This is a genomic window from Marinoscillum luteum (genome assembly GCF_044005705.1).
GTDB lineage: Bacteria > Bacteroidota > Bacteroidia > Cytophagales > Cyclobacteriaceae > Marinoscillum > Marinoscillum luteum.
The window spans coordinates 519,043-576,713 of the sequence record NZ_JBIPKE010000019.1; the positions used below are offsets into that span (position 1 = coordinate 519,043).

The window sequence follows — 57,671 nt, forward strand, 5'->3', positions numbered from 1 at the left end:
CCTGAGTATTTTGGAGTGGTGATAGACGGTATGGAAAAAGTGATAGAGGAAGGTTCTGGCAGACGCGCGTACATCCCTGATTTGCCCATATGTGGCAAAACCAGTACGGTAGAAAACCCCCATGGAATGGACCACTCCGGCTTTATGGGATTTGCTCCAAAGGACAATCCGCAGATCGCCATAGCAGTCTATGTGGAAAATGCCGGCTGGGGTGGACGTGCCGCAGGTAGCACAGCCAGTCTGGTGATAGAAAAATACATCAAAGGAGAAATCTCCAGACCGTGGGTAGAGGAGTTTGTTCTGAAGGGAGACTTCCTGGATGAAAAGCAGAAAAAGACATTGAAAGAAATGAACATGGCCAAGCTTAACCAATGAGAAACGATCAACTCATCAATAAGCTCGATTGGCAGGTAATACTGATTTACCTGATCCTGGTATTCGGCGGGTGGCTCAACATCTATGCGGCGGACTACGACCCGGACGTGAACAATGGCATACTCAACTTCAGCATGAGTTCGGGAAAGCAGCTGATCTGGATAGGCTCCTCTTTTCTGCTCATCGCATTGATCATGCTGCTGGATTTTCGCTTTTATGACTCCTTCGCTTACATTATTTATGGAATTCTGATCTTCCTGCTGATCGTCGTCCTGATCTTTGGTAAGGAAGTGGCCGGGTCCAAATCCTGGTTTGAGCTAGGCGCGTTCAAATTCCAGCCGGCTGAATTCACCAAGTTTGCTGCGGCGCTTGGTCTGGCCAAGTACCTGAGCAAGTCCACACGTAAATCTTCAGACCTGAAGGTCCAAAGTATTGGATTTCTTTTCATTGGGTTACCCATGATCCTCATCATATTACAAGGTGACCTGGGAAGTGCCATGGTGTTCGGAAGTCTCATTTTGGTCATGTTCAGAGAAGGAATGCACCCGCTCATACTTATCCTCGGATTGGGTGTTATCATTCTTTTTCTTCTCACCCTGCTGGTCAGTCAAACGGTATTGCTCATCGGGATAGTGGTGGTCACATTGCTGGCGCTGGGTCTGGTGGCCAAGTCTCCGCCTAAAATTGCCATTGTGCTTATTGCAGGACTTCTCACAGCGGGATTTATCCGAAGTGTGGACTTCATACTGACTGATGTACTCAAACCACATCAGCAAAAGCGTGTGATGTCTCTGATCAATCCCAATGCTGATCCCCTGGGAGTAGGTTGGAATGTGACCCAATCTAAAATTGCCATCGGATCTGGAGGCCTCACCGGAAAAGGTTATTTGGAGGGTACACAGACAAAGTTTGACTTTGTGCCAGAGCAAACCACAGATTTCATTTTCTGCACCATCGGTGAAGAGCAGGGCTGGATCGGTAGTTTTTTGTTGGTGGCATTGTTCAGCACACTGTTCGTACGCCTCATCTATCTGGCCGAACGACAAAAATCCTCCTTTGCTCGTATCTATGGTTACGGCGTGGCCTCTATCCTTTTCTTCCACTTTGCAGTGAATATAGCCATGACGATTGGGCTGTTTCCGGTCATCGGTATTCCGCTACCCTTTTTCAGCTATGGCGGTTCATCCCTTTGGGGATTTTCAATCCTGCTCTTTTCTTTTCTGAAATTGGACGCCCACAGGATGCAGGTACTTCAGCGGTGGTGATAAATCTTATCTGAATTTTCTAAAGACTACTTTCAGGAGTTCCTTGACCTCTTCACTGTTCATGTCCCAGGCACGCTCCTTGGCATAAGTTTGCACCAGCAATTCCACGGCATCATCAAAAGATTCACAGGCCTCAATGGCGGCAATGGCCTCCGTGAAAGCCTCGCGGCTCCCATCAAACAGCTCCTTGGTAAACATGTATCGATGATTCACGGAGATCGCTTCCATGATCGTTTGTACCTTCTTTTGCTCCAGCTGATCAGCAAGGGTATTACTTTTCTTGCTAAAGGTGTCATTGATCGTTTCTCCGGCCTCTGAAAATTGTTCGTTTACAGATTCTTCAGGGGCAATTTCCTCATCGGGAGTTTCTTCCGGCCAATCCTCCGCAGCAGATGCACGCTCGGCCTCTTCTTTGGTATCTTCTTCAGGTACCTCTTCATCAGATTCTACCTCCTCTTCGTGTAATGGCTCTTCCTCTACCTCCGTGGTTGCTTCCACTTCATCAGATGATGCCTCCTCTTCCTCCTCAGCCGCTTCAAAACTCAGCTCCTCATCTTCCTCTTCGTTCGCTTCCGGCTCTTCAATGACTTCACGCTCCAATTCTTCATCTTCATATGCCTCTTCGTCTGAGTAAAACTCCACATCCTCCTCTTCATCAGGCTCCTCTTCCATCAAATCATCCTCCATTTCGGGAATCTCCTCCTCGCTTTCCTCATGGCTCTCGAAAGAGTCTTCATCCATGAAGAGCTCCTCTTCTGACAATAGCACTACCCTTGACAGGAGTTCCAACTCATGAGCTACTACCTCCGCAGTATCCAGTTCGTCAAAGTGGGCCTCGGCATTGTCCAGAAACTCATCCAGAGACACCTCGTTATTTTCTTCGAAGAAAGATTGAACCTCCTCTTTATGTAGCCTAAGGTATTTGAGGATAGGTTTGGTGAGTTTCTCATTCACCTGAGGCACATCCAGGGCGTCAAACTCCATGATGAGGTAGCTCCCCGGGTCTGCTGCAATCAGCAGCGTATCAGCCACAGCTTCCTCCAACATGCCCACCAGGTGCTCCTTACCCATCTCTATGTGCTGAGACAGGGTGTTCATAAACTGAACCATGGCTTTTCTTACTTCCGTATTCTTATAATTAAAAAACGGGCTCTCAAGCCGCTTCATCTCCTCTTGCCACTTGCGAAAGAGGATTTTTAATACAAAAAAATTAACCTGCTTGGAAGGAGTCAGGCTGAGTATTTGCTTACCAGAAATTTTCTCTTTTTGCTGAAAAAAATCAGAGGCGATTTTTTCGGAAAACTCTTCACTATATTCCTTTATAAACTCATCGTTTAGTTTCCTTTGCATAAGAATGGAAGATTGAAATGCCTGAAGTCACAATAAAAAACCTCAATAGTAAAACTATTCATTGCAACTCTAAAACGGAAAAACTTCTGGATATTTTACTGACGGAAACAGACTGGATGCATGCCTGTGGCAAAAAAGGGAAGTGCACCACCTGCACCACGGAGATTCTGGCGGGACAAGATGCCCTGAGTGGGTATACGGAGGCTGAAAGGAGATTTATTAACTTAGGGAGATTAAAAGAAGGTGACCGTCTGGCATGTCAGGCAGAGGTGCATGGAAATGTGACCGTAAAGGCACCTGGTACATATAAACTTCCACACATTGATTATTCTGAATAGATGTTTGTAGAACCCAATATTGGCGGCAGGTCCATCAGCAAGGCTGGCTGGGTAGAAGTGATTTGCGGATCCATGTTTTCAGGAAAAACCGAAGAACTCATCCGTAGGCTCAACCGGGTACTGATCGCCCAGCAAAATGTAGAGATTTTCAAGCCTACCATCGACAAGCGGTACTCCAAAAAAAAGGTGGTGTCTCATAATGAAAACGCCATTCACTCCACACCAGTCAATTTCGCTCATGACATCCTCCTGCGTGCAGGACACTGTGATGTAGTAGGTATTGATGAAGCACAGTTCTTCGACGATGAAATTATTTCGGTTTCCAATGAACTGGCCAATCAGGGAAAAAGAGTGATCATAGCCGGACTCGACATGGATTTTATGGGGAAGCCATTTTCCCCCATGGACCAACTGATGGCCACCGCAGAATACATCACCAAAGTACACGCCATCTGTATGGAATGCGGAAATATCGCTTCTTACTCCTACCGACGGACTAAATCCAAGCAAACCGTCGTTCTAGGTGAAAAAGATGTTTATGAGGCCTTATGCAGAAAGTGTTTTTATGAAAAAATGGATCACAAGCCTCGTTAGTTTCTGGTCAGTCGCACTGACCTTTTGTTTTGCTCAGAACATCCCCATCGATACGTGGAGAACTCACTTCAGCTACAACAATGCACGGATACTGGAGGAGGGCAATGGAAAAATCTTTTGTGCAGTAGAGAACGGGCTTTTTTATATAGACCTGGCAACAGGGGCCATCAATACCCTTTCAAAAACCGATGGGCTCTCAGATGCAGGGATCACTTCTCTCAGCTATAGCGAAGACTTCAAGACACTGGTGATCGGCTATGAGTCGGGGTTGGTGGATCTGCATCACGATGGGAAGGTGACAACCATTCGGGACATAAAGAACGCCACCCTGGTGGGGAGCAAAAAAATCCACCAGATTATCACGCATGGGAAACTGGCTTATGTGGGTACCAGCTTCGGGATTATTGTCGTTTCTCTGGAAAGACGCGAAATAGTAGACAATCATCGCTCCTTTGGCCCCAATGCGACGGATGTCACAGTCACCGAAATGTTGGTATTTGGGGAACGACTATTCGCCCTTACCAATGCAGGGCTTTTGAGTGCCTCCCTTCAGAGTAATCTTTCTACTTACACCAGCTGGATACTGGAAGCAGATAGTGCCAGCTTCAGCCACCTGGCGGCCACCAGTGAAAACGTGTTTGTCATCAAAAACGACACGCTCATTGCTCAACGAGTGGGCAATCAATGGATAGATGCCAGCTGGGCGAGCGATGAATCGATAATAGACATAAAAGCTAATCATGAATTTCTCTATCTGTTGACTTCCTCCAATATTCATCAATATCACAGCGCTGGCCCTGCTGCGCTAAAGTCTATTGCTCCCCTTCAGGCCAATACATTCCTGCCATCTGATGGCTTTTGGATTGGTGATCTCCGCTCTGGGCTTATTGATCCTGCCGGGCAGTCCATTATCCCCAATGGCCCTTTGAGTGATCATATCACCCAAATCAGGTACACAGATCAGCATTGCTATGCCTTTTATGGTCCTCATCCTGAAGACTATTATGGGCAAACCGACTCACTGGGCTATAGCCTTTTTGATAATACCTCCTGGGGCACTGAGACAATTGATGGATTTTATAACATCACAGACGTGGCTTTCTTTGAAAATAACCACTACTTCTCCTCAACCGGATATGGTCTTTATAATCAAACCGAAGGTTCCCTGGTGACTGGCCTCTCCAAAAACCTGGAAGGTTACGACCCACTCATCCCTCAACTCACCACTTCATCAGACCTGCTCTATATCCCCTCCTACGAAAGTGGAGAGCCCCTTTACACCCTGGATGAAGCGGGTCAACTCAACCCATATAGCCTCTCCTTTATAGGCACTTCCTTTCCCCTGGCCGTATCCCTCTCCCAAAGGGGGGTTCTCTGGATCACCAGAGGCATTAACGATGGTGGAGGATTTATTGCTCTAAACCTGAACAATCAGGATTTTAGGGAGCTGACCACTGCTGATAAGATCCCCTCCAATCAGATCAACGGTGTGGCTATTGACCTGAGCGATGAAACCTGGATAGCCACTGTGGGCGGGCCAGCGATTTTCACAGAAGCATCATTCATTTTTGACGACATTAATGCCATTATCCCTATTTATGATAATAAAGAGGTCTTTGAAGATGAAAGCGTGACGGCCGTTGCGGTAGATGGGGGCAATAGAATCTGGATGAGCACCAGAGAAGGTCTTTGGATTTTTGATAACAGTTTGAGTCAACTCGAGGCCCATTTCACCTCGGATAATTCACCCCTTCCTTCCAACATAATATTAAAGATGGCCTACAATTCAAAAAACGGTGAGATGTTCATCCTTACAGAAAAAGGACTCGTTTCCTACAGAAGCGGGTCATCGGCAGGTGGAATCACCAATCGGTCCGTCTCTGTCTTCCCCAACCCGGTACGGCCGGGATATGAAGGAATGGTGGGCATAACCGGACTGGTGCGTGATGCCTCGGTGAAAATCACAGATGTCAACGGTAAGCTTATCCGTGAGGTAGCGGCTAAAGGCGGCACCGCCTCCTGGGATTTGCTGGACTACAATGGTCAAAGAGTAAGGTCCGGGATTTATATCCTTTTCAACGCCTCTCAGGATGGTTCAGAAACACACATTGGCAAAATAGCCGTGATAAACTAATGGTCACAAAAACCAGGGGTATTGTAATCAAATACCTGAAGTATCAGGAGTCCAGCATCATCGTTCAGATTTTTACTGAACAGTACGGACTCATGTCCTTCATGGTCAATGGCATCAGAAGCCCCAGGTCGAAGCGCAGTATCGGCTACTTTCAGGCCTTTTCTCTACTGGAGCTGGTCGCTTACATCAAACCCAACCGATCGATTCAGAGGCTTTCAGAATACAAGTATTACGCCACGGCTCACCATATTCAGCAAGACATTCGCAAGGGAACCATTGTACTTTTCCTATCGGAAATTCTGAGCAAACTACTCACCCATGAGCAGGGCGAATCACACGAAAGACTGTTCGCCTTTCTATCCAATGCCATAATTACATTCGACAGCCTCCAATCAGAAATCGAAAATTTTCACCTTCACTTCTTACTTAAAATGTTGCCATTTGTTGGCCTGGATGTGGAGGATGGCACGGCCCTCATTCATAGTATGGAGCTGGAAATGATCGAGGAAGATCATAATCTTATTACCTTTATATCAAGCATCATTAGTTCGGATTACACTGAGCCTGTGCATGGATCAGGTGCTTTGCGGTTCAAAGCCCTGGAACTTATTTTGAATTATTATGAGCACCATACCACACAGCTTGGTGAGATCAAATCTTTAAAAGTGTTGCACCAAGTGTTCAGATAATTGTACAAATGATTTTATTTTTGAGCTAATCCAATATTTCTATGAACAACACTCTCTACAGTGAAGTCCCCTCACTAGATCTTGCAGATTTCACCTCAGGGGATGCTGCTACCAAAAGTAAGTTTGTTAACGATCTGGGACATGCTTATCAAAACATTGGATTTGTGGCCATCAAGAACCACGGCCTCTCAGATGATCTCACCAAACAACTTTATGACTCTGTACAGAAGTTCTTCATGCTGCCGGATGAAGTGAAGCTGAGGTATGAAAAGAAAGAACTGGCTGGTCAGCGTGGCTATATCAGCAAAGGCAGAGAAAAAGCCAAAGGCAGAAATACCGGTGACCTAAAGGAGTTTTACCATGTGGGGCAGCCCACGGAGAATAAGTTGGATGAATACCCTGAAAATATCTGGCCCGCAGAGGTTCCGGAGTTTGAGGCCCTGACATTGGAAGCTTTCAAGACCCTGCAGGAAGCGGGCATTCAAATGCTCAGAGCCATCGCCCTACACCTGGGATTGGACGAGCTGTATTTTGATGATAAAGTCCGCCAGGGAAACAGTATTCTCAGACAGATTCATTACTTCCCAATAGAAAACCCCGATGAAATACCCGCAGATGCAGTGCGAGCCGCCGAACATGGAGACATCAACCTGATCACGCTGCTCATGGGGGCGAGTGCTGACGGACTCCAGGTACTCAGGAGAGATGGCACATGGATTCCGATTACGGCTCTGCCGGATCAGATCGTGGTGAATGTAGGGGATATGCTGGACAGGCTCACCAACCATAAATTAAAATCAACCATCCACCGAGTGGTGAACCCACCAAGAGAAAAAATGGGAACTTCTCGTTTTTCTATTCCCTTTTTCATGCACCCCATTTCTTCCATGGACCTTACCAGTCTGGACAGCTGCGTGGATGCTGATCACCCCAAGCAATATGAAGATGTTACCGCCGGAGAATTTTTGGATGAAAGATTGAGAGAAATCGGATTGAAATCCTAATGTCGGTCAGAAGGGTCAGATACCTCATATTTCTAAGGGATGTCCTGATCCTTAGTGTTACCTCATTTGGTGGTCCTACAGCGCATCTGGCATTGATTCTGGACATGATGGTAACCAAACGTGGTTACCTGTCGGAGACCGACCTGATGGAGCTTTACGCCCTCTGTCAGATACTGCCCGGCCCGACTTCCACACAAACCATTACCGCCATTGGATTTAAAATCGGTGGACCAAGCCTGGCCTACCTCACGCTGCTCATTTGGGCCCTGCCAGCACTCACCATCATGATTTGTATGGGTATTATGGTGAATGTCTTTCAGGATATGGACATCTCACTGTCATTTCTTAAGTTCATACAGCCTATTGCCGTGGGTATCGTGGCATACTCAGCCTATAGAATCTCCAGTAGCGTGGTGAGTTCGCGTACGGGCTTTTTCCTGATGATTATTTCCACCATGGCTTCCTATATATTCAGAACACCATGGGCCTTTCCTATCATGCTGCTGATAGGTGGATCCATTACAGCCTTCAAATTCAAACAACAGCCACTAGAAGAGAAATCAACCATCAAAATCAATTGGTCCAACTTTATTCTATGGATCTCTGTACTGGTCTTCGCTGCGGTGCTTGGTGGAGTGACGCAGTATCTTCCCATCAGGCTATTTGAAAATTTTTATAGAAATGGAAGCCTGATTTTTGGGGGAGGCCAGGTGCTGGTACCGCTGCTTTACACGGAGTTTGTCGAATTCAAAGGCTGGCTCACCTCAGAGGAGTTTCTTTCTGGTTACGGATTTGTGCAAGCGCTCCCCGGGCCTGTATTTTCATTCAGTGCCTATGTGGGGGCCGTGAGTATGCACAATACGGATATTCCGCAGCAAATAATGGGTGGCGTGATGGCAGCTGCCGGAGTATTCTTGCCCGGCACCTTCTTCATCTTCTTTGTGAGTAGGTTTTGGGAGGATTTGAAAAAATATCGAATGGTCAAAGCCTCGCTCGAGGGCATCAACGCTGTGAGCTCCGGAATGGTGATCGCTGCGGCTTTTTTCCTGTTTGAGCCCATTGCCCCCACCACCCTCAACTACTCCCTAATGCTAGGAACAATGTGCCTGATGTTCTTCACCAAGGTGCCTACCCCTGTGATTATCCTGGTGGGCCTGATTACGGGGATTATTCTGAAATAGGGCTCTGCATTATTGCTCGGTTGCCGGATAGGGAAAAGCGGGGGACATAGTGATCTGGGATAAACCCTTCCCCGTGAAGTCGTAAAACAAAAAAAGCCCGGAAAACCGGGCTTTTTTAATCCATTAATTTCTTAAAAGGAATTACTTTCCTTCCACTGCAGGAGGGGTGATTCCCAATTTCTTCAAAATGATATTCGATACATCATCCTGCTCTCTGGCGTACAACAGCACGTCAAATCCTGGAGCTCCAGCACTAAAAATGTGCGTATAGCCATTCTCGATAGCTATTTGCTCTATGGCATTGCCAATTTTCTCATAAACCGGCTTCAGCAACTGGTTACGTTTGTTGCCCATGGAAGTCTCGGCATCCTGAGAAAACTTCTGAATGCTCTGCTGCAGGCTCTGGATTTCCTCTTCTTTATCCGTGCGGATCAGGTCGTCCCAGGTAGCTGCATTCGCCTGATAATCGCTCATCTTGGTTTGCAGGTTGTTGTATTTGGCTTGTATCTGATTCTGCAATTGCTTCTCATATGCTTTCAGCTCAGCGTCGATTTGCTTAGCCTCAGGCAACAGGCTGAGAACATAGTCTGCATTGGTGTAGCCAATCTTGAGATTTTCCTGCGCCGACACCTGTGCCGCACATGCCATCAACACCACAATTACACTTAAAATTTTTGCTTTCATAATAAAATTGTTATTTCCTAATTACTACTTTCCTGGTTTTCACCCAGACCCAATTCTTCCAATACATAATCAGTATAGTCATGAATTGGGTCAGTATAAATCATGACTAAGTCACCCGACTTGTCAAAAACGATCTGCAATCTATTGTTTTTTGCGACACGTTCCACTGCTTCAAACACCTGATCTTGTACAGGCTTTACTAATTCCTTCTTTTTTAGAAAATAAAGGCCGTCAAATCCAAAAATTTGCTTCTGATATTCCTTTACCTCTTTCCACTCCCGATCTATTTCCTGGCGGCGCTCAGCACTCATCTCAGCCGTCAATAGTACCTCCTCGGCCTGCAATGCAGCCTCCATCTCCTCTACCTTTTTGTACATGCCCTGAATCTCCGTCTCCCATCCCCTGGCCAGCTTTTCGATCTCCGCCTGAGCCTCCTTGTACTCAGGCATTCTGCTCAGCACGTATTCGGTATCCACATACCCAAATTTCTGGGCAAAAGTATTACTTATTGCGAACAAAAACAGGCAGAACACTAACAGGGCGCTTTTCTTCATAGTTTTATCTGATTTGTTGTCCGATAGAGAAGTGGAATTGTGGACCACTCACCTCCAGAGAACCCGGTGCCGGATCCAACCCATATCCCCAATCCAGACCCAGTAACCCAAACGCAGGCATGAAGATTCTTACACCAAGCCCGGCTGATCTGTACAGGTTATAAGGATTGAAATTATCCAAATTATTCCAGTTGTTACCCCCTTCAAAGAACGTAAGCACATAGATGGTAGCCGATGGGTTAAGTGATATCGGATATCGAAGCTCCATGACAAACTTGGTAAACATCGTTCCTCCTTTGGTCCCGTTAGCATCCGTAGGCGTGATTACATTATTCTCATAGCCCCTCAAACCTATCACGTCTGTACCCAAAAGGAAATTCTGACCTGTCAAACCATCTCCACCTAATTGGAACCTTTCAAAAGGTCCCACCCCAACTTTATCCGTATAAGAACCCAGCATACCGAAGTGTGCACGTGGAGCTAGAACCAAATTCCCTGCCAACTTTAAATAATACTTGAAATCGAGGTTCCATTTGTGATACTCCAGAAGGTTATAAAGGTCTTGCGAGGAAGCATTCTCATAGTCCAGCTTGCTCCATAGCGAATAGGGTGGCGTAAAAGAAGCACTGAGCGAAAGCGACGATCCGGTTCTTGGATACATAGGATTGTCGACTGAGTTTCTCGCCAGGGTGTTGTTAAAGGTCAAACTGTGTGAATCTCCGGAAAAGCCGTAAAAAGAAGTCAAAGAACCCTGCAATGTATATTTCTGGTAGGAGAAAGAATTGCTCACAGTGAAGTAATCATCCGGCCAGGTGACCCTTCTACCAAGGGATACTGTAGCACCTGACACCTGGAGTTTTCCAATGGTCTCATTACTCAAATTCAGAGATCGTTGAGCAGAGTGGCTAAAGTTCACCCCAAAGTTGTTGGGCTTGCGCCCGCCAAGCCAAGGCTCATTAAAGCTCATGGAATAACTCTGATATCTTCTTCCATTGGCCTGCATCCTTACCGACAGCTTCTGTCCATCTCCCATAGGGAGTGGACGCCACTTATCCAGGTGCGGGATGTTCTTCACCGAGAAGTTGTTGAAAGATAAACCAAGGGTACCTACAAAACCGAAGGTTCCACCCCATCCTCCAGATAGCTCCACCTGGTCATTGGGTCTCTCCACCAATTGCCATTCGATATCCACGGTTTCATCCGCAGGATTAGGCTTGGGTACAGGATTTACCTGCTCTGGATCGAAATACCCAAGCTGTGACAATTCCCTTTGGGTACGAATGAGTTCAGATCGGCTAAACTTCTCACCAGGCAAAGTCCTGATCTCCCGTAGCACCACATGATCATTGGTTTTATCATTTCCGCTGATGGTGACCTCATTGATGGTGGCCTGCGGTCCTTCATACAGCCTCATTTCCAGATCAATGGAGTCCTGACTCACACTTACTTCTACAGGATTCACTCTGAAAAAGAGATAGCCATCATCCATGTACAGGGAGCTTATGTCAGCGCCGGTAGGATTATAATTCAGTTTTTTATTAACCAACTCCAGGTCATAAACGTCACCTTTTTCGATGCCCAAAACCCTATCAAGGAAAGCGTCATCGTAGATGTAATTGCCAGACCAGATGATATCCCTAAACCGGTACTTGTTTCCCGGGTTGATGTTGATGTCCACATTCAAATACTTTCGGTCTATGCTGTATACCGAATCGGTTACAATTTCTGCATCACGATACCCTTTGGAGTTGTAAAAAGTAATCAGTCCTTTCTTATCCTCCTCAAATTCACTTCGGACAAACTTAGCAGACTTAAACACATTCACATTTACCTGTTCTCCCAAATATTCCTTGAGTTCGCGAGTACTCGTTTCCTTTTTGTGGGTTAGAAAATAGAAGAGATTTTTGGGCTTCAAAACCATCAGGGTCTTTTCAATCAGATCTACTGGAAGTCCAATTCTTGGCTTTTCACCCGTGTTTTTCAGCTTACTTCGGAGCTTCGCCGCGGTGAAATTATCGTCCCCGTAAAAATTTATATTCTTGACCTTGACCTTTTGGTTTTTCTCCACAATGATCACAATATTGACACTGTTAGCCAGTAGCGTATCTTTTTGCTGTTTGATTTTCACCTCTGCATTCAGATACCCCTTACCTTCGAAATACCGCTTTACCGAGAGTTCTGTGTTTTTGATCACCACATCGGTCAGGATCTTTCCCCTTACCAGATCTACCTTATCCTTGAGTTCAGCAATCTGACTTTTGTTTGCTCCCTTAAACTCATATTTGGTGAGCCTGGGTCGTTCACTGAGTGTAATGATCAACCAGATTTTGTCTCCCTCTATCTTTTCTGCTTCAATAGACACATTTCCGATGATCCCTTGCTTCCACAGTTTCTTGATCGCTGCAGATATTTCATCCCCGGGAATCTTGATTTTATCTCCCACGCGAAGACCGGATAGCGAGATTAAGGCGTTGTTATCCAAAAACTGAACACCCTGAACCCGGATATCAGCTATTTCGTATTCCCTCGGACTGGAGTAATTGATGGCCACTCCATCACTCGCAGGGCTACTTTTCTGACCAAAACGAATCTGGCCATCTACACCATACGATATTAAAACTGCTAGTATTAGTAAATATTTTTGCATTATCCGAGGTTGACCTGTTCACTTATCTTTCCAAAACGCCTTTCTCTTTTCTGATAAGACACTATGGCCTCATGAAGGTGTTCTTTTCTGAAATCCGGCCAGAGGACGGGAGTAAAAAATAATTCTGTATAGGCCATTTGCCAAAGTAAGAAATTGCTTATTCTCATTTCACCACTTGTACGTATCAACAATTCCGGATCCGGAAAGCCGTACGTAGAAAGATGTTTTTCTATCTGTTCATGATCCACCGCATCCGCTCTCAACACTCCTTTTTCTACCTCCAAAGCCAATGCTTGCATGGCATGGGTCAGGTCCCACTTCCCACTATAATTAAGTGCCAAAATGAGTTTCAATCCATCATTTTTGGAGGTCTTGTCAATGGCCTCCTGTAGCTTTTTCTGTGCCTTTTCGGGTAATTGAGAAATATCTCCAATCGAATGAAGGCTCACATTATTCTTCATCAATGTTGGAACCTCATCATTGATGGTAGCCACCAGCAAGGTCATAAGTCCTTGCACTTCCTGCTTTGGACGCGACCAATTCTCTGTACTGAAGGCATAAAGTGTGAGGCAACTCACTCCCAGCTCTGCACAACCCTCAGTAGCCTCCCGAACCGCTTTGATGGCATTTTTGTGACCGAAAATTCTGGCCGCACCTTGCTGTTTTGCCCATCGCCCATTTCCATCCATGATAACGGCAATATGCTGAGGTAAATTGCCCTGATTAATTTGCTCCTTCATCCCCTGATTAGGCTAAAATGCGAAAGACCACAAAGTTGTGGTTTTTTTTACTAACGATGAATGATTAAACATTTTTTAACGCTTAATAGGCCCGTATGCGGTTAAGGATAGATTTGTTTGGGATGTAGGGGAAAGGGCAAGGGATTTTGTAAAGCACATAAGTCAGACTGATCCCGGTATAGAAATACCAATCCTTATCATTGGGATTACCATATTGATAGTTTTTGATACTCTGATCCCCATCTGATATTCCATCGAGGTAGTCGAAAAAGGTCTTGCGGGCTCCGAGTTCACCTGCCAGCGTAAATCTCTTACTCAAAAGGAACTTCACTCCTCCACCCATCGGGAGCACGGGTTGGATACGTAGATAGTCCTCATAAGCTGTGGCCGTATTGTTAAGCTTGACAAACCCCAATCCAAAAAAAGCATAAGGAGACCACTTGTTTTTATACTTTTCTGATCGGTAGCTCATGAAATGGTACTCAAACACCCCACTTAACTCCAGAAAATTGTGCTTAAATTGATATTGGCGATTCTCTCCCAGGGCATCAACAGGCTTCCTGTCATCCCCTGAGATACTCCCGGCTGTAAAGGCAAATTTGAAGCTTATTATATCCGAAAAATTGAGGCGATAGATTCCCGATCCAGCCAGATTGGTATGATCCAATCTGGGCACACCATTCAAATCACCTGTATAGTGGCTAACTCCCAAACCTCCTCCAAACTCGACAAACTGAGCTGAAAGCGTGAGAGGTAGTAAAAAAAGAAAAATGAGTTTGTACTTACCCAAGGGCTATCTGAATTTTGCTGATGAGCCAGTCTTACCAACGATCCAGATAAGTTTCAAAGTAGTCATAAACATCATGTCGTTATCTTTGGAGTTACCTCTTATTCCCTCACCTGTATCATCCCTTCCGCCACCTAAGTCAACCGATGAATAGTACTCAACCCCATCAGACATGGTGCTACTAGCAATCTTAACTCCACTCCTATCAATACCGCTCCATGCTGCTACAGGCTCGGCACTTCTATCAGACATGATTCTGGCAAGAGGGTCATCAAATTGATCAAAAGGAACGTAATTCGTACTCACATCATCAACATAATCTGTAAACAAATACCTGTACCCTAACTCTAGTCCCACATCAAATGGGCCAGGCAGCCTGAAAGTGGCTCCTATAGCCAACGGGATTGAAAGCTGGAACGGACTGTATTTCTTAACGTCACTTCCATCCAGGAATTGTCCTTCCGTGCCCAATTTTCTCAATTTCACCCACTCACCTGCACTGGGAGCCACTTCAGTGCCTCCTGTGGTATAATCCATATCAGGAACCAGACCCTTAGGCTCATGATGAAAGACTGCTCCACCTACGAAAAGATATACATTAAAAGGTGGTCTTATATTTGGACCGCCGTAGTTCGGAAGCAGGAAAATCTCGAAGCCCATATGAAACTCCTTAATGTCATTCCGGAAACTCAGGTTTCGCAAATATCTAGGGTAAGCCTGTGTCTCAGCCGGATCCGATGAGATGTCATCTCCCTTGAGTCTTCCATAGTTAAAGCCTGCTCTTACCGAAGCATAAGGTGAAAACTTATACCCTACGTTCACTCCGAAACCAGGCTGAGTAAACGAGATATCAGTGCTGGCTGCCTTATTCACTGGAGCAAGATCTCCGTAATAGTTCAGCGCATTGACATTACCAGAAAGGAAACTGTATGGTCGGAATTTTCCCCCAACTGCTCCACCATGGTATCTGGAGATGGATTTATTCTTGTTTTTCCTCTTGCGGTATTTGTTTCTCCTTTGCGCCTCAGCGTCTATTGTCGAAAACAGAAACAGGAGAACTAAGCCGAGAGATAGTAAAATTTTGCCTTTCATTAGTCTTTTAGTAAGAGAACCCAAATTTAAAGATAATATTCCAAGCGGATTACATCTAGAAATATTAAGTTAATTTCTCTTATCCAAGCCCCAGGTTAACTTATTTCTCAAAGTATCCAGAAAAGAACTCCCCTCAACCTTAATTAACCGGGAGGTAAATGGTGCCTTTTTGATCCTGAATTCTATTTGATCTTCTATGGACTCAGACCGGGAATCGAGCGAAACCTGATAGGACTGGTTGCTGGACTCTACCCGAAAGATCAGCTCACTGTCTTCGGAAATAATCAGAGGTCTCACGTTCAAGTTGTGAGGACTGACGGGTGTAATGATGAAATTGCTGGTGTTGGGCATGATGACCGGACCACCACAGCTGAGAGAATACCCCGTAGAGCCCGTTGGTGTGGCAATCATCAGCCCATCGGCCCAATAGGTATTGAGAAATTCTCCATCCAAATAGCATTTAACCACAATCATGGATGAAGTATCCTTTCTTAAGATCGCAAATTCATTCAGCGCGTAATTCTTTCCGTTGAACAATGGCACGTCGGTTTCCAAAGCCAGAAGGGAGCGATCCTCATAGGTAAACTGACCAGCGAAATAAGCGGTGAGTGCATCCCGAATATTTTCTCGTGAAATAACAGCCAGAAATCCGAGTCTCCCCAGGTTAATACCCAGTATGGGAAGTTGGGAAGACCCTACATGAGTCAGTGTATCAAGCAAAGTTCCGTCACCACCCAAACTGAAAACAGCCTCGAACGTTTCCATATCCTTGCCAGGAACATAATGAGGATAGTTCTTGAAAATTTCCTTAGACTCAGATATAGCAGACATTTCCGGGCTAACGAATATTTTTCGCCCATTTGACTCGATGATCTTTACTATATCGCGAACGTAACTGGCAGAATCCGGGGATATCCTGCGTCCGTGGATGGCAATTTTCCTCATGCCATCTATATTTTTAGGTACTTCATCAAAATATCAATGCGCTCTTTCTCCTCGTAGCTGGAGTCTCGCATATTGTATGAATTTTCCACGAAAAATCCGTGTTGCTCTAATGAAGCCACAATATGGGTAATTTCTTCTTTATTGATTTTGAGGGTGAGGTTGAGCTCTCCTGGTTCTATGGAGTGCGGGCTGAGGTAACTGCTCAGAATCTTCGCTTCGTTAGATTCTATGATTCGGCTAATCTCCGCAAGGGAGTAATCATGCAACTTCAGACGCAAGCCGAGAATGGCACCGGGGGTATTCACTGAGGAGTTTTGAGCGAAGGCCTCCACCACATCTTCTATTGACACCACTCCAAGGTACTGATTGAGCTCATCGATCACCGCCACTATCCTGAAGCCCTCCAACCCTGAAGTTTTGAGTACGTCATAATAGTGATTTCCAGCATGAACCATACACTGCTGGCCTACCAGGGGGTAATCTCCCACTGCCGGATACCTCAATTCATCATTGAGCAGCAGCTCCTCATCAATCAATCCGAGAAAAAGACCACCTTCCACCACTGGCAACTCTGATAAGCGCAACTCATCCATCCACTGCTTGGCCTTGGATATCTCATCCTGAGGCTTCAGTGGTGGAATCATATAGTTTATCAGATCTTTGGCAATCATACGGCCACTTCTTTCATCAAAAATGTTTCTAAAATCTCATTAAACTCCTCCGGACGCTCCATCATCGGTGCGTGACAGCATTTATCTATGAACCTCAAAGTAGTATTCGGAATCAATCGATCAAACTCATGGCCGACATAAGGAGGTGTAATGGTGTCGTTCAGTCCCCATATCAATAAAGTGGGCACTTTTATGTTCGGAATATCATCCGCCATGTTGTGACGCTGTGCTGATTTGGCAATGGCCACAATCCGCAAGGCTTTGGGAATGCTTTTGGTCGTTTCAAACACCTCATCCACCAACTCTTTAGTAGCGGTCTTTGGGTCGTAAAAAGTATACGCCACCCGCTCCTGAATGTATTCGTAAGATCCTCTTTTCGGATAAGATCCTCCCATAGAGTTTTCAAACAAACCCGAACTCCCGGTAAGGATCAGTGAATTGACTTTCTCCTGGTTCTTCAGAGTAAAAATCAAACCAATGTGGCCCCCGAGTGAGTTTCCAATGATATTGAGACCGCTCAAGTTTTGTTTCTCCACGAAATCCTCCACAAACTTATTGAGGGTATCCAGCCCAGCCTCTCTGACTGGCATGGTATATATAGGAAGCAAGGGAATCATCACCCTGTAGTTGGAAGAGAACCGCTGAACCACTCCATCCCAATTGCTCAGAGCCCCGAAAAGCCCATGCAGCAGCAGCAAGACTTCTCCTTCTCCTTCATCTATAAACCTAAAACCGTCTTGTTCTTTAATATGCATCTTGTATAAATAAACAAAAGAATTTACAAAAAGGTATAAACTGCCTTCCCTTTCTCACCAATATTTTTCAATGAATCAATCATGTCCTCCATAAAAGGAAGCACTTTCGAAATCCACTCAAAGGTTTTCGGGCCAATGCTCTCTATATACGGAAAAATAAGCGATCCGTCTGACTGTCCGGATGGGAGGTGCACCCCTATGGAATCAAATACCCAAAAGAAAACACTCACAATAAAAGCCCATTTGAAGATTCCGGCCAGTGCCCCCAATATGTTGTCGAGGAATCCCATAAAAGTAAGATCCACAGCCTTCTTTATGACTTTAGCAGCCAGATTGATCAACAGCACGGCTACCAAAAATAAAGCCACAAAAACGCCCACAGTCAGCAATTGATAATAATCACTGGAATCAAAAAAGCGATTGGCCACAGGTATGGTAAGTTCAATAGCCACAAACAAACCGACAAAAAAGGCAACAAAAGAGAATATCTCAATAATAAAGCCCTTCATGTAGCCTTTAATGCCACCGATAATGAACACCACCAGAAAAAAAATGTCTAGATAATTCACTATTTAACTCAATAACTTCTTTGTCAACATTGACACTGTCTTTCCGTCGGCCACTCCGGCAAACTTTTTAGTAGCCACTCCCATCACCTTGCCCATGTCCTGAGGCCCGGACGCTCCCACCTGGGTGATGATCTCTTTGAGACCCTGCTCCAATTCTTCCTCGGTCATTTGCTTAGGCAAAAACTCTTCTATTACTGCCAGTTCACTCTCTTCTTTAGCCGCAAGGTCCTCCCTGTTTTGCTCACGATAAATGGCCAATGAGTCCTTTCGTTGTTTAGCAGCCTTGGTCAGCAGCTTCAGCTCCACTTCCTCGGACATTTCGTCACCGCCTCCTTTTTCCGATTCAGCCAAAAGAATAAGCGCCTTGATAGCACGGAGAGGGGTTAGTCTTTCCTTGTCCTTATTCAACATGGCCTGCTTTATTTCGGCTTCTATTTTCGTTTTTAAACTCATAATCTATTTTTTATAAACAAATTTGCTACGGATTCAGTGTAACAACTATGACCAAACTTAGCGTAAACATCAACAAAATTGCAACCCTTCGCAACGCTCGGGGGGGTAATAATCCTGACGTAATACGGGTAGCTCTTGACTGTGAGCGCTTTGGCGCTCAGGGCATCACCGTGCACCCGCGACCAGACGAGCGACACATCCGATACAATGACGTCATGCAGCTGGCCAAGGTTGTGAAAACGGAATTTAACATAGAAGGATACCCGGATGCCAGGTATATGGAAATTATCGAAAAAGTGCGCCCGGCTCAGGCCACGCTGGTGCCGGACGGTCCCGATGTGCTTACTTCCAATGCCGGGTGGGATACCATTCAGCACCAAAAGCAACTCACCGATATGATCAGCACCATCAAAGGGTGGGGAGTGCGTACGTCTGTCTTTGTGGATCCGGACATTAAAATGGTGGAAGGTGCCAAGGCAATAGGTGCCGATAGAATAGAACTTTATACCGAACCTTATGCTTCGGGATTTGCCAAAGATAAAGCCGGGGCCATCGCCGATTATGTGATGGCTGCTCAGGCCGCTCAGAAACTTGGCCTGGGTTTGAATGCCGGGCACGATCTGGATTTGAACAATCTCAAATTCTTAAAAACAAACATTCCCTTCCTGGATGAAGTCTCTATTGGACATGCGCTCGTCTGTGATGCTTTATACTATGGATTAGAAAACACTATTCAGATGTATCTCCGACAGATACAATGAGTTAAGAATAGACTATGAAATTAAACTACAGAAAGCTGGGATCCGGATCCCCGCTCTTTATTTTACATGGAGTATTTGGCTCCTCCGACAACTGGCAAACGCTAGGGAAAGAGTTTGCTGAACACTACTCCGTCTACCTGATCGACCAAAGAAACCACGGGAACTCTCCGCACAGCAGCGAGATGAGTTACGAGGCAATGGTATCTGACCTGCGGGAACTCATGGACAACGAAGGGCTCAATACCATCGATATTTTAGGGCATTCCATGGGTGGGAAAACGGCTATGAATTTTGCTGTGACCTTTCCCGAAAGGGTTGAAAAATTGATTGTAGTGGACATTGCACCAATCTATTACCCCCCGCATCACCAGCAAATATTCGAAGGGTTTCATTCTATCGATCTCCAAGGCATTGAAAGTCGCAAGGAAGCCGATCAGCAGATGGCCAAGAAAGTAAAAGAGTTCGGGGTAAGGCAGTTCATCCTGAAAAACCTCACCAGAAACGAGGAGAATCAATTTGCCTGGAAAATTAATCTGGAGGCCATAGAACAAAACATAGAAACGTTAGGCAGCGGCCTTACTGAGGGACAAACCTTCGATAAAAAAACCCTCTTTATTGGAGGATCCAAGAGTGACTACATTCAGCAAAAAGATCATCAGACGATCCAGAATCATTTTCCTCAGGCACGTATACGGATGGTCGAGGGTGCCGGACATTGGGTACACGCCGAAAAGCCAGAGGAACTGAAAACACTGGTATTAGCATTTCTTCAACAATAAAAATATTCATGCAAAAAGGCTCCGTTTTTCTTATCCCCACATACCTCTCAGATCACCATGAGGCTTCATTTTTGGCTCCAATGGTGCTGGACGTGATCAAAAACACCGACTACTTCCTGGTAGAGAATGTGCGGACAGCCCGCAGGTTTATCAGTAGTCTGAAACTTGGTTTGGACATCAGCACTTTAGAATTTGAGGTACTGGATAAGAAATCGACCCCTGCCGAAATCAGCCAATATATGGCTCCTGTCATAGCAGGAAAAGACGTTGGCGTGATCTCTGAAGCTGGTCTTCCCGGGCTGGCCGATCCAGGTCAACTAGCGGTGACTTTCGCTCATCGAAATGGCCTGCGTGTTATTCCTCTTCCGGGCGCCTCATCCATCCAAACAGCGGTGACCAGCTCAGGGTTCAGTGGTCAGCAGTTCACTTTTCATGGCTATTTGCCGATTCAAAAAGCTGAGCGCCTGAAAGCCATTAAAAACCTGGAACAGCAGTTATCCTCCACCGGGTACACACAGGTATTTATGGAGACACCCTTTCGTAACATGAGCCTGATATCCGATCTCGTAGACACCCTTTCTCACCATGTCAATTTGAACATCGCAGCAGATATATTCGGACAGCATGAATTTATCAAAACACAAACCATTGCGGCCTGGAGAAAACAGAAAAAAGATTTGCACAAAATACCGTCTGTGTTCAGCATTGGTCATTTCTCCTAAAACCTTCTGATAATTCGCTGAAAATCCTAAATTTGCTCCCTTTTAAGAAAATAGATTTATGTCATACCTATTTACCTCTGAGTCCGTGTCTGAAGGACACCCGGACAAAATTGCTGATCAAATTTCTGATGCACTAGTCGATCATTTTTTGGCTTTTGACCCGCAATCCAAAGTAGCCTGCGAAACGCTGGTAACTACCGGACAGGTAGTGCTGGCCGGGGAGGTAAAATCCAAAACTTACCTGGATGTGCAGCAGCTTGCGCGGGATGTCATCAGGAAAATAGGCTATACCAAGTCTGAATACATGTTTGAAGCCAACTCATGTGGTATTCTATCTTCCATCCATGAGCAGTCTCCAGACATCAATCAGGGGGTAGACAGACAGGATCCTAAGCTACAAGGTGCAGGCGATCAGGGCATGATGTTTGGCTATGCCACTGATGAGACAGAGAATTATATGCCTTTGGCTTTGGACATCTCTCACCGAATTCTGAGAGAACTTGCCGCACTCCGAAGGGCCAACGACGAAATCACCTACTTGCGTCCGGATGCCAAGTCGCAGGTGACTATCGAATATTCTGACGACAATCAGCCAGTGAAAATAGTGGCTATAGTGGTCTCTACACAGCACGACGATTTTGATGAAGAGTCCAAAATGCTGGAGAAAATCAAAAAAGACATTATCAGCATTCTTATCCCGAGGGTGAAAGCCCAGCTCAGCCCGGAATTGCAGAAACTATTTACGGATAACATCAAATACCACATCAATCCTACCGGGAAATTTGTAATCGGCGGTCCTCACGGTGATGCAGGCCTCACAGGCCGTAAAATCATAGTGGATACTTATGGTGGAAAGGGCGCACATGGAGGGGGAGCCTTCTCTGGTAAAGACCCTTCTAAAGTAGACAGATCTGCTGCCTATGCTACCCGACACATCGCCAAAAACCTGGTAGCGGCGGGAGTATGTAAAGAAGTATTGGTGCAAGTTTCATATGCCATAGGTGTAGTGGAGCCTATGGGTATTTTCATTGATACCTACGGCACCTCCAATGTGAGTCTTACGGACGGAGAGATTGCCAGAAAAGTAGAAGAGATCTTTGATATGACGCCATATGGAATAGAGACCCGACTGAAACTTAGAACCCCCATGTATCTGGATGCTGCGGCATATGGACATATGGGAAGAAAGTCTGAGACGGTGACACGAAGTTTCACCAATGGTGAGGGCGAAACCAAGTCCATGACTTTTGAAACTTTTACCTGGGAAAAACTAGACTATATAGATAAGGTGAAGGCAGCATTTGCTCTATAAAGACTTTACTAAAGCGCTTTAAATAATTCAAAGGTGACCAATGGTCGCCTTTTTTTTGTTTCAGAATGTCCCTTTTCTACAATGGTGGCATTGTAGGGTTAAACAATTCAAAAACCGAACCCTATGAGAACCGTTTTATTGATTGCCTACCTATTTCTGCTTTATGCGTGCACCGAGAGTGACACCCCTGTCCCCAACCAAACACCCGCCGAACAGGAAGTGGATACTACTTCCGAAAATGGCACCGAGGACCCTGAAACTGCCGATTACTCTATTCAGGGTGATTGGACTACCACCTCAGAGCAACACACATTCTGTCAGCTGCCCGAGAATCAATGCAGCGTGGAGAGCTATACCTCCATCAATGCATTTTGGATATCCCGAATGGAGTGTACCTCAGACTCCGTCTTTTTCTACAATGAAAATGCACCAGACAACCTCTATGGTAAGTATTCCTACGAAACGCTGGATTCGGTCACCTTCGCCATCGACTTAGGGCCCAACACTTTGATCTATGGTATTTTTCAAATCAATTGGTCTGATTCTGATCATCTCTCCCTCACCAATGAGTTTTACAACGAGGACTCCAGCTATTTTTTCTCCGATATTTACTTTCTCAACAGGGATCAATAAGCTCCTGACATGACCAGGGAAGAAGAATTAGCGTTGATAGAAGCCAGCAAAAAGGAGCCAGGAGCTTTCCGGCCCCTTTACCAAAAATACTATGGCCAAATCCTTGGGTACGTGGCAAAGAAAATAGGGAATACCACCCTGGCTGAAGAAATCACCTCAGATGTCTTCTTCAAAGCACTGACCAAAATTAACCTTTTCCGGCCCTCAGGGCATTCCATCTCTCCTTGGCTCTATAAAATAGCACTGAACGAAATCAGAATGCATTTTAGGAAAACTCAAAAAGAAAATTACCTATTTGACAGGAAGACCTTAGTAGAACCTCTTCATCTTTTTGAACTGCCTGGAGATCATGAAGTGCTTGAGCGGCTGGAAAAAATACTCCTCCAACAAAAGGAAAAAGACCTCACCCTGCTGGAACTCAGGTTTTATCAGGGTCTGAAATTTGAAGAAGTAGGGCAGGTACTCGGCATGAGCCATGAAAACGCTAAAAAGAGGACGTACAGGCTGCTGGAAAAACTAAGAACAGAACTAATGGAGAAGGCATGAGCAATGACAGGAAAATCATATGGAACCCTGAAGAACCGGTATTTATTTCCGATTCCTCCAAAGATTTCGACCGACTGGTTCGTCGGGCGCAGCAGCGAAAGTTTACTGTGAAGATCTGGCGCCAAGCATCCACCGCATCCATTATGGGAATAGGAGTACTCACCATAATCCTCTTTAATCTGCCTGAAACAGAGTCCCCAACTCCGAACATTCATACAGCACCTCTTTCGTCGGAGATCGGCCCTTTCTTGGCTCCCATAAGCATGGTGGAAATCCCCGCTAATTCCCAACGAATTTCTAAGACCGAGCTGGCGATTCCAGCAGCCAACGAGAAGCCTGAAAATGAGCTGGAAAGGAAGGAAGACAAAGAGACTTTCACACCTACTGAGTACACACGGGCATACCCTGCAGTGGGAATGGACAGTCTATATGCTTACTTCAACACAGGCATTCATGACCTCCTGAAGTCTGGTGAGTATCCCGTGACCAGCACCAAAACAACCGTTAATTTTATGATTGATCAAACTGGCCGGCCTGTTAAAATAAGCGTGAATGCCCTGGAACATACTCTATTGGAAGAAAAAATCATTGGTCTGGTGACTGGAATGCCCGAATGGCATCCTGCCACTGCCGATGGCCAGCCTGTCGCTACCTGGTTTGCCATCCCTCTTGGCCTGGAATATCAGGTGGTATTGGATTCAGGCGAAGTTAAATAACCGGCTGACTGAATTTTTCACAGAATGATCTCTCAGTTTTTCCTGATTCATTAAATTTCCTTCATGGAAATATTTCTTCAGCCAGAAGCATGGATCGCTCTCCTCACCCTTACCTTTTTAGAAGTGGTGCTGGGCATTGACAACATCATTTTCATCTCGATCGTCACCAATAAGCTCCCCAGGGAAAAGCAAGGGAAGGCACGAACACTTGGATTGGCCCTGGCCCTGTTGTTTCGCATCGGGCTGCTTTTGGGAATCACCTGGATCATTACCTTTACAGAGCCCCTATTCTCTGTATTCAATACTGAGATCTCCGGAAGAGACCTCATTTTACTCGTCGGGGGACTCTTTTTACTCTTCAAAAGCACCCTGGAAATCCATCATAAAATGGAAGGCGAAGAAGACCATGAAAACCAACGAGCCGTGCGGTCCTTTCTGGGCACCATCGTTCAAATCATTCTGCTGGACATCATCTTTTCGTTTGACTCCATCCTCACTGCCATTGGGCTCACAGAGGAAATCCTTCTCATGATCATTGCTGTGGTTATCTCCATCGTCATTATGATGATCTTTTCTAAGAAAATCAGTGATTTCATAGGCCAGCATCCCACATTGGAGATATTGGCGTTATCATTTCTCATCCTCATAGGTTTTATGCTGATGATTGAGGCGCTCCATTACCACGTACCCAAAGGCTATATCTACTTTGCAGTATTCTTCTCTCTGGTAGTGGAAATGCTCAACATGAAGATGCGTAAGAAAAGAAACCCTCTAAAACTGAGAAAGCGAATAAGCGCTCCTAAAGAGTAATTTCTTCCATTCGCGCTTTGGCCCAACTGATCAATGCTTCTATTTGAGCATCAGTAAGTCTCCCCTCAGGATGAGTGATGTTATAAACGGCAAGGGGCATTTCGCCCTCTTCCACCATTTCTATCACCTCTTCCAGTTTGTGGTGCTTCCGCTTGGCAGAGTAAGTAGCCCATTCCGAAAAGTTCAGTTCATCTCTGCCCTCGTTAGTGTCGTGAATGACCAGCCAAGATACAGGAGCCACACTGGCGTACCAGGGATAATTGGTTTCGTTGGAGTGGCAATCGTAACATGCAGCTTTCAGGATACCACTTACTTCGGGGTTCACCAACACTTCGTTGTGAATGTCGCCGGGATTATCAGCGCTCACTGCTGGCTTCTCCCCAGGAAAGAACTGAATGATGATTAATCCGAGAAGCAGAAAGTAAGCGATACGTTTGATCCATTTTTTCATGGAATTAAAATTACACCTTACAGTCTATTTTTCATTCAATCTCGTGAAGAAACTCTTCACAGCCCTCAAAATGATTAGATCATTCCATTCATGGCCCGAATACCAGCTGATTATCCTAAAAATGAAATCAGCACACCGGCAGCCACGGCCGAACCAATCACCCCTGAGATGTTGCTAGCCATTGCATATTGCAAAAGATGGTTGTTGGGGTCATGTTTCAGGGCGATTTCGTTGGCCACACGTGAGGCCATGGGCACGGCACTGAGGCCAGTCGCTCCTATCAGCGGATTGATTTTCTTTTTGGCAAAGAGGTTATAGACCTTCACGGCATAAATCCCTCCAGCGATGGAGATGGCAAACGCAATAAAGCCCCCAACGATGATCATGATGGTTTCCATATTCAGAAAAGCCTTAGCTGTCATAGTAGCTCCAACGGCCAGTCCCAAAAAGATGGTTGCAGCGTTCAGAATGGTATCAGAGGCAGCCTTATGTAGCCTACCCGTTGAGACTCCTATTTCCTTCACCAGGTTGCCAAACATCAACAAACCAATCAACGGTACGGATGAGGGTACAAGCAGGGCCACGATGGTGCCTACGCCTATGGGAAAAAGTATTTTCAGGGTCTGAAGGTCCTTGATCGGGCGCCTGGATGGATACAGCTTATCCTGCTGTTTCATGTTGATGAGAAGTTCCTTCTTATTGGTCGTAATCCGAACCACCAATGGAATGATTACCGGCACGAGCGCCATGTAGGAATAAGCGGCGATCGCTATAGGGCCGAGCAAATGTGGAGCCAGTTTGATGGTGGTATAAATCGCTGTGGGGCCATCTGCTCCACCAATGATACCCAGGGCAGCTGCTTCCTTCAGTGTAAAGCCGAATGCTACGGCCGAAATCAAAACAGTGAAAATCCCTATTTGCGCAGCAGCGCCAAAAAAAGCCAATCGCAGATTGCGCAGCATGGGCCCAAAATCCGTGAGTGCTCCCACCCCAAGGAAAATGATCGGAGGCAGAAACCCGGTCTTTATGAGCGAATAATAAACAAAGTTCATTATGCCATGATCCCTCGCGATCTGGTACAGGGTCAGGTTTTCATCAATTTTTTCCACCCCCATCTGACCTCCCGGGAAATTGGCGATCAGCATGCCAAAGGCAATTGGAACCAGTAGCAAAGGCTCGTATTGCTTCTTGATGCCCAGATAAAGCAAAAAGAAGGCGATGAAAATCATGAGTAAAATCTGAGGCTCGTCCACCATATTCTGTATGGCGGTCATCTGGTAAAGTTTCTCTAAAAGTTCCAATCCTAGTTCAGTTTAATCAACACATCATCATCATATACCTCGTCACCTTCATGTACCAGGATTTCCTGTACCACTCCGTCGGTATCTGACTTCACGGCGTTGGTTACCTTCATGGCCTCAATGTAGCAGACTACATCTCCCTTTTTCACCGGGTCCCCCACTTTCAGGGGCTTTTCTCCGGCACTTTTCGTCATGAAGATCTTGCCCTCCAGCGGCGCAATAATTTCATGAGACGCCCCATTAGAAGCAGGCGAACCTGCTGAGGCGGTTGCTTTCTCCGCGGCACCATCCGCTGCACTGTAGCTGATGGACACTCTAAACTTTTGGCCATCCACCTCCACGTCCAGTGCCGTGGGTTTGGCTACCGCTGAAGCTCCTGTGCTGGTCGCGCTATCGGTCTTGCGCTTAGCCAGGTCTGTCTCAAAGTCACTTTTGGCTTTGCCGGACTTGTACGCTTCGTACTGCTGTGGGTGCATGGCATACTCAAACAATTCTTCATCGTCCTGCCCGGTATCCCAGCCTTGTTCCTTCATTTTCTTACGGAAATCCTCCAACGCATCGGGCTGCAGGTCCTGCGGGTCTCCTTCGAAAAAAGACCGCTCCTGGGCCTTGGCCAGCTTCTTCAGCTCGGGCGCCAGCTCTCCGGGTACTCTTCCTGATTTTCCCAGGAGCATATCCCAGGTATTGTCGTCCAGGAGCGACCAGCGGTCCTTTCCTTTCTCCATCTGCATCACATTGACCAGTGCCGCATTTTTCACATATTGGCTATAGGGAGTCACCAGCGGAGGATAACCCATCTTGGGCCAGATTTCCTCCACCTCTTCAAACAGCTTAATGAGCAAATCATCCTGGGAAAGAGGCGCCTGATTGTTTTTCTCTTTCCACTTATTGAGCCCTTTGAGGTTGTTTTCCAGATCTGACATGAGACTACCCATCATTCCTCCGGGCAAGCCCGGGCCGATGAGTAGAGCGTTCATGTGGCGATTTTTAGGGTTGATGTAATACCCCAAAAAATCGTCGATAAACTCCTGAGTAAGTGATCGTGCCTGCATGTAGGCCTTCATGTTGATATCCGGGAGGCTAAAGCCCGCATCTCGAAGCACCTCATGTACTGTGAGCAGATCGGCATGGCCCGTACCAAATGAAAGGGGTTCCATCCCAACGTCTATAAAGTCCGCACCGGCTCTGGCCGCCTCCAGAGAAGACGCCACCGAGAATCCGGGACCGGAGTGCCCGTGATAGGTCACGGGGATGTCCTTATTGAGCGCTTTGATGCCAGCAACCAGCTTACCCATGGAAGCTGGACGGCCTATTCCCGCCATGTCTTTGATACAAATTTCTTCGGCACCCATTTCCATCAGCTCCTCCGCCATTTTGATGTAATAATCGACGGTATGAAGTTTGGAATGGGTGATGCATAGTGCCGTCTGGGCAATCATTCCACCCTCCTTGGCATAGTCGATGGAGAGCTTAAGGTTTCGGGTATCATTGAGCCCATCAAATGACCGGGAGATGTCCGTGCCCTGGAGTTTTTTCAGTTTAAACATTAACCTGCGCACATCTCTGGGGACTGGATACATGCGTAGCCCATTGAGTCCACGCTCAAGCATGTGCGTCTGTATTCCTGCGTCATTGAAAGGTTGCGTCCAATCCCTAACTGACTTGTTCGGGTTTTCGCCATACAGGAGGTTGATCTGCTCAAATCCGCCCCCATTGGTTTCCACCCGACGAAAACAGCCCATCTCCACGATGGGTTCTGCCACCCTGACCAGCTGATCCACTCTGGGAACATACTTACCGGACGATTGCCACATGTCTCTGTAGACAAGACCGAGTCCAATTTCCTTTGCCATGATCTATTAATTTAACTTTTCTATACGGGTCACCTGTCCCTTGCCTTCTGTGAAAATATTAACCGCCGCAGTAATGGCCGCCACCTGAGCTTTTTCCAGCGAGTCATCTGCCGGCGCGGGAGCCAGCCTGTTCACCACCCGAATCAGCAGGTTACCGGTGATGACCACCAGAAGCAAAACCACAAAAACGGTGATCATGCCGATGCCCAGAAGAGAAAATGCTGTAGAGAGATCCGAATTCATCATCAGTCTAAATTGTATCCTAACCAAACTTAGTGAATACTTACTGGACTTACCATGAATCAAAGTTCTATTGCCTGCCCTACTCTTAAAATAACCTGCCTCATAAGGGTAGGTGACATTGATCAGGGGAGCAACACATCCAAGGTAGAAAAGAGCGAAAACGTGCCTACGTTTTTCCCATTTCATGCGCATGAAAAAAAAATTCGTGCCTATGAAATCCATCACTTATGCCTATGAAAGTAATTTTTGTGCACATCGAGTTTGACTTTCCAGCTCATGTTTGGGGAGGCTGAATTTTCTCATATTGCTTGTTGGTCAAAAGACCAACAAAAATGATGAAGTTGCCCTTCGGATTATGAAATTCATACTTCCGACTCATGATGGAAAGATAATCGCTTTAGAGCATAGCACTTAATGGAAGAGCCGACTATAGAAACAATTCTCTGGATGATGTAATGTCTTGCTATTAGCACACGCGACACGCGTGCGCTAGCGGGGGGCATATAGTATGCATAAAAAAATCTAGTGATTGGCCCGGTAGTAATGCACCAAGTCCTTAGGGTAGTATTGCTGATCTCTATAGCTACTATCATCTAGCCCCATGATACACGTCACCGCAGCAGCCTCAAAACACCAATAGCCACTATACGTATCATACCTGCTTTGATGGCTATTATACCAGCCGGCATCTTTATGTCCTTTATACCAGTCTTTGTTTAGAAAACCCTTGATTAGACTTGCAGCCTCCATCTGGTCATGTACTTGGGTTGCATCTCGTAGTTTTGAGAAAATATCCCGAATGTAAAAAACATCACGGTAACTTTCCTCCTCAATAAACTTCCTATCTTCAAGTTTAGCGGAGATGATAAACTCATAAAGTTTATCTTTAACCTTATCTTGGTCTATCACCTCCACAAGCTTCTTAAATTCTTCATTTGACACATCAAGCAAATAACCCAAAGAAAGCATCCAAAGCATTTCGTCATAAGCTGATAAAATGTATTGGTCGTACTCGACTGGCGGATTGCCTTGCTTTAACTTCCAAAACCCGTCCCAACTCTCATGAATCAGTTTAACTCCGTTGTCTTGCTATTAGCACACGCGTGAGCTAGCGGGGGGAGCCCCCGTTGCCCTGATCCTTCCTGCCACACCTTAGCGGCTTGGATCCCGCTACTTATTTAAGACAAGGCTAACAAGAGCAGAGGACTATTTAACTTTCTTTCAAAAAATCATAAGGTATGGGATAATCGTCATTCGCTTTTATTGGCAATAATTCTTTTGGAACTAAAGGACTATCAATGTCAACCTTTATTCCTTGCCTCCAGGCCAGTTTAGCATAACCCAACGCTGGTTGAGATATGTATTGATTCAATATTGGATTGTCATTTCTTTTCTTGTGGATTGTAGGGCTGATCAACTCTGCCAACAACTCTTCGCATTTAGCTCTATCCTTTTCCAGCAATGCCTGATAATAGGCATAATCTATTCTTAAAAGCTCTTCTTTCTTGGACAGTCTTTTCAAGGTGATGGCTTCCAGTATATCCAAATTCCGCTTCACACCTTCTACATTGTCTTCCATAAAAAACTGGATCGTGTTGCACCAGATCGGACTCTCTCCTTTCAATACACGTGTGTCCATATCTGGTATCTGACCATGGGCTTTATAGCGTAACTTAGCATAACGATGGATCAAACCCTCATAATCGCTTAAGAGAACATAGCATACCTGCGGAAGTCCATAATCAAATAAACGACTGTTGAATTGACTTATTCTAAGCTCATCAATAAGGCCACATATAGCAAAGTCAAACTTTGCTTGAAAATAATCGCCTAAGGAAGTTGCTAGTATTCCCTGTCTTAAATGCAAATTTCTAAAGTTATCAGAAAACTTATTCTTGTTCTCTAGCTGACCCACTTTGATCAACCATTTATCTTTTCTTGATATATCGCTATCTAATAAATCCTGTAATGTCAACATGCTAATAGTTCCCAATCTTTAAAAAGTTGATTTCACACATTGCTGCTTTTACTTGCTGCTCTTTCAAACATCCACATCAACCATTGTCTTCGACTTTCCTGAGGGTTTTCTGATATCGCTTTGATGAGTCTTTGCGACAATAGTCCAAACTTTCAATAAGTAACATACTGTATTCATCGCGCACAAAACATCGATCCAGTAAACCACAGCCCAACTGACAAAATACATGCCCTTCGGATTATGAAATTTATACTTCCGACTCATGATGGAAAGATAATCGCTTTAGAGCATAGCACTTAATGGAAGAGCCGACTATAGAAACAATTCTCTGGATGATGTAATGTCTTGCTATTGGCACACGCGTGCGCTAGCGGGGGAGATGGACAAAGACATTCAAAAACGTATCCTTGAAGTCTCTAAATTTGATCAGGAAGATCGCAACAATATCTATTCTGTAATAGATGCCTTTATCGCTAAAAGGAAGATTCAGTCTATTATGTGATAGCTAATACGTTGAATACTTCTCTGGTGGCCTTGTTATGGTTATTAAAGATCTGAGGATACATTTTTTCAGCTTCCTCATACTCGTTGGCAATCTTGTTACAAGTACCCTTTAGATCAGCTACATTTCCTGATAACGTATCGATGACAAGCTTTCTCACCAAGACCGGATTAGTTACCCTTTCGGATAATTGCTCTTCATTCAAAGTACCCAAATATTCACTAACCGCTCCTAAGGAAATGAGTTTGTCGAAAAAATCTCTTTCAATTCCCTTCAATTGTTCTTTGATAGTGCTGAACTGCTCGGTAAGCATTTCAATATTGTTTTTATCAAATTCTGGTAGTTCAACTCTTTCAAAAAGAGTGAGTGTGGAAGTCCATCCGCCAAAATCTGGATAACTTATTTGGAGCTTCTTTAGAATAGGTCTTAAGAGGTTTTCTACTGAGTCGAATCTCAAGAGCCCAATAGCTGCATCAAATTTCATTGATTGAAAGGAGTTAGTCCAGCCAATAAAAACTGCTGATGGGTTTTCGGTTGTTTCGTTGACCAAAACAACCCCATCTTTTTTCAAGTTTTCAATATGGTATGTTCCACTGAATATTTCCTTAATGACTTCTTCCATCGATTAATTGAATGTATCTGTGATATCTACTATCGTTTTACCATCACCTGCGCCATAAGCGCGAACCCACTTTATTGTCTTATCCCTAAAAGTTGCCGCAGAGCCTTGAGGAACACCTAGCTTGACTCCTTTGGTAAAGTAATCACTTATCCCTTTCGCAGCTGACTGATTGGGGGTAAGTCTAGTTGCTGAGGATAACTTATTTTCAACAACAATCAAGTCGTCAATGACTTTTTGTCCAGCGACAGTTTTGTATTTGACAAAAACTTGATCAGCAATAAAATAATCTCCCGTTGATTTTTTATATGTTAGTTGAACCTGCTCAAAAATTTCATAAGAGTCTAAATCATCTACGCCAAATTTATTCCTCAACAAAGTTTTAAGTTTATCCCTCCAAGGCCCTGACTTTAATGCTGGGGTGACCACTCCCTCAAAGTCCTTTCCTAGCTTTGTTATATCATTGAAAAAAGTACTCTTGGCTGTAGTTGTTAAATTCCCGTCACCTGCCTTTTTCGCTATATCCAGAGCATTTTCTGGATCATTAACTATATCGTCATAAAGCTTAAAGAAATCAGGATCAGCCAAATCATCAGCTAGATTTGGATAATTGTCTTTCCCTAACCTTCGGGCTAAATCATCAACTTTACTGGCATCCCATTCATTGATCCTTGAAAGTATCTTAGTCTTATCGGCATCCGAAACCTCATCCAATGTCTTAGCCAAACCATTATCAAAAAGCTTGGCAACATCAAGAGGGTTTCCATCTAAAGTTTTAGTACCGAGTTTAGATACTTCCGATAAAACATCTGTGTTCCTTGCAAGGTCATCAAAGCCAGTATTTTTGACAATAGCCCACGAGTTGACCAACTCTGGATTATTGATAAAGCTAGTCCTCAAAGTAGAATTCGCCAAATCCGAATCGAGAAGCTTTAGTTGATCTTCAGTCCAATTTTCCAGTTTCTGAACGAGTTGCCGATTTTTGAGATCACGAAGATTTTCATGTCCATCCAGCCTGTTCAAATAAATCAGAAAATCGTCACTCCTTCCCAGCAAACTCTTAATCTGATCAAACCCTGATGCACCAATTAGTCCCAATTGAATATAAACTCCCCATTCACGCCATTCTTTGCATAATTCTGAATCCACTTCACTGTTACAGTATATATCGGTGGCTGTTGCAGTGAGGTCAGCTGCACCCAGCAATATTCGAGAAACCTTGGCAACAATTTGAGGGGACTTAATCGCAAGGGAGATCTCGCCAACTCATAACATCATACTAGCAACATCAAGGGTTAACCAAGCTTGATCGATGACTCTATCAGATTCCTGCTGATGAATCATCTTGTAAACCAGAGCTACAGGAATCGTTGGCAATTGGCCTGTTGAAACATTACCTCCCGTGGATAACGTCACAACGTCAAACGGATCCGAAAGAGGCAAAACCTCCTTGATAGATTCATAGGGCGGCTGTAGATAGCCCCCAGGTATGGTGGTTTTTATTGATACTCCTACCTTATCTGACTCTTGGGAGAGCGTATACCTATTTACAAAATCATATGTCTTAAAGGCTTCATAATTAACATGAGCTATCGGATTGACTTCCTTATTCCCATGGTATTGTTTTGCTAGATCTATTAGTAATACAGAGAGGGTTTCGGATTGGTCATCGTCTATAGATGAATAGAAAGAAGACCAATTGATAGACTTCATCTCTTCTGCTAGAGTATTGACTTCTGGTATTTCGTTGATTAGTTTTAGGATAATAACTTCCTCCACACCGTCTGTCCATGTTTCATCAAGGAGTTTCGCTATTAATCGAACTCTCATTTCAGAACTCAATTCCTCAAAACCGCAAGATGGTAGGTTGAGCAGTATAGTTAGGATATCGTCATAGCTACTTCGCTCAATTGCATTACTTAGACTTTCAGACAGCCTTGAGTAGTGAAAATCCCAATCTGAGTTAGGGCTTTCAAGAACCTGATTCTTAAATGAGGTTCTATCTTCCTCACTGTTAAAGCATAATTCTAGGGTTTCATTTGAGTTTAACCTTGAAAAATCGAGAGTGTAATAGGTGTGAGCACTTCTACCATTCCCGCTTTGATATATATCATCTGTATAAGAAGTTGAATAATCATAAACACCAGCACTCCCTGTTGATCTAATTAGCTTGACAAGATCAAGCAAATCACTATCCCACAAAAAGCTTTGATTTTTGACTGCCTTATTAAATTCATAGTAAGTAAAATAATTAGATGAATTTGCTTTCGCACACCAGTAAAGGTTGATGATCTCCGTAAGGTAGTCTTCAAAATCCTTGCTCATCGCCCCCTCCTCATCATCCTGCAGCCAGCTGGCCACACTCTCAGGGTTGTGTACATTGTCCCATTGGTGTTTGTACAGGTGGGTGGCTCCTGATGAATAGTCCATCAGGTTGTTGGTGGAGCCCTGCGTGGCAATGAAGGCCTCGGGGCTGAAGGTGTGCCGCAGCCTGAAGGCTCCGTGAGCCAACTCATGGGCAATCGTGCGGGGCACATCGCTGGTCGCCCCCGTCCAGATGTAGCCATACTGCCGCTTGAAGGGCATGAAGCCTGCCCGGGCACCCGAACCAGGAATCAGGAAGAGGTAATAGGCGTCTTTGTCCAGGTCGCGGCTCTTCTTAAAGTCCTGCTGGAACTGCTTCATGTTCTTCGGAAAACTCGAAAGCAGTCCGCTCTCTCCTTCGTCCAAGGTCTGGAGTACTTCTGGCTCCACGCTGTAGGCATGATCCACCACCACTTCCCAATGAGCCACGGCCTGGGCATAGATCTTGTTCAGGGATTCATACAGGGCACTGGCATCCGGTGTCTGGGCATCGTTCACCGGCACGATCACCACTTTCTGGCGCTCCATGTCGTAGGCTACCACATCCAGCCTACCCAGTGTCACCTCGGTGGCATTGCCTTCTTCATCTTCCTGGGTAGCATAGGCCGTCAGGGTGGTAGGGTTGCCAGCCAGTATACCACTGAGGGTCAGCTCGCGGGTGTTCTTGTCTTTGCCCGGCTGGGAAGGTATCGTGCCGGTGGGGGTCTTGAAGCCAATGTATTCGGGAAATTCGTCCTGGTCTTCGGCTGTTACCTGTACATAGTCGGTGTGGCCACTCTCCACAGACTTCCAGGCAATCCAGTGGTTTTCTCCATTGAGCTGGGTCTGGTTATATCCGCTCAGGGTGGATTGGGTTTTCTCATCAAAACCATAGGTCTGTTTTTCACTGGGTGAAAAGGTGACGATATAATCCAGCTCTACATCGCTGCCCACTGCTCCCGGGGTGTTGGGGTCGGTGCTACCATTTCCTGCTCCTGGCGTCACATTCCCTTCTGAGTCTACCACCCAGGTATCGCCACTGGCATCTTCCAGGGTGAGGGTCTCGCCCTCTGCAGGGAGTTCTACCGTGCCTATGTCCATCGGGTTGCCCTCTGCATCAGTCACCACCAGTTCGCCAGCGATGACTTCCACATGGCCTATCTCGCCTTCTACGGCCAGCAGGTTGTCGTCGGGTGCATCGGTGGTAGTGGTATCTTCAGCTGCGTCTTCTTCGGACAGGTCGCCTTTCAGGTCATCGGTATTGCCCACGATAAACCTCCCTTCGGTATCATAGACGGTCACCACGGAGCCTGCAATGGCATAGTAGTCTTCATTGATAATCACATTGCGGATCTTCACCCGCATGCCTGCTCCATTGAAGATGGGCATGGGGGCATGGCCCATGCCACTGTAGGAGCCATCGGCATTGAGGGTAACAGTGTGTACCACCACATCCAGTCCACCAATGTGAAACAGGTCCAGGGGCAGCAATGGCTTTTGCAAAGGGTTGGGGCTCAACTCGGGCATGATCAGATCGGTGCCACAGGCAAAGTTGGGGTCTTCGGTCTCTTCTGCCTCGGTGCTGATGGTCTGGATGGTACTGGTCTCGCCTTCATACTGGTTGCACTGGCCCATCACCTGGTATTCATAGCTTGTGCCTCTTTTCAGGTCGGGGATCACCAGGGAGGTGCTGAAGGTGGTTTCCTTCCACCACGTGTCGGTGCCTGCTTCGCGGTAGCTGACCACAAAGCCGGTATGGGTAGCCTCGGGCTCCCAGGAGATTCTGATCCTGTAGGGGTCCAGGGCTTCGGCAGTGACACTGCGCAGGGGCAGGCAGTCATCTCCATACTGAAACCAGTTGGTCTCGCTATAGCCCTGGTTTTTGAACAGGTCTCTGCCACTCACATCATAGGCCCTGATGCGGTAAGCATATTTCTTTCCGGGGATCAGCTGGGGCTCGGCAGGGCCATAGTACAGGGAGCTCTGGGTGGTGGTAGTTCGGTAGATGCTGTTGGAGGAGCGTACAGCCACTTCGGGGTTGGTCTGTCCGGGATACAGCTCATAGAGGGTAAACTCGTACTCGGTGGAAAAGGCGGAGTTGGGGGATGCCAGGTGGCGGCCTACCCACGAGAAGCTGATGTTCTGGGGGTCGGTGGTGCGGAGCTTGTCACCACTAAAGGGAAAGTTGATCAGGGGTGGGTCATTGAGTACTACCCAGGCATTGGCCCGGGACTGGTTGGAGATGCGCACGCTGCGGTTGTACTCCAGCACTTCGATGGTGAAGGTGTAGAAGCCTTCGGGCAGTTTACCGCTTTTGATAAACTCTGCGCGGGTGATGCCTTCGAAAATAAGGTTGTTGGGGTTGAGGTAGCCTCGAATGTCGAAGCCTGAGAGCATTTCGGGTACGCCACCCTGCAGCACGAGGGCCGGGGGCACATAGGCAGGGCTGGTGTAGAGCCGCACGCCGGCTCCTTCTATGGTCACGCGCAGTTTGGCCCGCAGGTCACGTCGGTCGAGCTCCATCACGTGGATGATCACTTGCAGGTTGTTGGCATCTGCGGCCGTGTAGTAGGACAGCACTGGGCTGTATGGGGGAATCAGCGTGGTGGTGACCTGCACGGGGTAGGTTTGGGCATGTGCGCCATAGGTCAGCACCCAATAAACCAGCACAAAAATGTACCGCATCCATGGTCTGCCTAATGTCTGGGAACATATAAGGCGCAATCTCTTCATTCAGGATAGTGAGTAACTGGAAACCAGCGATGAAAATAGAACCGAAAAATGTAAATACCAAAAAGCGGTGGGATATCCGAACAGATCGAATCAATCATAAAAAAAGGGCTCCAAAAATTGGGAGCCCGTTTGTATGAATATATTTGGTCGTAAGCTTTTACAGCGTACGTTTCACTTCTTTCTCTGTGAATCCTTCTATGATATCTCCCACCTTGATGTCGTGGAAGTTCTTAATAGAAACCCCACATTCGTAGCTCTGCTTCACTTCGGCTACATCATCCTTGAATCGCTTCAGCTGGTTGATTTCACCTGTGTGAACCACGATACCATCACGTACCAGTCTCACTTTATTAGATCGCTTCACAGTACCCTCCGTCACATAACATCCGGCTACCGTTCCCACTTTGGTGATCTTGTACACCTCACGCACTTCAATGTTACCCGTGATCACTTCCTCGGTGGTCGGCTCAAGCATACCTTCCATCGCATCCTTCACATCATTGATGGCGTCATAGATGATGGAGTATAGCCTGATTTCGATTTCCTCATTCTCAGCCACTTTACGTGCACTGGAAGATGGTCTTACCTGGAAACCGATGATGACCGCATCCGATGCAGAAGCCAGCAACACATCAGATTCGGAAATCTGACCCACAGCTTTGTGGATGATGTTCACCTGAACTTCCTCAGTAGAGAGTTTCAATAATGAATCAGAAAGTGCTTCGATAGATCCATCCACGTCACCTTTCACAATCACGTTAAGCTCCTTGAAGCTACCAATGGCCAATCGTCTACCGATCTCATCCAGGGTAATGTGCTTCTTGGTACGGATAGACTGCTCACGCTGGATCTGCTCCCGCTTGGTGGCAATCTCACGAGCCTCCCGGTCAGATTCCATCACGTTGAACTTATCTCCCGCCTGTGGTGCTCCATCCAGTCCCAGCATCAACACAGGAGTAGATGGTCCTACATTGGTCAATTTCTTGCCTCTATGATCAAACATGGCTTTTACTTTACCGAAATTTGATCCGGCCAGTACCACATCTCCCACTTTCATAGTACCTGATTGAACCATAAGGGTAGTCACATAACCACGGCCTTTATCCAGGGTAGCCTCTATCACTGAACCAACTGCAGGCTTATCCGCATTGGCTTTCAGTTCCAAGAGCTCTGCCTCCAGCAATACCTTCTCGAGCAATTCATCGATGCCTTCGCCTGTCTTGGCAGAAACGTGCTGGCACTGGTATTTACCACCCCAGTCTTCTACCAATATATTGATCCCGGAAAGCTCCTCCTTGATTTTATCAGGATTGGCATTGGGCTTATCTACTTTGTTGATGGCAATCACAATCGGTACACCAGCCACTTGAGCGTGGTTGATCGCCTCTTTGGTTTGTGGCATCACCGCGTCGTCCGCAGCCACCACAATGATGGCAATATCCGTGATTTTCGCACCCCTGGCTCGCATGGCTGTAAACGCCTCGTGACCTGGTGTATCAAGGAATGCAATGCGCTTCCCTGTCTCGGTCATCACATCGTAAGCACCAATGTGCTGTGTGATCCCTCCGGCTTCACCTTCAGTGACTTTAGAGTCTCTTATATAGTCAAGCAGGGATGTTTTACCGTGATCCACGTGTCCCATGATGGTAACAATAGGTGCGCGATCTGTAAGATCCTCAGGACTGTCTTCGGCCTCCTCTATTTCAGTATCATCATCCTCAGAGGTAAACTCTATGTCGTAGCCAAACTCATCGGCTATCACCGTGATCGACTCTGCGTCCAATCGCTGATTGATCGACACGAACATTCCAAGTGACATACACATAGAAATGACTTCATTCACGGAAACATCCATCAATGAGGCCAAATCACTGGCCGAAATAAATTCGGTCACTCTTAGTGTTTTTGCATCTTCCTGCTCCGCCTGTAGCCTTTCTTCCTCAGCCTCAGCTTTGGCGCTTCGCTTATCCTTTCTGTATTTGGACCTTCCGGTACCGCTTCCTGACTTACCACCAGAAAGCTTCGCCAGTGTGGCTTTGATTTTATCCTGGATTTCCTTGTCAGAAAGTTCTTCAGTCTTTCTCAGATCACGTTTCTGACCTCTGCTGCCTGGTGCTCCTCTCGGAGGCAAAGCCGCATTATCTCTACCCTGTCTGTTAGGTGCAGGGCTGTTAATTCTTTTCCTAGGTCTCTTCTTGCGATCTTTTCGCTCATCAGAGCTGGCCACCGGTTTCGGTTTTTTCTTATCTGCCGGCAGTTCGATTTTACCTAAAACCGTCAAGCCCTTCAGTGAATCTGCCTTAGCAGCGATGGTCTTTTCTTCAGGTTTTTCGGGCTTCTTCTCCTCTGCTTTCGGTGCAGCAGGCTTAGGAGCCTCTTTCACCTCTTCCTTCGCCTTCTCCACTTCTACTGGTGGCTCCGGCTTTTTCTCTTCAGCTTTTGGCTTTTCCTCTACCGGGGCAGGTTTTTCTTCCACCGGTGGAGCGGGCTTCTCAGCTACTGGTTCCGGCACTTTAGGCGCCTCCTCTTCCTTCTTCTTCTCTACCTCCTTAGGTGGCTCGGGGGTTTCTTCCACCTTCGCCTTTTTCTTAGGTTCCAGATCGATCTTACCCACCACCTTTGGTCCTTCCAGTTTCTGACGAAGGATCACCTTGTCAGAATCATCTTCTACTGGCTCTGCCGGTTTTTCCTTTTCTTTAGGAGCCTCTTTCGCATTGTTGTCCTTGATGAGAATCTCTTCCTCGTCATCTCCTTCGCTCTTGTCGGAATCCTGCGAATCTTTGATGACCATATTGTCAACATGCTTGTTTCCTATGGTTAAACCAGAGGCTTCCTCTTTTTCCATGGCAGAAGACGCAAATTCCTTGGAAAGCAAAGAATATTGCTCCTGGGTAATTTTCGAATTGGGACTGCTATCCACCTCAAAGCCCTTTCCGGATAGATAATCCAGAATGGTGCCTCTGCCGACATTCAGTTTTCTAGCAACCTGACTTAATCGATAAGTTTTCTCTTCTGCCATATAATTTTGTCCTGTATTTTAAAGTAGCTGGTTATTCAAATTCTTGTTTGAGGATGCTCAATACAAATTGAACAGTTTCTTCCTCAAGGTCAGTTCTCCTGACCAACTCCTCTCCGGATAATGTCAAAACGCTCTTTGCGGTATCTAAACCAATTCTTTTTAGTTCGTCAATTACCCAACTTTCAATTTCATCTGAAAATTCATCCAGATCCACATCTTCGTCTTCAAGGCCATCGAGTTCACGGAACACGTCTATTTCCAGACCTACAAGTCTTGAAGCCAGTTTTATATTTTGTCCTCCTTTGCCTATGGCAAGGGATACCTGATCGGGTTTCAAATAAACAGACACCCTGTCCTTCTCCTCGCTGATCTTCATGCTGAGGATTTTAGCGGGACTAAGTGCTCTGGCGATGTAAAGTTCAAGATTATCTGTGAAATTGATCACATCGATATTCTCATTTTGCAACTCTCTTACGATGGAATGAATTCTTGACCCTTTCATCCCCACACAAGCACCTACAGGGTCTATCCTGTCGTCGTAAGATTCTACGGCCACCTTGGCGCGCTCGCCTGGCTCCCGTACCACATTCTTCATGGTGATCAGGCCATCATATACCTCAGGAACTTCGCTTTCGAAAAGACGCTCCAGGAATGTTGGGGAAGTTCTGGACAAGATAATCTTAGGATTACCATTGGACATTTCTACCCTGTGTACAATGGCGCGTACTGAATCTCCCTTTCTGTATCGGTCTTTTGGGATTTGCTCGTTTTTAGGAAGGTTCAATTCATTGCCCTCTCCATCGATCAAAAGAATCTCACGGCTCAATGTCTGATACACCTCACCAGTGATAATCTCCCCAACCAAATCCTTATACTTCTGAAAAAGGATGTCCTTCTCCAGATCCTTGATCTTCTGAATGAGTGTCTGACGTGCAGTCATCACGGCCCTTCTTCCAAAATCTTCAAGCTTGATCTCCTCAGAAACCTCTTCTCCAATCTCAAAATCCGGCTCAATCTTACGTGCTTCGGTCAAACTAATCTTGTCATGATCCCAGATATCCTCTGAGTTATCATCCACGATCTCTCTGAATCTCCAAATCTCAAGATCACCTTTGTCGGTGTTGATGATAATATCAAAATTATCATCTGTCTTATATTTTTTGCGAATCATGGTTCTGAAGACATCCTCCAGAATTCTGATCATCGTAGGTCGATCGATATTTTTGCCCCTGGCAAAATCCGCAAATGAATCGATTAAAATTCCAGTATCCATTGTTTACTTGAATGAAACTAATACCATTGATTTACTTATTTCATTGAAATTGATTTGATGCTGCCTGAGCTCTTTCTTCTCCTGCACTTCAATCATGATCATTTCATTGTTCACTTCCTTGAGCAACCCGCTAATCGTGGAAGCATCATTCAGCTCCACTTTCAGAGACCTGCCAATGTTCTTCGTGTACTGCCTTACATTTTGCAATGGGAAATCAACCCCCGCAGAAGAAACCTCCAAAAAGTACTTGTCTTCAAAAAGTTCTTTTTCTTCAAGAATCTGCGCAAGTTGTCGGCTCACAGAGCTACACTGATCTATGGTCACCCCATGATCACCATCCAGCAATACAATAAGGCGCTGATTACCAGCATTTCCTTTAAGAATAACCCCAACCACAAAAAGCGAAGGATCATCGGAAATGATCTCATGTACAAATTGCGATATCTCTTCTTCCACTGGTTTCACCACAACCATTTATTATGAATAAAAAGAGGGGACCTGCGTCCCCTCGAACCTAAATTCTATATTTGCATGCAAAGCTAACAGAAAAAATATTCATTTCAAATTGGCTAAAAAACAAACTATTAGGCGCTGAGTTCGTCATAAAGTAGATATTTTTAAAAAATTTAATTAGATGATCGGTAAACTCCGAATTGTAAACTCCCTCACCAAGGAGAAAGAGGTCTTTGAGCCATTGAGCGCTCCGCATGTAGGAATGTATGTTTGTGGACCTACGGTATATAGTGATGTACACCTGGGGAATGTGCGCACATTCATCTCATTTGATGTCATCTACAGGTATCTCCAGTTTCTCGGTTATAAAGTCCGGTATGTCAGAAACATCACCGATGTAGGCCACTTGCTGGATTCCGGTGAAGATAAAATCTCCAAAAAGGCCAAGCTGGACAATCTGGAACCGATGGAGATCGTACAGAAATATGCCAATGACTTCCACCGGGTGATGGATACCTTCAATGCCCTAACACCAGATATCGAACCCACAGCTACGGGTCACCTGATGGAGCAGCTGGTCATGATAGAGCAGCTGGTGGAGAAGGGATTCGCCTATGAGTCAAATGGCTCTGTATACTTTGACATAGAAAAATATAACGAGGCGCATGAGTATGGTAAGCTCAGTGGTCGCAAAACAGAAGACCTGCTCAACCAAACCCGTGAGCTGGACGGACAGTCAGACAAGCGAAATCCCTTAGATTTTGCGCTGTGGAAAAAAGCTGCCCCTGAACACATCATGAGGTGGAAAACCAAATGGAGTGACGGGTTTCCGGGCTGGCACCTGGAGTGCTCTGTGATGAGCACCAAGTATCTTGGTGACGAGTTTGACATACACGGCGGAGGTATGGACCTGAAATTCCCCCATCATGAATGTGAAATCGCTCAGAATGCAGGATCAACAGGAAAAGATGGTGCCAAGTACTGGATTCATACCAATATGCTCACGGTCAATGGCCAGAAGATGAGTAAATCGCTGGGCAACTCATTCCTTCCCAGCCAGCTGATCTCTGGCAATCATGAACTGTTGCAGCGCGGCTATAGTCCGATGACCATTCGGTTTTTCATGCTTCAGTCTCATTATGCCAGCACACTGGACTTTTCCAATGATGCGCTCAATGCCGCTCAGAAGGGCTACACAAAGCTGGCCAATGGCCTTCGCCTGATCAAAGGCTATGAATTTCCTGAGGGAATCGAAGAAAACCCGGACCCCAAACAAGTAGAGCAGATCAATAAGATTTGTGACAACTGCCACCATGCCATGAATGACGATTTCAACACGGCGTTGACAATTGGTCATTTATTCAATTTGGTAAAAAAGGTGAACTCCATTCAAACGGGGCAATTGGAACTGGCAGCGATAGGAAAGGAAACTTTTGAGCGCATGAAAGAGACATTTATTTCTTTCACTGAAGAAGTTCTGGGCCTGAAGCTTGAATCTTCCGTCTCTTCTGATCATCTGCTGGAGGTGATTCTGAATGAATACAAATCTGCCAAGGAGACCAAAAACTATGAAAAAGTGGATGAACTCCGAGCTCAACTAAAGTCGGAAGGAGTGATCGTGAAGGACATGAAGACCGGAATAGACTGGGCGTTTGAGGAATAAGGGACTAAAAGTAAAAAAGCCCCTTGGATTCACATCCAAGGGGCTTTTCTTAATGATGATTGGCAATCAACTTCTCTTTGTGTTTTTTAAGCTGCCTTCTTAAGGCCTCTACTGCCTCGTCCGCAGCTGCCTCGAAAGATCTGGACTTCTCCTTGGCAAACAACTGACTGCCAGGGATATTCAATTTGATCTCTATTAATTTATTTTCGTTTGCATCATCTTGCTCTACCCTTAGAAACACTTCCCCATCTATAATCCTATCATAGAAAGTATCCAGTTTATCAGCTTTGTGCTGGATAAAGTTGACCAATTTTTCGTCAGCGTCGAAGTGGATAGAATGCATTTGTAGTTTCATGATACTAGAATTTAAAAGGTTAAACCATTAAGCTTTAGGATGAGCCTGGTCAAAAACCGACTTCAGCTTCTCCATTGAATTATGTGTATAAACTTGGGTGGCCGCAAGGCTGGTGTGACCCAAAAGGTCCTTTACCGCATTGAGGTCTGCCCCTTTATTTAATAAATGCGTGGCGAAGGTGTGCCTCAGAACATGAGGACTTCTTTTAGCAATGGTTGTGACTTGATCAAGGTATTTTTTCACTATCCGATACACCATCATAGGGTATAATTTATTACCGCTATCCGTTACCAACAAATAATCGCAGTAGCCAAACTCAGCATTTCGCAATTGTTGGTATTCCTTTATGGACTTAACGATAAATTCGGCCATTGGTATAACTCTTTCCTTATTTCTTTTCCCTAAAACTTTGATGGAGCCCTGGTAGAGGTTTAAGTCCGGGTCAGAAAGGTTAATCAACTCAGTCAGACGGATGCCAGTAGCATACAGCAGTTCGAGAATGAGTCTATCCCGTGCGCCAAAAAAATCTCTGGAGAATTCAATTTGATCAAGGAGGGTGATCATCTCACTCTCCCTCACGAAGGAAGGAAGTTTCTTGTCTACCTTTAAAGACTTAAGACGGCCTGTTGGGTTGCTGGCCACATATTCTCTGGCCAGAAGGAATTTATAGAAAGCCTTCACAGAGGCCATTTTGCGGTTGACAGACTTTGGCTCAAGGCCAGACTCCATCAGACTTACCATCCAATTTCTCAGATGGGCATGTTGAACCTCCTTGAAATCAGAAGTTTCAAATTCTTCACTTAAAAAAATCTCTAGCTGAGTTAAATCCTTACGGTACGCCGTGAGCGTGTGTTCGCTGTAGCGCTTTTCGAATCGTAAGTATTTGAGGAAGGTGTCAATCATAAGCTAGTACTTCCCAGAAGCTGAGAAATACTAACTTAATAATTAAGTATCATTTATCCCTGTTTGGGATTAGTTATTTTCACGCTCGCGCAGGTGCTGAATGTATTCAGCCTTGATCACTTCGTGTCTCCTTTTTACAGAAGGCTTAGTGAAAAAAGTTCTTTCTCTGAGTTCTCTCAAAACACCTGTTTTTTCAAACTTCTTCTTGAACCTTTTAAGCGCCTTGTCGATTGACTCGTTTTCTTTTACGTTTACTACAATCATCGTTTTTCTATTTGAGCTTGCAAAAGTAGAAGAAATTTTATTGCGAGCAAAGCATTATCTCAATACTTCTCTGGAAATCACCAATTTTTGTATCTCCGAGGTGCCTTCTCCAATGGTACAAAGCTTGGCATCCCGATAATACTTCTCTGCCGGGTAGTCCTTGGTGTAACCATAGCCTCCAAAAATCTGCACAGCTTCATTGGCCAGCTCCACCGAAATCTCCGATGCATACAACTTGGCCATTGCGCCAGCTTTGGTAACTGACTTGCCCTGGTTTTTGAGGTCCGCCGCCTGATGGGTTAATAACTTAGCGGCCTCCAGCTTGGTAGCCATCTCCGCTATTTTGAAGGAAATGCCCTGAAAACTACTGATGGGCTTTCCAAATTGCTCACGCTCCTTGGAGTACTTCACCGCCACATCCAGTGCTCCCTCAGCGATCCCACAACTCAATGCTGCGATAGAAATTCGTCCACCATCCAGCACCTTGAGGGACTGAACAAAACCATCGCCCACCTCACCAATCAGATTAGCAGCAGGTATACGGCAATTATCAAAGATCATCTCAGCAGTCTCTGAGCACCTCATTCCCAATTTGTTTTCCTTGCGACCACCAGAAAACCCGGGAGTGCCCCGCTCCACGATAAACGCAGAAGCATTGCGTGAAGCACCTGCCTCACCTGTCCGGGCTATGACCACTGCCACATCGCTGGAGATGCCATGGGTGATAAAGTTCTTTGCTCCATTCAAAACCCACTCGTCTCCCTCCTTCTTAGCTACGGTCTTCATGTTGCCTGCATCTGAGCCGGTATTGGGTTCCGTGAGGCCCCATGCCCCTAACCACTCTCCTGAAGCCAGCAGTGGAAGGTATTTTTGTTTTTGTGCTTCATTGGCATGCTGATAGATATGTCCGGTGCATAAGCTGTTGTGTGCAGCCATTGACAACCCAATGGAACCATCAATTTTTGATAGCTCTATAATAGCGGTAACATATTCATGATAGCCAAAGCCTGATCCTCCGTATTCGTGGGGTATGAATACGCCCATCAGGCCAAGTTTTCCAAGTTTGTGAAACAGCGCTCTGGGAAACTCCTGAGATTCGTCCCACTCCATCTTGAAGGGTTCTATTTCTTTAGCGCCAAAATCCCGGATCATCTCCGAGATCATTGCTCTGTTTTCCTCCTCCTGTTTTATCCGAGGATCGTCTGTTAATAGTTGCATGTTGTTTGGGGTATAATGTTGTTCTTCACAAAATTAGCAATCTAAGCTCAGTGTTTCAGTTTTAAATAAACTTTTACATGATAGGCTTAGGTTATTCATTTTCCGACCAAAAAAATTACTTTTGCCCCCTGTTCAACTAAATGTTACTATAAAATGAAAATCGCTGTAGTCGGAACCGGATATGTAGGATTGGTTACGGGAACCTGTTTTGCTGAAACAGGAAACCATGTAACCTGCGTGGATATAGATGAGAAAAAAGTACAAATGCTTAATAATAAGCAGATCACCATCTATGAGCCCGGGCTGGAAGTCCTTTTTGAAAGAAACATTCGTCAGGGTAGGCTGGAGTTTACTACCGACCTCAAAGAAGGTATCAAAGGCGCGAAAATCATTTTCCTGGCTCTGCCCACACCTCCTGGTGAAGATGGATCTGCAGACCTGAAGTATGTCCTCAAGGTAGCCGAAGATTTGGGGCCTATACTGGAAGAATATACAGTGATCGTAGATAAGAGTACTGTGCCAGTGGGCACGGCAGATAAGGTACATGCTGCAATCGCGGCTAATGCCAAAGTTGACTTTGATGTGGTTTCTAACCCTGAGTTTCTGAGAGAAGGAGTAGCAGTAGATGATTTTATGAAACCAGACCGGGTGGTCATCGGAGCAGAGTCTGACAAAGCCAAGAAGGTGATGGAAAAACTCTACGGACCTTTCGTGCGTCAGGGTAACCCTATCATTTTCATGGACGTGAAGTCTGCAGAGCTTACCAAATATGCAGCTAACTCCTTTCTGGCCACTAAAATCACCTTCATGAACGAGATCGCCAACCTGTGCGAGCTTCTGGGAGCGGATGTGGATATGGTCAGAAAAGGTGTGGGTACGGATACACGTATCGGCAAGCGATTTCTTTTTGCGGGGATTGGATACGGTGGAAGCTGTTTTCCAAAAGACGTACAGGCACTGGCCAAATCGGCCAACCAGGCGGATTATGATTTCAAAATCCTCAACTCTGTGATGGAAGTGAACCAGGCACAAAAAGAAAGGCTCATCGATCCTTTGAAAGCTTATTTCAATAATGACCTGAGCGGAAAAACCATCGCCATCTGGGGACTGGCATTCAAACCATACACAGATGATATTCGTGAGGCTCCGGCCCTTGAGAACATCTCAAAGCTTTTGAGTCTGGGAGCTAAAGTAAAGGCTTACGATCCTGAAGCCATGGAAAACGTAAAAGGGGTGTTTGGTGATAAAATCTATTTCGCTGAAGATGAATATGATGCCCTTAAGGATGCTGATGCGTTGATGATCATGACCGAATGGCCAGTATTCCGCACACCGGAGTTTGACAAGGTAGAAGCCCGCCTGAAAAACAAAGTAATTTTTGATGGAAGAAACCTATATGAGCTCGGACAGATGGAAGAGCTTGGGTTTACTTACCACAGCATTGGAAGAAAAATAATCAATGGTTAAGCCTCAAATCCTCGTCACCGGGGGTCTCGGATATATTGGCTCACATTCGGTAGTGGAACTCCACAATGCCGGATATGAGCCAATTATTATCGACAATCTTTATAACTCCACCGAAGCTGTTTTAGACGCTTTGGAAGAAATCACGGGTGTACGTCCGGTGTTCAGAAAAGTGGAAATGTGTGACAAGGAGGCTCTTCGAGCGCTGTTTGCAGAATTTCCTGATCTTGTTGGGAGTATTCATTTTGCGGCGTTTCTACAGGTGAAAGAATCTGTGGAGCAACCCCTCAAATATTATCACAACAACCTTCTTTCCACCACCAACCTGCTGGAGCTTTCTCTGGAGTTTGGAGTGAAGAATGTCGTGTTTTCTTCTTCGTGTACGGTATATGGTAATCCCGAAAGCCTGCCCGTAAAAGAAAACGAATCCATCAAACCGGCCCAATCTCCATACGGAAACACCAAAAAGATTGGCGAAGAAATCATCAAGGATGCCTGTACCGCGCATGGTCTCCAGGCCATTTCCCTTAGATATTTCAATCCAATAGGGGCCCACCCTTCATCACTTATTGGCGAGGTTCAGCACGATGTACCGCATCACCTGGTTCCCTATATCACGCAGACCGCAGCTGGTAAGCGAGAATATGTATCCGTACTTGGTGGAGATTATGACACCAGAGACGGATCCTGCATTAGAGATTACATCCATGTGATGGACATAGCCAGGGCACACGTCAATGCACTGTCCCGGTTACTTCGCAATGAAAACGAATCGAGCTATGAGGTCTACAACCTCGGATCAGGCAATGGCAGCTCGGTAATAGAAATGATCAAAGCCTTCGTAGATGCCACAGGACTGGACGTGCCTTATCAAATTAGTGACCGCAGACCGGGTGATGTCGAAGCAGTCTATGCTGATATTAGTCTGGCTCAGGAAAAATTAGGCTGGACTCCCCAGTTTGATCTGAAAGAGATGCTGAAGAGTGCCTGGGATTGGGAAGTCAAGCAAGCTAAGAACTAATTGACATCATTCAGCTTCCAATTGTATTCCTTGTAAGAAATTTCTACCTCTTCGGAGATTTTTACCTCCGAGTATTGGTTAATAAAAGCTCTAAGGGGCATTTTTTTCCTGAAGTCTCCCTCGAACCAATCAAATAATTTGGAGAGGCTAGCGCCAGTTGTCGTAATGTCATTTCTAAAGTCATCATTAACAAACTCCCGGGCTTGTTCGTCAAGCTGACGCTGTAATAACTCTCCTTCATATGCTTCCCTTCTTAATTTCGGACAAGACAATGAAGCACAATTGATGGCAAAGTGGATTCGCGGCTCCACCCATTTCTTCCTGAGGATGTTATGCTCAATATTATTCAGATCATACCTCTCACCTGCAATTTCAATAAACTGGATATCCCATGGGGTGTTTACAAAAGGCACCTGAATACTGCTGCCGATATCTTTGATACTTGCTACCGGGTAGTACTGCAACACCAAATCAATGGTGGCAGCATTGTATAAGTTGATCCAGTAGGCGATTTGGTCATCTTCCGACCAGTTGGAGTCATTGGGCGCATTGTTGCTAAGTAGGTCAATGTACTCCGTCAGTTGCACACTATCCGTTATAAAACCCCTATAGTCAACCAATCCTTCGTCCGTCACATATCGCTTCAGCAGCTCGTCAAAAATCTGATGACTCACGGGTTTTGTTTTAGCCTGTTGAGGGTTTAGGGTTCCACAGGCGTTTATAAAGAATAAACCAACCAATAAGATGGTCACGCGCATATGATCAGGTTTAGTTATTCCAATTACTTTTAATGAAACTCAGGGTAACTTAACTATTTATCAGAAATGATTGTTACCACAAAACCAATCACCACCTTATGAAACGTTCTGCCAATCTGATTCTCCTGATAATCACCGTATTGCTTTCCGGTAGTTCATGCCGTGACAAGTCAGAGGACCCAAAACCTTCACACGAGGAGCTGCAGGCGGCCATATTGATTGGCATCAATCATCACCGAGTGTCGCTGGGGCTGACCGCACTAAAAGAAAATGACATTCTGGACAGAATAGCTACGGAACACAGCGCCAACATGGCTGACGGTGACATTCCATTGAGCCATGAGGGATTTGTTCAGCGGTTTGAGCAAGCCAGTAAAGAAACCGGAGCCTCTGCCATTGGGGAGAATGTGGGAAGTAACTACGCCAATGCCGCTGAGCTCGTGAAAGCATGGCTCGCCAGTGATGAAAATCGTGAAAACATTGAATCAGATTACACCCATGTGGGAATAGGCATTGCCGATGATGCCGACGGCAACCGTTTTTTTACTCAATTGCTGGCCAGAATCTAAATTCGTCATTTAAACTCCCAAAAGATGGTCAAAATTTTATCTTTGCGGCTATGGCAAATTCTGAAGAAGCAGCAACGCTTAAAAATATAGCCTCACACTGCAAGGAATACGGTTTTATATACCCATCCAGTGAGATTTACGATGGTCTGGCAGCCACCTATGACTATGGCCCCTACGGCTCAGAGTTGAAAAACAACATCAAGGAATATTGGTGGAAAGCCATGGTGCGCCTCAATGAAAACATAGTGGGCATTGATGCCGCCATCTTCATGCACCCGACTACATGGAAAGCATCGGGTCACGTAGACGCTTTCAATGACCCTTTGATCGACAACAAAGATTCAAAAAAACGCTATCGTGCGGATGTGCTCATAGAAGAGCAAATGGCTAAGCTTCAGGCCAAAATCGATAAGGAAGTGGACAAGGCCGCCAAGCGATTTGGTGATGCTTTCGACAAAGATCAGTTCATCTCCACCAACCCCAGGGTGGTAGGCTACGCAGAGCAGATTGCCGAAATCGAAAGCCGAATGAAGTCTTCCATCGAATCGGGAGACCTGGAAGCGCTAAAACAACTCATCGTGGACCTGGACATTGCCGACCCCATTTCGGGCACCCGAAACTGGACGGACGTGCGTCAGTTCAACCTCATGTTTAGTACAGAGCTTGGTTCAGTGGCGGGAGAATCAGGTAAAATCTACCTCCGACCTGAGACTGCCCAAGGTATTTTCGTGAATTACCTGAACGTACAAAAAACCAGCCGCCTGAAGCCTCCTTTCGGGATCGCTCAGATCGGAAAAGCCTTCAGAAATGAAATCATCGCCCGTCAGTTTATCTTCAGAATGCGGGAATTTGAGCAAATGGAAATGCAATTTTTCATTCAGCCTGGCACCGAAATGGAATGGTACGAGCACTGGAAAGCTAAAAGAATTGCCTGGCACAAAGCACTGGGACTGGGTGATGACAACTATCGCTTCCATGACCACCTGAACCTGGCCCATTATGCCAATGCCGCCTGTGACATAGAATTTAATTTCCCCATGGGATTCAAGGAGCTGGAGGGTATCCACTCCCGTACCGACTTTGACCTGGGTGCGCATGAAAAATTCTCCGGAAAGAAACTAAAGTATTTTGATACCGCTACCAACGAAAGCTACACACCCTATGTGCTGGAAACGTCCATAGGTCTGGACCGAATGTTTCTGGCTGTGATGTCCGCTTCCTATGTAGAAGAAAAACTCGCTGATGGCAGCGAACGCACCGTTCTCAAAATACCGCCAGTACTGGCTCCTGTAAAAGTGGCTGTGTTGCCTTTGCTCAATAAAGATGGGCTCCCAGAAAAAGCTGAAGCCATCATGCGCGAACTCAAGCTTGACTTCAACGCCCAGTATGATGCTAAGGATGCCATAGGTAAGCGATACAGAAGGCAGGATGCCATCGGTACCCCATATTGTGTGACCGTGGATCACCAGACTTTGGAAGACAGCACCGTCACCATCCGCGAAAGGGACAGCATGGAGCAGCAGCGAGTATCTATCGAAGAGCTAATCGGCACTTTGGAGGAGAAGGTCAGCATGAAAACACTGCTTAAAAAACTCTAAGTCTTGATATCCGGGATCGTCATTGCCCTGGGGGGCTTGTTTGGATTGGGGGTTTACTACCTGCTATTCGGCAAGCTCCTGAGCGAGGGCACACTGGCCAGGCTGAGAATCTCTGCCAGCCTGAGTCCCGCACAAAAAGACAGGCTCAGCCGTCACTTCAAGTTTTATCAGCTCCTTCCTCCCAAATCAAAGGCCCTTTTTGAATATCGGGTAGCCAAGTTCATTCGAATGAAGGAGTTTGTGCCCCGAAACATGACCCATGTGACCGAAGAGATGCAAGTGCTCATTGCTGCCTCTGCCATCCAGCTCACCTTTGGTTATCCTAAAGTGTTTCTGAGCTACTTCAGGTATGTGATCGTCTTCCCGGATCAGTTTTTTAGCAATGCCGGACAGCGCTATCACAAGGGAGAAGTGAATCCAAAAGCCAAAGCCATTGTGCTCTCCTGGAAGCATTTTGTGGAAGGGTATTCAAAATCTGATGGCGTCAACCTTGGTTTGCATGAAATGGCCCATGCGCTGCAGTTGGAGAACATCGTGATGAATGATGAGTATGACTTCCTGGACAGTGAGGCCATTAAACACTGGCAAACGCTGGCTTCAGCAGAGATCACCAAGATGCAGCATGATACCACCTCATTTTTTCGCGAATATGGAGCTTCCAATCATGCAGAGTTTTTTGCTGTGGCGGTAGAGAATTTCTTTGAACGGCCGGTGGCATTTCACGATTACCACCCAGCCCTGTACGGTGCCTTGGCCCGGTTGTTAAAGCAGGATCCAATGTTACTCTTATAATTCATATGGCCTGGACGGTACTTTCAATTTGACGAAAGTGCCACACACCCTTATACTAATTTCTTTAAACACCTCAAAATAAGGCGGAATAAAGGGTTTAAGTAAATTCGGGGTTAAGTTTGCGTCCACAGAACCTGAGCGACTCTACTTAAAGCATGAACTGGCTACAACTACTCTCTCCCAAAAGATTCGGTGATAAAACCGAAGCAACGATTTCAAAAGACAGCAGAAGCCGGTTTGAGCAGGATTATGATCGGCTCATCTTCTCTCATCCCTTCAGGAAACTTCAGGACAAAACCCAGGTGTTTCCCCTACCGGAAGATGATTTTGTACACACACGGCTCACACATAGCCTGGAGGTGAGCAGCGTGGGGCGATCTTTGGGCAAAGCGGTCGGCGAACGTCTCCTGGAAAAACATCCGGAGCTCTCTGAAAGGGGCTTCACTTTCTACGACTTTGGGGGCATAGTGGCGGCAGCCAGCCTGGCCCATGACCTGGGCAATCCACCATTTGGACACTCGGGAGAGTCAGCCATTTCTTCGTTCTTCACAGATCATCCGAAGGGTAAAGCATTCCAGCAGCAAGTGGATCCTGCAGAATGGTCAGACCTCATCAGCTTTGAGGGCAACGCACAGGGGTTCAGAATCCTTAATGACGAAGAAAACAGTGCACTCAGGCTCACTTTTGCTTCCCTGGGGGCATTCACCAAATACCCCAGATCTTCCTCTGCTCCCAAAGACCAAAACCGAAAGAGTCAGAAGAAATATGGCTTTTACAAAAGTGACAGCAAAAAATTCTCCGAACTGGCCACAGAGATGGGGCTCACGCCGATTGGCGAAGCGGCCTGGTGCCGGCATCCACTTACCTTTTTGGTAGAAGCTGCTGACGACATCTGTTATAACATCATAGATTTAGAAGACGGCTGTCGCCTCGGGCTGGTCCCATATGAAACCACCCGGGACCTGATGGCCGCCATCATCGGCGAAAAATACCAGCAGGAAAAGCTGGAACGCTCGCGCAATGTCAACCAGAAAATTGGTTTGCTCCGGGCATTGGCCATCTCGCAGCTCATTGGTGAATGTGTGGACCTGTTTCTGGAAAAAGAAGAAGACATCCGCTCTGGTGCTTTTGATGGTGCGCTCACTGAGCACATACCGTCGGCGGAGGCTCTTCAGGCCATTACGACCCTTTCGATAGAAAAAATATACCGGTCCAAACAAGTTCTGGAACGCGAAGCAGGTGGTTTTGAAGTCATCGGCAAGCTGATGGAAGCCTTTTGCATGGCGACTTATCACAAGTTTTTTGACAAGGAAAATTATACGCCCCGAATGAAATCCATTTTCAGACTACTCCCGGATTCTTTTCAGGATAAACTGGAGCAAGAGCCAATTACCATTTACGATTCACTGCTCATTGTCATGGATTTTATTTCCAGTCTTACGGATTCACACGCCATTAAATTATACAAAACCATTTACGGTTTTTCACTTCCGGTTTCCAAAGCATAAAAAGCCTCTTTATCAACTACTTAATTGAGTTCTCGGAACTGATAAAATCATTACATTTGCAGCTTCATTTTCCATGTGGACACGTTTAGCCAATATTATCCTTAAGTACCGCATCTCCCTAATGATCATTTTAGGGGTGATCACCATTTATATGGGGTACCAGGCCCAGTACATTCAGTGGTCATACGACATGGCCAACATCGTTCCTGAGGACGATCCGGACCAGGAATATTTCAGGCAGTTCAAGCAAACTTTCGGTGAGGATGGCAACATTCTGGCCCTGGGCTTCAAGGATAGCGCCATCTACCAGTCAGACAATTTCAAGAAGATGAAATACCTGACCCGCGAGCTGGAAAGCATCAATGGAGTAAAGGATGTGCTCGGTCTGGCCAACCTGAAAATGCTGGAGAAAAACAACGAGAAGAAGCGCTTTGAGCTGGTTCCGGTGTTTCCCGAAATTCCCGAGAATCAGTCCAAGCTGGATACCATGCTGGCCTTTGCCAAAAACCTGAAGTTTTACTCAGGGCAACTGATCAATGCAAAAAATGGAGCGACGCTGATCCTCGTCACTGTGGAGAAAGAAGCGCTGAATTCAGAATACCGACACATCATGGTAGCGGACATTGTACGGGCAGGGGACCAATTTCATGATGCCACGGGGATCGACGTGAACTATGCCGGGCTGCCTTATGTACGCTCAGTCAATACCCTAAAAATTAAGGAGGAACTCAATCGATTTCTGATTTACTCGGTCATCATCACCGGGCTGATCCTTTTTGGATTCTTCCGATCACTCAAAGCGGTAGTTTTCCCATTGATCATCATTGGTATGATCGTGGTATGGGTACTGGGCACGATCTCTCTTTTAGAATACAAAATCACCTTGCTCACAGGGCTGATCCCTTCGATCATTGTGGTCATCGGTATCCCCAACAGCGTCTACATGCTGAATAAATATCATCATGAGTATTCTACCCATGGTGACCAGATGAAGGCCCTCACCAAGATCATCAAAAACATAGGGATCGTTACCTTCATTACCAACTTCACCACAGCAGTGGGGTTTTTCGTGCTGGTTTTTACAGGCATTCCTATTCTGGTAGAATTTGGGATCGTGGCAGGAATCAACATCATGTGTACGTTCATTGTGAGTACCATCATGATCCCGTCGGTATTTTCCCTTTTCAAACCGCCGACCAGCCGTCACCTCAAGCACCTGGACTTTAAAATGCTCAATGGCGCCCTGGTGGGACTGGATGTACTGGTGCATAACCACCGAAAGCTGATCTTCATTACCACTGGCATACTGGTGGCCGTATCGGTGTATGGCGTGATGCAGCTTCAGTCCAACTCTTACATGGTGGACGACCTACCCGAAGAGAGCCCACTGGCTAAACAGCTTCAGTTTTTCGAAGAAAATTTCAGCGGTGTAATGCCCCTGGAAGTGATTGTGGACACGGGTACCAAAAAGGGAGTTCAGAGTCTGAGCAACCTGCGCAAGATCAATGAGTTTGAGATGTTTCTGGATTCGCTGAAAGGCATCTCCCAGCCAGTTTCAGTGGTCAGCTTTATCAAAGCTTCCCGACAGGCTTTCTACAACCAGGATCCGGCTTTTTATTCGATCCCAAATAACCGGGAAAGTGCCTTTATCCTTCGCTACCTCAAAGAAGAAAGCGACGAAGGGGGCATTGCCAAATCCTTTGTGGACAGCACGGGTCAATTTATCAGAATCTCCCTGAAGATGCCGGACATTGGATCCAACAAGATGGACTCCCTTGTGAACACCGTCATCAGTCCTAAGATTGACGAGATTTTTGCAGACAGTAAAATGGACGTGAGAATCACCGGAACTGTTCCGCTCTTTATCAAAGGCAACAAATACCTGATCGACAACCTGATCACCTCCATGATCTTTGCGTTCTTCATCATTGCGGTGATCATGGCGCTGTTGTTCAAAAACTTCAAAATGATCGTGATCTCCATGATCCCTAACATGATTCCGCTGCTGCTGACAGGTGCCATCATGGGCTTTTTTGGGATTCCCTTGAAGCCTAGTACGGCATTGATCTTTAGTATCGCATTTGGTATCTCCGTGGACGATTCTATTCACTTCCTGGCCAAATACCGTCAGGAATTGCACGCACATAATTTCTTCGTTCCCATAGCGGTGAGTCGTAGCCTGCGCGAAACCGGCGCCAGCATGATCTATACTTCCATCATCTTGTTTTTTGGATTTGTGATCTTCACCCTATCGGAATTTGGCGGCACAGTGGCGCTCGGGAAACTTACTTCCATCACCTTGTTGTTTGCTATGCTCACCAACCTGATCGTGTTGCCGGCGCTGCTGCTCCAGTTTGACAGTGGAAAACGCAATAAGAAAGATCATCCGTACATAGACGATTTTGCGAAAGCAGACTATGACAGTGAAGACGAAGAAACAGAAGAAGATAAAAACACATAAAAAATAGAGGCATAGGTGGCTAAATATCCAGAGTACAAACAGGTCAATTATCCGAAAGTGGCAGAGGAGATCCTCAAATTTTGGGAGGATCATGAGATTTTTGAAAAGTCAGTAACCGAGCGGGAAGGTGCGCCTACCTTCACCTTCTATGAAGGCCCGCCATCGGCCAATGGCACCCCCGGTATCCACCATGTGATGGCTCGGGCCGTGAAAGACATTTTTTGCCGATACAAAACCCAAAAGGGATTTCAGGTAAAGCGAAAAGGTGGCTGGGATACCCACGGACTTCCAGTGGAGTTGCAGGTGGAAAAGGAGCTCGGCATCAAAAAAGATGACATTGGCAAAACCATCTCGGTAGCTGACTACAATCAGAAGTGCAAAGAGGCCGTGATGAAGTTTAAGGATGAGTGGGACCGGCTGACTATGCAAATGGGCTACTGGGTAGACCTGGATGACCCATACATCACCTTCGATCAGAAGTACATGGAGTCTCTGTGGCACATTCTGAAAAAACTTTATGACAAAGGCCTGGTGTACAAAGGCTACACCGTACAGCCTTACTCGCCCGCCGCAGGCACCGGACTCAGCTCCCACGAGCTGAACCAGCCAGGTACCTACAAGGATGTGAAAGACACCTCGGTGGTCGGACAGTTTAAGGTCAAAAAGGATGACCGGTCAGCATTTCTTTTCAGCGCAACTGACGAAGACGTGCGCATGCTGGCCTGGACCACCACGCCGTGGACACTGCCCTCCAACTGCGCACTTGCTGTAGGAGAGAAGATTACTTACGTGAAAGTGAAGACTTTCAATCAGTACACCTATGCTCCGGTGAGCGTGGTATTGGCCAAGGCTTTGGTCGGAAAATATTTTTCGGAGAAAGCCAAAGACATCAAACTGGAAGATTACAAAGCCGGCGATAAACTTATCCCTTTTGAAATCACTCAGGAATTTTCCGGTAAGGAGATCCTGGAGGTGCGCTATGAGCAGCTGATGCCCTATGTGACCAACGAAGATTTGGAAAAGAATGCTTTCCGCGTGATCGCCGGAGACTTTGTGTCTACCGAAGATGGTACGGGTATCGTGCATACAGCCTCTGTATTTGGTGCAGATGACTTTAGAGTGGCCCAGCAAAACAATGTGCCTGCCATCCTGATCAAAGATGAAACCGGCCAGGATGTGCCTTTGGTTAACAAAAAAGGGCAGTTCGTAGATCAGGTCACTGA

54 protein-coding genes (2 of these 54 only partly in view) are annotated in these 57,671 nt (G+C 45.9%); 25 read left to right on the top strand and 29 right to left on the bottom strand.

Annotated features, from left to right (window positions below):
- Both ACHKAR_RS17300 and rodA read left to right on the top strand, forming a co-directional pair.
- Nucleotides 1-375 carry the end of a penicillin-binding transpeptidase domain-containing protein gene (locus ACHKAR_RS17300; protein ID WP_395418684.1) on the top strand. 1,467 nt of this gene lie to the left of the window's left edge, so the window shows 375 of its 1,842 coding nt (coding positions 1,468-1,842); the start codon falls outside the window, past its left edge; its stop codon occupies nt 373-375.
- Nucleotides 372-1,640: a rod shape-determining protein RodA gene (gene rodA / locus ACHKAR_RS17305; RefSeq protein ID WP_395418686.1), complete on the top strand. Its 1,269-nt coding sequence runs from the start codon at nt 372-374 to the stop codon at nt 1,638-1,640. The genes ACHKAR_RS17300 and rodA overlap by 4 nt, the downstream gene beginning before the upstream one ends.
- A gap of 6 nt (nt 1,641-1,646) precedes the next feature.
- Here the strand turns inward: rodA and ACHKAR_RS17310 are convergent, their stop codons facing one another.
- Nucleotides 1,647-2,990 (bottom strand): hypothetical protein, encoded by a 1,344-nt coding sequence (locus tag ACHKAR_RS17310; RefSeq protein WP_395418687.1) that lies wholly within the window; start codon nt 2,988-2,990, stop codon nt 1,647-1,649.
- 17 nt (nt 2,991-3,007) lie between these two features.
- Between ACHKAR_RS17310 and ACHKAR_RS17315 the strand changes: the two genes are divergently transcribed.
- Genes ACHKAR_RS17315 through chrA form a run of 6 tightly spaced genes read left to right on the top strand, consistent with a single transcriptional unit; the run spans nt 3,008 to nt 8,930 of the window.
- Nucleotides 3,008-3,328 carry a 2Fe-2S iron-sulfur cluster-binding protein gene (locus ACHKAR_RS17315; protein WP_395418689.1) on the top strand — a complete coding sequence of 107 codons (321 nt, stop codon included), beginning with the start codon at nt 3,008-3,010 and terminating at the stop codon, nt 3,326-3,328.
- Nucleotides 3,329-3,922 carry a thymidine kinase gene (locus ACHKAR_RS17320; protein ID WP_159582737.1) on the top strand — a complete coding sequence of 198 codons (594 nt, stop codon included), beginning with the start codon at nt 3,329-3,331 and terminating at the stop codon, nt 3,920-3,922.
- Nucleotides 3,894-6,056 (top strand): type IX secretion system anionic LPS delivery protein PorZ, encoded by a 2,163-nt coding sequence (gene porZ / locus ACHKAR_RS17325; RefSeq protein WP_395418690.1) that lies wholly within the window; start codon nt 3,894-3,896, stop codon nt 6,054-6,056. The genes ACHKAR_RS17320 and porZ overlap by 29 nt, the downstream gene beginning before the upstream one ends.
- A complete protein-coding gene (gene recO / locus ACHKAR_RS17330) occupies nt 6,056-6,745 on the top strand; it encodes a DNA repair protein RecO (RefSeq protein WP_159582735.1) in 690 nt (229 codons plus the stop codon). The genes porZ and recO overlap by 1 nt, the downstream gene beginning before the upstream one ends.
- A 41-nt stretch (nt 6,746-6,786) precedes the next feature.
- Nucleotides 6,787-7,749, top strand: coding sequence for an isopenicillin N synthase family dioxygenase (locus ACHKAR_RS17335; RefSeq protein ID WP_395418692.1), 963 nt, complete (start codon nt 6,787-6,789; stop codon nt 7,747-7,749).
- Complete coding sequence (gene chrA, locus ACHKAR_RS17340) at nt 7,749-8,930, top strand: chromate efflux transporter (protein ID WP_395418693.1); 1,182 nt, start codon at nt 7,749-7,751, stop codon at nt 8,928-8,930. The genes ACHKAR_RS17335 and chrA overlap by 1 nt, the downstream gene beginning before the upstream one ends.
- Before the next feature lie 141 nt (nt 8,931-9,071).
- Here the strand turns inward: chrA and ACHKAR_RS17345 are convergent, their stop codons facing one another.
- From ACHKAR_RS17345 to ACHKAR_RS17395, 11 genes are all read right to left on the bottom strand, one after another.
- Nucleotides 9,072-9,614 (bottom strand): OmpH family outer membrane protein, encoded by a 543-nt coding sequence (locus ACHKAR_RS17345; protein ID WP_159582732.1) that lies wholly within the window; start codon nt 9,612-9,614, stop codon nt 9,072-9,074.
- A 17-nt stretch (nt 9,615-9,631) separates the two neighbouring features.
- Nucleotides 9,632-10,168: an OmpH family outer membrane protein gene (locus ACHKAR_RS17350; protein WP_159582731.1), complete on the bottom strand. Its 537-nt coding sequence runs from the start codon at nt 10,166-10,168 to the stop codon at nt 9,632-9,634.
- Nucleotides 10,169-10,172: 4 nt separating this feature from the next.
- A complete protein-coding gene (locus ACHKAR_RS17355) occupies nt 10,173-12,815 on the bottom strand; it encodes a BamA/OMP85 family outer membrane protein (RefSeq protein ID WP_159582730.1) in 2,643 nt (880 codons plus the stop codon).
- Entirely contained in the window at nt 12,815-13,555 is a 741-nt protein-coding gene (locus tag ACHKAR_RS17360) for an isoprenyl transferase (protein WP_395418694.1), read from the bottom strand. Before ACHKAR_RS17360 ends, ACHKAR_RS17355 begins: the two co-directional genes overlap by 1 nt.
- An 82-nt stretch (nt 13,556-13,637) precedes the next feature.
- Nucleotides 13,638-14,345: a type IX secretion system protein PorG gene (gene porG / locus ACHKAR_RS17365; protein ID WP_395418695.1), complete on the bottom strand. Its 708-nt coding sequence runs from the start codon at nt 14,343-14,345 to the stop codon at nt 13,638-13,640.
- 3 nt (nt 14,346-14,348) lie between these two features.
- Nucleotides 14,349-15,434, bottom strand: a complete 1,086-nt coding sequence (locus ACHKAR_RS17370) for a DUF6089 family protein (protein WP_395418696.1) — start codon at nt 15,432-15,434, stop codon at nt 14,349-14,351.
- A gap of 69 nt (nt 15,435-15,503) precedes the next feature.
- Complete coding sequence (locus tag ACHKAR_RS17375) at nt 15,504-16,379, bottom strand: NAD kinase (RefSeq protein ID WP_395418697.1); 876 nt, start codon at nt 16,377-16,379, stop codon at nt 15,504-15,506.
- Between the two features lie 5 nt (nt 16,380-16,384).
- On the bottom strand, nt 16,385-17,023 hold the full coding sequence (locus tag ACHKAR_RS17380) for a CBS domain-containing protein (RefSeq protein WP_159582725.1): 639 nt from the start codon (nt 17,021-17,023) through the stop codon (nt 16,385-16,387).
- A 23-nt stretch (nt 17,024-17,046) separates the two neighbouring features.
- Nucleotides 17,047-17,805 carry an alpha/beta fold hydrolase gene (locus tag ACHKAR_RS17385; protein WP_159582724.1) on the bottom strand — a complete coding sequence of 253 codons (759 nt, stop codon included), beginning with the start codon at nt 17,803-17,805 and terminating at the stop codon, nt 17,047-17,049.
- 23 nt (nt 17,806-17,828) lie between these two features.
- Nucleotides 17,829-18,374, bottom strand: coding sequence for a CvpA family protein (locus ACHKAR_RS17390; RefSeq protein ID WP_395418698.1), 546 nt, complete (start codon nt 18,372-18,374; stop codon nt 17,829-17,831).
- 3 nt (nt 18,375-18,377) lie between these two features.
- Complete coding sequence (locus ACHKAR_RS17395) at nt 18,378-18,827, bottom strand: GatB/YqeY domain-containing protein (protein WP_395418699.1); 450 nt, start codon at nt 18,825-18,827, stop codon at nt 18,378-18,380.
- A 47-nt stretch (nt 18,828-18,874) separates the two neighbouring features.
- Here ACHKAR_RS17395 and ACHKAR_RS17400 point away from each other — a divergent pair, with 47 nt between their 5' ends.
- The 8 genes from ACHKAR_RS17400 to ACHKAR_RS17435 all read left to right on the top strand — a co-directional run bounded on the left by ACHKAR_RS17400 (nt 18,875) and on the right by ACHKAR_RS17435 (nt 25,106).
- A complete protein-coding gene (locus ACHKAR_RS17400) occupies nt 18,875-19,588 on the top strand; it encodes a pyridoxine 5'-phosphate synthase (protein WP_395418700.1) in 714 nt (237 codons plus the stop codon).
- A 14-nt stretch (nt 19,589-19,602) separates the two neighbouring features.
- On the top strand, nt 19,603-20,367 hold the full coding sequence (locus tag ACHKAR_RS17405; RefSeq protein ID WP_395418702.1) for an alpha/beta fold hydrolase: 765 nt from the start codon (nt 19,603-19,605) through the stop codon (nt 20,365-20,367).
- A gap of 8 nt (nt 20,368-20,375) precedes the next feature.
- Entirely contained in the window at nt 20,376-21,089 is a 714-nt protein-coding gene (locus ACHKAR_RS17410) for an SAM-dependent methyltransferase (protein WP_395418704.1), read from the top strand.
- Between the two features lie 58 nt (nt 21,090-21,147).
- Nucleotides 21,148-22,401, top strand: a complete 1,254-nt coding sequence (gene metK / locus ACHKAR_RS17415) for a methionine adenosyltransferase (protein WP_395418705.1) — start codon at nt 21,148-21,150, stop codon at nt 22,399-22,401.
- A 123-nt stretch (nt 22,402-22,524) separates the two neighbouring features.
- Nucleotides 22,525-23,034, top strand: coding sequence for a hypothetical protein (locus ACHKAR_RS17420; RefSeq protein ID WP_395418707.1), 510 nt, complete (start codon nt 22,525-22,527; stop codon nt 23,032-23,034).
- Nucleotides 23,035-23,043: 9 nt separating this feature from the next.
- The gene (locus ACHKAR_RS17425) at nt 23,044-23,580 is read left to right on the top strand and encodes an RNA polymerase sigma factor (RefSeq protein ID WP_159582716.1); all 537 of its coding nucleotides are present in this window, start codon (nt 23,044-23,046) and stop codon (nt 23,578-23,580) included.
- Entirely contained in the window at nt 23,577-24,296 is a 720-nt protein-coding gene (locus ACHKAR_RS17430) for an energy transducer TonB (RefSeq protein ID WP_395418709.1), read from the top strand. Before ACHKAR_RS17425 ends, ACHKAR_RS17430 begins: the two co-directional genes overlap by 4 nt.
- A gap of 63 nt (nt 24,297-24,359) precedes the next feature.
- Complete coding sequence (locus ACHKAR_RS17435) at nt 24,360-25,106, top strand: TerC family protein (RefSeq protein ID WP_395418711.1); 747 nt, start codon at nt 24,360-24,362, stop codon at nt 25,104-25,106.
- On the opposite strand, the gene ACHKAR_RS17440 is transcribed toward ACHKAR_RS17435, so the two are convergent.
- The 12 genes from ACHKAR_RS17440 to ACHKAR_RS17495 all read right to left on the bottom strand — a co-directional run bounded on the left by ACHKAR_RS17440 (nt 25,096) and on the right by ACHKAR_RS17495 (nt 41,895).
- Nucleotides 25,096-25,557, bottom strand: coding sequence for a heme-binding domain-containing protein (locus tag ACHKAR_RS17440; protein ID WP_395418712.1), 462 nt, complete (start codon nt 25,555-25,557; stop codon nt 25,096-25,098). The two genes, ACHKAR_RS17435 and ACHKAR_RS17440, sit on opposite strands and share 11 nt — an antisense overlap.
- 110 nt (nt 25,558-25,667) lie before the next feature.
- Complete coding sequence (locus tag ACHKAR_RS17445; RefSeq protein WP_395418713.1) at nt 25,668-26,858, bottom strand: sodium ion-translocating decarboxylase subunit beta; 1,191 nt, start codon at nt 26,856-26,858, stop codon at nt 25,668-25,670.
- Nucleotides 26,859-26,860: 2 nt separating this feature from the next.
- Nucleotides 26,861-28,711, bottom strand: coding sequence for a biotin/lipoyl-containing protein (locus ACHKAR_RS17450; RefSeq protein WP_395418714.1), 1,851 nt, complete (start codon nt 28,709-28,711; stop codon nt 26,861-26,863).
- Between the two features lie 6 nt (nt 28,712-28,717).
- Nucleotides 28,718-28,957, bottom strand: coding sequence for a hypothetical protein (locus tag ACHKAR_RS17455; RefSeq protein WP_221413338.1), 240 nt, complete (start codon nt 28,955-28,957; stop codon nt 28,718-28,720).
- 519 nt (nt 28,958-29,476) lie between these two features.
- Nucleotides 29,477-29,932 carry a PoNe immunity protein domain-containing protein gene (locus ACHKAR_RS17460; protein WP_395418717.1) on the bottom strand — a complete coding sequence of 152 codons (456 nt, stop codon included), beginning with the start codon at nt 29,930-29,932 and terminating at the stop codon, nt 29,477-29,479.
- Between the two features lie 232 nt (nt 29,933-30,164).
- The gene (locus ACHKAR_RS17465; protein WP_395418718.1) at nt 30,165-30,947 is read right to left on the bottom strand and encodes an immunity 49 family protein; all 783 of its coding nucleotides are present in this window, start codon (nt 30,945-30,947) and stop codon (nt 30,165-30,167) included.
- A gap of 479 nt (nt 30,948-31,426) precedes the next feature.
- The gene (locus ACHKAR_RS17470) at nt 31,427-32,056 is read right to left on the bottom strand and encodes a hypothetical protein (RefSeq protein ID WP_395418719.1); all 630 of its coding nucleotides are present in this window, start codon (nt 32,054-32,056) and stop codon (nt 31,427-31,429) included.
- 3 nt (nt 32,057-32,059) lie between these two features.
- Nucleotides 32,060-33,202, bottom strand: coding sequence for a hypothetical protein (locus tag ACHKAR_RS17475; protein ID WP_395418721.1), 1,143 nt, complete (start codon nt 33,200-33,202; stop codon nt 32,060-32,062).
- Nucleotides 33,203-33,319: 117 nt separating this feature from the next.
- The gene (locus tag ACHKAR_RS17480; RefSeq protein ID WP_395418722.1) at nt 33,320-37,081 is read right to left on the bottom strand and encodes a fibronectin type III domain-containing protein; all 3,762 of its coding nucleotides are present in this window, start codon (nt 37,079-37,081) and stop codon (nt 33,320-33,322) included.
- 205 nt (nt 37,082-37,286) lie between these two features.
- Nucleotides 37,287-40,148 (bottom strand): translation initiation factor IF-2, encoded by a 2,862-nt coding sequence (gene infB, locus ACHKAR_RS17485; RefSeq protein WP_395418723.1) that lies wholly within the window; start codon nt 40,146-40,148, stop codon nt 37,287-37,289.
- A gap of 31 nt (nt 40,149-40,179) precedes the next feature.
- Complete coding sequence (gene nusA / locus ACHKAR_RS17490) at nt 40,180-41,421, bottom strand: transcription termination factor NusA (RefSeq protein WP_159582709.1); 1,242 nt, start codon at nt 41,419-41,421, stop codon at nt 40,180-40,182.
- 3 nt (nt 41,422-41,424) lie between these two features.
- On the bottom strand, nt 41,425-41,895 hold the full coding sequence (locus ACHKAR_RS17495; RefSeq protein ID WP_159582708.1) for a ribosome maturation factor RimP: 471 nt from the start codon (nt 41,893-41,895) through the stop codon (nt 41,425-41,427).
- 160 nt (nt 41,896-42,055) lie between these two features.
- Between ACHKAR_RS17495 and cysS the strand changes: the two genes are divergently transcribed.
- Nucleotides 42,056-43,537: a cysteine--tRNA ligase gene (gene cysS, locus ACHKAR_RS17500; protein WP_395418725.1), complete on the top strand. Its 1,482-nt coding sequence runs from the start codon at nt 42,056-42,058 to the stop codon at nt 43,535-43,537.
- 49 nt (nt 43,538-43,586) lie between these two features.
- Here cysS and hpf read toward each other — a convergent pair whose 3' ends face one another.
- From hpf to ACHKAR_RS17520, 4 genes are all read right to left on the bottom strand, one after another.
- Nucleotides 43,587-43,892, bottom strand: a complete 306-nt coding sequence (hpf, locus tag ACHKAR_RS17505; protein WP_395418726.1) for a ribosome hibernation-promoting factor, HPF/YfiA family — start codon at nt 43,890-43,892, stop codon at nt 43,587-43,589.
- A 27-nt stretch (nt 43,893-43,919) separates the two neighbouring features.
- Nucleotides 43,920-44,795 carry a tyrosine-type recombinase/integrase gene (locus ACHKAR_RS17510; RefSeq protein ID WP_395418727.1) on the bottom strand — a complete coding sequence of 292 codons (876 nt, stop codon included), beginning with the start codon at nt 44,793-44,795 and terminating at the stop codon, nt 43,920-43,922.
- 69 nt (nt 44,796-44,864) lie between these two features.
- Complete coding sequence (rpsU, locus tag ACHKAR_RS17515) at nt 44,865-45,059, bottom strand: 30S ribosomal protein S21 (protein ID WP_159582704.1); 195 nt, start codon at nt 45,057-45,059, stop codon at nt 44,865-44,867.
- Between the two features lie 54 nt (nt 45,060-45,113).
- Nucleotides 45,114-46,277 carry an acyl-CoA dehydrogenase family protein gene (locus ACHKAR_RS17520; RefSeq protein WP_395418729.1) on the bottom strand — a complete coding sequence of 388 codons (1,164 nt, stop codon included), beginning with the start codon at nt 46,275-46,277 and terminating at the stop codon, nt 45,114-45,116.
- A gap of 153 nt (nt 46,278-46,430) precedes the next feature.
- On the opposite strand from ACHKAR_RS17520, the gene ACHKAR_RS17525 reads away from it, so the two are divergent.
- Both ACHKAR_RS17525 and galE read left to right on the top strand, forming a co-directional pair.
- Nucleotides 46,431-47,744: a UDP-glucose dehydrogenase family protein gene (locus tag ACHKAR_RS17525; protein ID WP_159582702.1), complete on the top strand. Its 1,314-nt coding sequence runs from the start codon at nt 46,431-46,433 to the stop codon at nt 47,742-47,744.
- Nucleotides 47,737-48,762, top strand: a complete 1,026-nt coding sequence (gene galE / locus ACHKAR_RS17530; RefSeq protein ID WP_395418731.1) for a UDP-glucose 4-epimerase GalE — start codon at nt 47,737-47,739, stop codon at nt 48,760-48,762. The genes ACHKAR_RS17525 and galE overlap by 8 nt, the downstream gene beginning before the upstream one ends.
- On the opposite strand, the gene ACHKAR_RS17535 is transcribed toward galE, so the two are convergent.
- The gene (locus tag ACHKAR_RS17535) at nt 48,759-49,436 is read right to left on the bottom strand and encodes a DUF547 domain-containing protein (RefSeq protein ID WP_395418733.1); all 678 of its coding nucleotides are present in this window, start codon (nt 49,434-49,436) and stop codon (nt 48,759-48,761) included. The two genes, galE and ACHKAR_RS17535, sit on opposite strands and share 4 nt — an antisense overlap.
- 182 nt (nt 49,437-49,618) lie before the next feature.
- Between ACHKAR_RS17535 and ACHKAR_RS17540 the strand changes: the two genes are divergently transcribed.
- The 6 genes from ACHKAR_RS17540 to ileS form a co-directional block, all read left to right on the top strand.
- Nucleotides 49,619-50,089 (top strand): CAP domain-containing protein, encoded by a 471-nt coding sequence (locus ACHKAR_RS17540; RefSeq protein ID WP_159582699.1) that lies wholly within the window; start codon nt 49,619-49,621, stop codon nt 50,087-50,089.
- A 50-nt stretch (nt 50,090-50,139) separates the two neighbouring features.
- Nucleotides 50,140-51,687, top strand: coding sequence for a glycine--tRNA ligase (locus ACHKAR_RS17545; RefSeq protein ID WP_395418735.1), 1,548 nt, complete (start codon nt 50,140-50,142; stop codon nt 51,685-51,687).
- Nucleotides 51,688-51,690: 3 nt separating this feature from the next.
- Complete coding sequence (locus ACHKAR_RS17550) at nt 51,691-52,479, top strand: zinc-dependent peptidase (protein WP_395418737.1); 789 nt, start codon at nt 51,691-51,693, stop codon at nt 52,477-52,479.
- 155 nt (nt 52,480-52,634) lie between these two features.
- On the top strand, nt 52,635-53,987 hold the full coding sequence (locus ACHKAR_RS17555; RefSeq protein ID WP_395418739.1) for a deoxyguanosinetriphosphate triphosphohydrolase: 1,353 nt from the start codon (nt 52,635-52,637) through the stop codon (nt 53,985-53,987).
- Nucleotides 53,988-54,060: 73 nt separating this feature from the next.
- The gene (locus ACHKAR_RS17560; protein ID WP_395418741.1) at nt 54,061-56,448 is read left to right on the top strand and encodes an efflux RND transporter permease subunit; all 2,388 of its coding nucleotides are present in this window, start codon (nt 54,061-54,063) and stop codon (nt 56,446-56,448) included.
- 15 nt (nt 56,449-56,463) lie between these two features.
- Nucleotides 56,464-57,671: the 5' end (the start) of an isoleucine--tRNA ligase gene (gene ileS / locus ACHKAR_RS17565; protein ID WP_395418743.1), read on the top strand. 2,155 nt of this gene lie beyond the right edge of the window; the window shows 1,208 of its 3,363 coding nt (coding positions 1-1,208); the start codon lies at nt 56,464-56,466; the stop codon falls past the right edge of the window.

What these genes read in the sequence shown, in the direction of transcription:
- ACHKAR_RS17510 (WP_395418727.1), bottom strand. Translation starts at nt 44,795, where the DNA reads ATGATTGACACCTTCCTCAAATACTTACGATTCGAAAAGCGCTACAGC.
- ACHKAR_RS17495 (WP_159582708.1), bottom strand. Translation starts at nt 41,895, where the DNA reads ATGGTTGTGGTGAAACCAGTGGAAGAAGAGATATCGCAATTTGTACAT.
- cysS (WP_395418725.1), top strand. Translation starts at nt 42,056, where the DNA reads ATGATCGGTAAACTCCGAATTGTAAACTCCCTCACCAAGGAGAAAGAG.
- ACHKAR_RS17435 (WP_395418711.1), top strand. Translation starts at nt 24,360, where the DNA reads ATGGAAATATTTCTTCAGCCAGAAGCATGGATCGCTCTCCTCACCCTT.
- ACHKAR_RS17555 (WP_395418739.1), top strand. Translation starts at nt 52,635, where the DNA reads ATGAACTGGCTACAACTACTCTCTCCCAAAAGATTCGGTGATAAAACC.
- ACHKAR_RS17525 (WP_159582702.1), top strand. Translation starts at nt 46,431, where the DNA reads ATGAAAATCGCTGTAGTCGGAACCGGATATGTAGGATTGGTTACGGGA.
- ACHKAR_RS17410 (WP_395418704.1), top strand. Translation starts at nt 20,376, where the DNA reads ATGCAAAAAGGCTCCGTTTTTCTTATCCCCACATACCTCTCAGATCAC.
- ACHKAR_RS17460 (WP_395418717.1), bottom strand. Translation starts at nt 29,932, where the DNA reads ATGCTTTGGATGCTTTCTTTGGGTTATTTGCTTGATGTGTCAAATGAA.
- ACHKAR_RS17425 (WP_159582716.1), top strand. Translation starts at nt 23,044, where the DNA reads ATGACCAGGGAAGAAGAATTAGCGTTGATAGAAGCCAGCAAAAAGGAG.
- ACHKAR_RS17385 (WP_159582724.1), bottom strand. Translation starts at nt 17,805, where the DNA reads ATGCATATTAAAGAACAAGACGGTTTTAGGTTTATAGATGAAGGAGAA.
- metK (WP_395418705.1), top strand. Translation starts at nt 21,148, where the DNA reads ATGTCATACCTATTTACCTCTGAGTCCGTGTCTGAAGGACACCCGGAC.
- chrA (WP_395418693.1), top strand. Translation starts at nt 7,749, where the DNA reads ATGTCGGTCAGAAGGGTCAGATACCTCATATTTCTAAGGGATGTCCTG.
- rpsU (WP_159582704.1), bottom strand. Translation starts at nt 45,059, where the DNA reads ATGATTGTAGTAAACGTAAAAGAAAACGAGTCAATCGACAAGGCGCTT.
- ACHKAR_RS17395 (WP_395418699.1), bottom strand. Translation starts at nt 18,827, where the DNA reads ATGAGTTTAAAAACGAAAATAGAAGCCGAAATAAAGCAGGCCATGTTG.
- hpf (WP_395418726.1), bottom strand. Translation starts at nt 43,892, where the DNA reads ATGAAACTACAAATGCATTCTATCCACTTCGACGCTGACGAAAAATTG.
- porZ (WP_395418690.1), top strand. Translation starts at nt 3,894, where the DNA reads ATGAAAAAATGGATCACAAGCCTCGTTAGTTTCTGGTCAGTCGCACTG.
- recO (WP_159582735.1), top strand. Translation starts at nt 6,056, where the DNA reads ATGGTCACAAAAACCAGGGGTATTGTAATCAAATACCTGAAGTATCAG.
- ACHKAR_RS17455 (WP_221413338.1), bottom strand. Translation starts at nt 28,957, where the DNA reads ATGATGAATTCGGATCTCTCTACAGCATTTTCTCTTCTGGGCATCGGC.
- ACHKAR_RS17320 (WP_159582737.1), top strand. Translation starts at nt 3,329, where the DNA reads ATGTTTGTAGAACCCAATATTGGCGGCAGGTCCATCAGCAAGGCTGGC.
- nusA (WP_159582709.1), bottom strand. Translation starts at nt 41,421, where the DNA reads ATGGATACTGGAATTTTAATCGATTCATTTGCGGATTTTGCCAGGGGC.
- ACHKAR_RS17560 (WP_395418741.1), top strand. Translation starts at nt 54,061, where the DNA reads ATGTGGACACGTTTAGCCAATATTATCCTTAAGTACCGCATCTCCCTA.
- ACHKAR_RS17345 (WP_159582732.1), bottom strand. Translation starts at nt 9,614, where the DNA reads ATGAAAGCAAAAATTTTAAGTGTAATTGTGGTGTTGATGGCATGTGCG.
- ACHKAR_RS17440 (WP_395418712.1), bottom strand. Translation starts at nt 25,557, where the DNA reads ATGAAAAAATGGATCAAACGTATCGCTTACTTTCTGCTTCTCGGATTA.
- ACHKAR_RS17450 (WP_395418714.1), bottom strand. Translation starts at nt 28,711, where the DNA reads ATGGCAAAGGAAATTGGACTCGGTCTTGTCTACAGAGACATGTGGCAA.
- ACHKAR_RS17315 (WP_395418689.1), top strand. Translation starts at nt 3,008, where the DNA reads ATGCCTGAAGTCACAATAAAAAACCTCAATAGTAAAACTATTCATTGC.
- ACHKAR_RS17420 (WP_395418707.1), top strand. Translation starts at nt 22,525, where the DNA reads ATGAGAACCGTTTTATTGATTGCCTACCTATTTCTGCTTTATGCGTGC.
- ACHKAR_RS17380 (WP_159582725.1), bottom strand. Translation starts at nt 17,023, where the DNA reads ATGATTCCACCACTGAAGCCTCAGGATGAGATATCCAAGGCCAAGCAG.
- ACHKAR_RS17405 (WP_395418702.1), top strand. Translation starts at nt 19,603, where the DNA reads ATGAAATTAAACTACAGAAAGCTGGGATCCGGATCCCCGCTCTTTATT.
- ACHKAR_RS17370 (WP_395418696.1), bottom strand. Translation starts at nt 15,434, where the DNA reads ATGAAAGGCAAAATTTTACTATCTCTCGGCTTAGTTCTCCTGTTTCTG.
- ACHKAR_RS17400 (WP_395418700.1), top strand. Translation starts at nt 18,875, where the DNA reads ATGACCAAACTTAGCGTAAACATCAACAAAATTGCAACCCTTCGCAAC.
- ACHKAR_RS17520 (WP_395418729.1), bottom strand. Translation starts at nt 46,277, where the DNA reads ATGCAACTATTAACAGACGATCCTCGGATAAAACAGGAGGAGGAAAAC.
- ACHKAR_RS17430 (WP_395418709.1), top strand. Translation starts at nt 23,577, where the DNA reads ATGAGCAATGACAGGAAAATCATATGGAACCCTGAAGAACCGGTATTT.
- infB (WP_395418723.1), bottom strand. Translation starts at nt 40,148, where the DNA reads ATGGCAGAAGAGAAAACTTATCGATTAAGTCAGGTTGCTAGAAAACTG.
- ACHKAR_RS17355 (WP_159582730.1), bottom strand. Translation starts at nt 12,815, where the DNA reads ATGCAAAAATATTTACTAATACTAGCAGTTTTAATATCGTATGGTGTA.
- galE (WP_395418731.1), top strand. Translation starts at nt 47,737, where the DNA reads ATGGTTAAGCCTCAAATCCTCGTCACCGGGGGTCTCGGATATATTGGC.
- ACHKAR_RS17360 (WP_395418694.1), bottom strand. Translation starts at nt 13,555, where the DNA reads ATGAAGGAGCAAATTAATCAGGGCAATTTACCTCAGCATATTGCCGTT.
- ACHKAR_RS17350 (WP_159582731.1), bottom strand. Translation starts at nt 10,168, where the DNA reads ATGAAGAAAAGCGCCCTGTTAGTGTTCTGCCTGTTTTTGTTCGCAATA.
- ACHKAR_RS17310 (WP_395418687.1), bottom strand. Translation starts at nt 2,990, where the DNA reads ATGCAAAGGAAACTAAACGATGAGTTTATAAAGGAATATAGTGAAGAG.
- ACHKAR_RS17480 (WP_395418722.1), bottom strand. Translation starts at nt 37,081, where the DNA reads ATGCGGTACATTTTTGTGCTGGTTTATTGGGTGCTGACCTATGGCGCA.
- ACHKAR_RS17540 (WP_159582699.1), top strand. Translation starts at nt 49,619, where the DNA reads ATGAAACGTTCTGCCAATCTGATTCTCCTGATAATCACCGTATTGCTT.
- ACHKAR_RS17545 (WP_395418735.1), top strand. Translation starts at nt 50,140, where the DNA reads ATGGCAAATTCTGAAGAAGCAGCAACGCTTAAAAATATAGCCTCACAC.
- ACHKAR_RS17470 (WP_395418719.1), bottom strand. Translation starts at nt 32,056, where the DNA reads ATGGAAGAAGTCATTAAGGAAATATTCAGTGGAACATACCATATTGAA.
- ACHKAR_RS17375 (WP_395418697.1), bottom strand. Translation starts at nt 16,379, where the DNA reads ATGAGGAAAATTGCCATCCACGGACGCAGGATATCCCCGGATTCTGCC.
- ACHKAR_RS17335 (WP_395418692.1), top strand. Translation starts at nt 6,787, where the DNA reads ATGAACAACACTCTCTACAGTGAAGTCCCCTCACTAGATCTTGCAGAT.
- rodA (WP_395418686.1), top strand. Translation starts at nt 372, where the DNA reads ATGAGAAACGATCAACTCATCAATAAGCTCGATTGGCAGGTAATACTG.